The sequence below is a fragment of the Micromonospora sp. NPDC049171 genome (genome assembly GCF_040648275.1).
Taxonomy (GTDB): domain Bacteria; phylum Actinomycetota; class Actinomycetes; order Mycobacteriales; family Micromonosporaceae; genus Micromonospora.
The window spans coordinates 111031-168701 of the sequence record NZ_JBEZDJ010000007.1; the positions used below are offsets into that span (position 1 = coordinate 111031).

A 57671-nucleotide genomic window follows, 5' to 3' on the forward strand; every position below is an offset into this window, starting at 1 on the left:
CTCGCCATCCTGCGGACCGTACGCGCGGCGATGCGACCCGGAGCGCGCCTGGTGGTGCTGGAGAAGGTGGTCCCGGACGGGCCCGGACCGAGCCAGGCCAAGATCTTCGATCTGCTCATGCTGGCCATGGTGGAGGGGCGCAACCGGACCGACGGCGAGTACCGGGAGCTGATCGGCCGCGGCGGCTTCGATGTGGTGGCCGTACACCCGGCGTCCCGGCACGATCCGCGGGCCGAGAGCGCGATCGAGGCCGTCGCGGTGTGAGACCCGCAGCAGTCGCCGTCCTGAACGCGCTGTGCCGGCGCGCCGCCGCCGGCACGGTCGAGAGGAGACCGCATGTCCCTACGGAAGGCCGACTTGCACCGGAGTCTCGCCGATCCGGTGCTCGACACGATGACGTTCCTGAACGAGATCACCTTGCGCTATCCCGAAGCGATCTCCTTCGCCCCCGGCAGGCCGTACGAGGACTTCTTCGACACCGAGGACATCTTCACCTACCTGCGTCGCTACCTGGCTCACCTGGAGCAGGACGGCTGTTCGCCCGAGCAGATCCGCACCACGATGTGCCAGTACGGCAACACCGCCGGGCAGATCCGTGACATCGTCGCCGCCGCACTGCGCACCGACGAGGGGATCGACGTGCCGGCCCGGTCGATCGTGATCACGGTGGGCGCACAGGAGGGGATGCTCCTGGTGCTGCGGGCGTTGTTCGCCGGGCCGCGGGACGTGCTGCTGGTCTCCAGCCCCTGCTACATGGGTATCACCGGGGCGGCGAGCCTGCTGGACATCCCGGTCGTCGAGGTCGAGGAGCCGGCGAGCGGCTTCTCCGCCGCGGTGGTCGCGGAGGCGATCCGCCGGGAACAGGCCGCCGGACGCCGGCCGGCGGCGTTCTACCTGGTGCCCGACCACTCCAACCCCTCCGGGCGTACGGTCGGCGAGCGGGAGCGGGCCGAGCTGCTGGCCGTGGCCGAGCGACACGGGGTGCTGATTCTCGAAGACAGCCCGTACCGGATGGTCAGCCCCGGCGACCGGGTTCCCACGCTGAAGGCCATGGACCGCGCCGGGGTGGTGGTGCACCTGGGTTCCTACTCCAAGACGGTGTTCCCCGGCGCCCGGGTCGGTTACGTGATCGCCGACCAGCCGGTCGACAGCGGTGCGGGCGGGCTGCTCGCCGACCAGCTCGTCAAGCTCAAGAGCATGACGACGGTCAACACGTCGCCGTTGAGTCAGGCCGTGGTGGCCGGTGCGCTGCTGGCGGCGGACGGCCGGTTGTCCGAACGCAACGCCAAGGCCGCCGACCACTACGCCGCCGCGATGGACGCCACCCTGCGCGAGCTGGACCGGCGGCTGCCGGCTGAGCGGCGGGCCGCGCTGGGTGTCAGCTGGAACAGCCCGGCTGGCGGCTTCTTCCTGACCATGCGGGTGCCGTTCGCGGCCGACGAGGCCGCGCTGGCCCGCTCGGCCGACGAGTTCGGCGTCGTCTGGACGCCGTTGCGGTACTTCTACCTCGACGGCGGGGGTGCGGACACGCTGCGGCTCTCGATCAGCTATCTGTCCGAGGAAGAGGTCGTCGAGGGCGTACGCCGGCTGGCCGACTTCGTCGTCGCCGAGGCCGGGCGCGCACGCCGGGAGGCCGACCGATGACCCACCCGGCCGCGCCGGAGCCGCTGCGCCTGGACACCGTCGACGACTACCGGGCGCTTGCCGAGGCGATGCTCCCGGACGCGGTACGTGATTTCGTGGCGGGCGGCAGCGAGTCGGAGACCACCCTGGCGGCCAATCGGCAGGCCCTGGACCGCGTCACCGTGCTGCCCCGGGTGCTGCGCGGCGCGCAGCGGGCCGATCCGTCCACCACGCTCGCCGGGACGCCTGCCACCGTGCCGCTGGCTGTGGCACCGATGGCCTACCAGCAGCTCTACCACCCCGACGGTGAGGTGGCGACCGCCCGGGCCGCCGCGTCAGCCGGGGTGCCCTTCATCAGCAGCACGCTGAGCAGCGTGAGCGTCGAGGAGGTGGCCGGGGCCGGCGGTGAGCACTGGTTCCAGCTCTACTGGCTCAAGGACGACCGTGAGACGTTCGGGCTGGTGGAGCGGGCCGAGGCGGCCGGTTGCCGGGTGCTGGTGGTCACCGTCGACGTACCGATCATGGGGCGCCGGCTGCGTGACGTGCGCAACCTGTTCACGCTGCCCGCTGGTGTGCGGTCGGCGAACGTCCGGTCCGGCGCGCAGAGCGTGGCCCACCGGGGCAACGGCGCCGGCTCCGCGCTGGCCACCCACACGGCCGCCGAGTTCCACCCGGGTCTGGGCTGGGAACACCTCGATCTGCTGCGGTCGCGGACCTCGCTGCCGATCGTGGTCAAGGGAATCCTCGACCCGGACGACGCCCGCCGGGCGGCCGAGGCGGGCGCCACCGGGGTGGTGATCTCCAACCACGGTGGCCGGCAACTGGACGGGGCGCCGGCCAGCGTCACCATGCTTCCGGCGGCCGTCGAGGCGGTTCCGGCGGGCTGTCAGGTCTACCTGGACAGCGGTATCCGTGGCGGAACCGACATCCTGCGGGCGCTGGCGCTCGGCGCGGACGGTGTGCTGATCGGCCGGCCGGTGATCTGGGCACTGGCGGCCGGTGGCCAGGCGGGCGTGACCGGGCTGCTGGGGCTGCTGGCGGCCGAGCTGCACGCGGCGATGCGGCTCGCGGGTTGCGCGGACGTCGCCGCGGTCCGGGAACTCAGCGCGGCCCTCAGATGATCAGACGATCGGTGTCCGCTCGACGAAACGATGGGATGACTCATGCCGGAGATCAACGCTCTGCCCGAGGTCGGACGAACGGCACTGTCCGACGCGATCCGCAGTGCCGCCGTTCGCGCGGCAGCGGTGATCCGGGCCGCCAAGTCTCCGGACGCCATGGTTCCCGGGCTGAGCTGGACCGCCGGCGAGACCGCGGCGCACCTGGTGAACGAGTTCGTCGACTACACCGCGTACGCGCAGGGACGGAACAACCCCGCCGCGGGCGACCACCCGTCGCGGCGCAACGCCGAGGCGAACGCCGCGCAGTTGCGTACCGATCCCGATCGTGACCTCGCCTCGCTGGCCGATCGGCTGCTGCCGGCGGTGACGGGATTCCTGGCCGTGCAGCCGCCGGCGCAACCGCTGATCGTCAGCAACGGCCTCGCGTTGGGCTGGTCGACGATGAGCTCGGCGCTGCTCGGCGAACTGGTCGTGCACGGGCTGGACATCGCGCGGGCGAGCGGACAGCCGTGGCGCATCGACCGGTCCGACGCGTTGCTGGTGCTCGACGGCGTACTGACGATGATGCCGCGATACCTGAACCGGAAACGCGCCGCGGACGTCCGCGCGAGCATCGAGATCAGGTTGCGGGGCGGCCCGCGCTACCTGGTGGAGATCGACCACGGGACCGCGGTGACCGGCAGGTCGGCCGCGCAGACCAGGGCGGACTGCTGGATCTCCGCCGATCCCGTCGCGTTCCTCAAGGTCGGCTTCGGTCGCACCGGCCAGTGGGGCCAGATCGCCCGCGGCAAGCTGCTGACCGGCGGTCGCAAGCCCTGGCTCGCCACCACCTTCGGCACTGTGGTCACCAGGCCGTGAGCGCTCGCACCGGTAACCATCACCACGATTGATCTGTCAACTGGAGGCATACCGTGTGTGGAATTGTCGGATGGGTCGACTTCGCCCGTGACCTCCGCCGCGAGGGCGCGGTGCTGCGGGCGATGACGGCGACGATGAGCCTGCGCGGGCCGGACGCCGAGGGCGTGTGGCTCGCCGAGCATGTCGGCCTCGGGCACCGCCGGCTCGCCGTCATCGACCTGTCGACCGGGGCGCAGCCGATGACCGTCGAGCACGACGGCGCCGCCATCGCCGTGATCACCTACAGCGGCGAGGTCTACAACTATCGCGAGTTGCGCACCCAGTTGCGCGGGCTGGGCCACGAGTTCCGCACCGAGAGCGACACCGAGGTGGTCCTGCACGCCTACCTGGAATGGGGCGAAAATTTCGCCGAGCACCTCAACGGCATGTACGCCTTCGGCCTCTGGGACCCGCGCGAGCAGGCGCTGCTGCTGGTCCGTGACCGCATGGGCATCAAGCCGCTCTATTACCGGCCGATGCCGGACGGCGTGGTCTTCGCCTCCGAGCCCAAGGGCGTGCTCGCCCACCCGCAGGTGCCGGCCGTCGTCGACACCGACGGGCTGCGCGAGCTGCTCGCCTTCACCAAGACGCCCGGACACGGCATCTACCGGGACCTGCGCGAAGTGCGCCCCGGCGAGATCGTCCGGGTGGACCGGTCCGGGCTGCGCGCCCGCCGCTACTGGTCCCTCACCCCCCGGGAGCACACCGACGATCGGGACACCACCGTACGGACCGTGCGCGAACTGCTCGACGACATCGTTCAGCGGCAGCTCATCGCCGACGTGCCGCTCGGCGTGCTGCTCTCCGGTGGCCTCGACTCGTCGGCGATCACCGCACTGGCCGCCCGCGCCCTCGCGGCGCAGGGTGCCGGCCCGGTGCGCTCGTTCGCGGTCGACTTCGCCGGGCAGACCGAGCACTTCCAGCAAACCGGGATGCACCTGACGCCCGACGCGCCGTTCGTGCACGAGGTCGCGCAGCACGTCGGCTCCGACCACACCGACATCGTGCTGGACTCGCCCGCCCTCATGGACCCTCTCTACCGCACCGGCGTGCTCAACGCGGCCGACGTGCCCCCCGCGCTCGGCGACATGTACACCTCGCTCTACCTGCTCTTCCGCGCCGTCCGGGAGCGGTCGACAGTGGCGTTGTCCGGCGAGTCCGCGGACGAGGTCTTCGGCGGTTACGCCTGGTTCCACGATCCGGCCGTGATCCGTGCGGACACGTTCCCCTGGATGGCCGCGGTCCGTGGCGCCCCGGGTGACCCTCAACCGCCGAGCCTGTTCGCGCCCGATCTGAAGCTCGACCTGCCGGGCTACCAGGACGCGGCGTACCGGCAGGCGCTGACCGAGGTCGACCACCTGCCCGGCGAGGCGCCGGAGGAGTACCGGATGCGCGAGATGTTCTACCTCAACCTCACCCGGTTCCTGCAGGTGCTCCTCGACCGCAAGGACCGGATGAGCATGGCCCACGGCCTCGAGGTGCGGGTGCCGTTCTGCGACCACCGGCTCGTCGAGTACGTCTACAACGTCCCGTGGAGCCTCAAGGCCTTCGACGGGCGGGAGAAGAGCCTGCTCCGCGCCGCCACCGCCGACGTGCTGCCCGCCTCGGTGGTGGCCCGGCGCAAGAGCCCCTACCCGACCACTCAGGACCCGGCCTACGAGCGCATGCTGGCCGACCGGACCAGGGCTGTGCTGACCGACCCCGGCGCGCCGGTGCGGGCACTGCTCGACGACAACCGCGCCCGCGCACTCGCCGGTGCCAAGCTCGAGGGCGGCGCCCTGGCGGCGGCCCGGCGCAGTGTGGAGATGCTGCTGGGGCTCAACGAGTGGTTGAGTCGCTATCCGGTACGTCTGGAGCTGAACTGACCGGCGCTCCCCCACTCTGCTAGCCCGAATGGAGATGATCATGCGGGTGGTGGTGATCCGCAGCTGGACGCGCCTGCGACCCGGTTGCCGGAGACCGGCCCTCAAACTGACCGACGGGGAAGAACTGGCTTGACCCAGACGGATATATCGGTGCTGGGGGAAAGCTCGTGGGCGAGGCCCTGCGGCGTGATCGCGACACACCATGAGCTCAACCAGGGTCCAACAGTTCAGCGGCAGTCGCGCGGATCGCGCCGTGAGTACGGCCGGAGTCGCGGTGCCGAGGCTCCAGCGAGGTGCTGGAGCCTCGGCGTCCTTCGCCTTGCTCGACGTAGCGGGGGACGCTACAGCGGCCGTGTTCGGCCGCTGGGGCGATCTCGGTCGATCAGGCCTGCAGGCGTACTCGGCGGCGTCGTGCGACAAGCACCAGCGCGATGCCGACCGCGACGGCGACCGCAGCAGCGCCGACGAACAGCATGGTGTTGTCGCCGGTGACCGGCAGGCCCGGGCCGGTGCTCGACGACGCCGACGGTGACGGCGTCATCGAAGTCGGCGTCGTCGTCGAAGTCGGCGTCGAGGTCGGCGTCATCGTCGAGGTCGGCGTCGCCGTCGAAGTGGGCGTCGGCGTCGGCGTCGTCGTCGTCGAAGTCGGCGTCGGCGTCGCGCTCGGCGAGCTCACGGCGACCTTCTTCGCCGCCACGAAGACGCGCGGCTCGTCGCTGTCGTCGGCCCTGACCTGCGCCAGAGTGTGGTCGTCCGCGCCGTTCTCGCCGGCCAGGATCTTCCAGCCCGCCGGGGCGGTGAAGGTCAGCAGGACGTCGCCGGCGGGGAGGCGGGCGAAACGGAACAGGCCCTTGGCGTCTGTGCTGGCCTCGGCGTACGTCGTCTTGCCGTCGGCACTGGTGGCGACGACCTTGACACCCGGGACGCCAGGCGTCCGGGGCGTCCACTCGGCGTCATAGGACTCACCCTGGAAGACGTAGCCGCCGAGATCGTCGAAGACGCCCGCCACCAGCAGCCGCACGCTGGTGATGTTGTCGGCGTCGTTGGCCTCGCCGTTGTCGGCGGCAAGCGAGAAGGCAACGAACCCGTAGCCGGACTGCCACGCCACATGGTTGGTCTTGCCGGTGATCTGAACGGTCTTGGTGGCGCCGGCGGCGAGGTCGAAGCCGGTCGACAGCTCACCGTAGGCGACACCGTCGACGCCCTCGCTGTCGCCGCCGGTGTAGTGCACGTGCCTGGCGTCGACAGAGCTCTTGTTCTTCACCGTGACCGTGATGGTGAAGGTCTCGCCCTCGGCGTAGTTGGCCTTGTCGGCGGCGGAGGTCACCGCGATATCCGGCTTGGGCTCGGCGGCCAGGGCGGCCGCTGCCGGAAGAACGGCCACGAGCACGCCCACGAGGGCGGCGGCGGCAAGTTTGCGCATGGAGGTCTCCGTAATGGGGGCGGGAATCAGCGCGATGCTAACGGCTGGGCGAGTCGCTCCGCTGTCCCAGGACCGCCGGAACACCTTTGGCGAGACAGGCCCCGGGCTCGTCGGGGGCCGCTATGGTGCACGGTGGCACAAACGTTGCGAGGTGCCCCGCGCCAGTGGGGAGAATCGGGAAGCCGGTGTGAGTCCGGCACGGGCCCGCCGCGGTGACCGGGGAGCTGCCACCCACGCGTACCAGACGCAGCCACTGACCCTGCGGGGTTGGGAAGGCGGGTGACCAGCGTAGATCCGGGAGTCCGAAGACCGGCCTCGCGTCATCGACCCCGTCAGGGGCACGAGCGCAGCGGGAGCCTGCCATGAACACCGGACTCTACGAGACCATCCACCGCCGCCGGGACGTACGTGCCCAGTTCACCGGGGCGCCGATCCCGGACGAGACGTTGAACCGGATCCTCACGGCGGCGCACGCCGCACCGAGCGTCGGCCTCTCCCAGCCCTGGGACTTCATCCTGGTCCGCGATCCCGAGCTGCGGCAGGAGTTCCACCAGCACGTACAGCGGGAACGGGACACCTTCGCGGCCACTCTCGACGGTGCGGCGAAGGAACGCTTCACCCGGATCAAGATCGATGGTGTACGCGAGTCGACGTTGTCGGTCGTGGTCACATACGACCCGCAGCGGGGTGGACCGGCGGTGCTCGGCCGTCACGCGATCGCCGACGCCGGCCTCTACTCGGTCTGTCTGGCAATCCAGAACCTGTGGCTGGCCGCGACCGCCGAGCAACTCGGGGTTGGTTGGGTCTCGTTCTACCGGGAGCCGTTCCTGCGCGACCTGCTCGGCATCCCGGCCACCGTCCGCCCGGTGGCGTGGCTCTGCCTCGGCCCGGTCACCCATCTGGAGCAGACGCCGGACCTGGAGCGGCACGGCTGGCGCCAGCGACGCCCGGTGTCGTCGGTGATTCACCACAATCGCTGGACGATGGAGTGACCGAGTTCTGCCGACGCCGATCCAGGGGCCCCCGCTGGCCGAACAGCCGTTCGTGCCCAGGAAGCCTCCGGAGCGAGCAACGGTCGACGGCCTGGTCGGTGAGCCCGTCCGCGGGGCGGCGGGTCAGGAAATGCCAGCACTGCTACGGCCAGGGCCAGCACGGCGACGGCGGCGCGCTTCAACTGTGGGTCTGACGGAAGAACCGGCCGCCGCAGTGCCGGCGGATCCGAATGCCTCACTTTGCACTGACGGAGATGAAATCAGGGTCGACTGCCGTCTTATCCGGACCTTCGCCGCCATCGATCCCTACGGCACCCCTTACCCACTGCGATCAGCACGATCGCCGCGAAAATGCCGCAATGACGACGAAGTACATAGCAGCGGGTAATCAGATCAATACAACGAGGCTAGACATCTATAGATCATCATGAGAGGCTGTTGCAATGCGGGGGGAGTTCGGGGATCGCCGAATTGGTAACCATTTGTGACGAAGCCGCTCCCACCCGTCTCCACCTCACTTAATCAAGAGACGGTCGCAGGAGGAACCGGTCCAGCAACAACTCTTCGTGTCTTTATCGCGCCGCCATGCCGGCTTGCGGTCTAATTGCCGGCACGGACGGTACACCCTGCGCTGACTCACTCTCGTGAGCCCTGGGGCGAGAGTTTCGCATGTCCACAATCCTCGGCATTCTCCGTCGGACTGACGGTACCGAGGTGCACCTGAATGGCGCGACAACGGAAAGCGACTCACGGAAGGTGACCACCCTTGCTGGATCTGGAAGAGATAACTGCGCGGTTCCAGTCGATCGCCGACTACGCGCGCTCGGGAAAGGTGAACCATCGCTGGTTGAGTTCGCTGCCGGAGCAGTTGGCGACCCTGGCCCGCGAGTGGGACCTCGAAATCGGCGCCGAGCTCGGTTCCGAAATCGGCGCCGACTTCTCCTCGGGCGTCTCCTCGGTGGTGCTGGCCTGCACCGGCCCCTTGGGCGACGCGGTGTTGAAGCTCGCGCCGGACTCGTACGCCCTCGCCGAGGAGGTGGCGATGCTGCGGCAGTTCGCCCCGAGCGGACGGGTTCCGGCAGTCCTCGCCGCTGCCAAGGGAGCGGTGCTGTTGGAGGCCATCAAACCGGGCATTCCGGTGGAACAGCTTCCGGAGGCACCGTCCCCCACCGACTACGCGTTGTTCCTCAACGAGCTGCACTCGGCCGGCGATCCGGAGAGCGCGCCCCGGAAGGCCGCCGACTGGCTTGAGCTGATGTACGGCTGGACCGAGCGGGGCGGCCTGGACGTGACGGAATCGCGCCGGATCACGGCGGAGCTCTTTTCCGCACCAGCGGAACGGGTGCTGTTGCACGGCGATCTGCACCTCGGCAATGTTCTCGCGTCCGACACCAGGGGTCTGGTGGCTCGTAGTCCGATTGCCTGTGTCGGCGAACGCTGCTTTGACGCCGCCGATTATGTGCTTGAGGGTTGGGATCGGTCCGCAATGGTGTTTCGGCGTGACGAGTTGGCGCGGGCTGCCGATCTCGATCCCGACCGGCTGGACGCCTGGTGTCGGGCGCTCGCTCCACTCGGGGCGTCGCGCTCCAATACCCCGGAACGCATCGCGGAACTGCTTGCATTCGGGCGAGGTGAGTATTGATGGCCAGGTCCGGATCCAGCGTGTCGGGCTTTCTCACGCGGTTGATCCCTGCTGACTCCCTGCGCCGGAGGCTACTGGCGATCCGACTCGCCGGGGCAATGGGAAAAGGGGTGTTCCTCAGCGGCAGCGTCGTCTACTTCACCCTGCACGTCGGGCTGTCGGCCGCTGAGGTGGGGATTGGCCTGTCCGCGGCGGGTTTCGCCGGACTGGTCTCCTCGGTGTTGTTCGGAATCATCGCGGACCGGATGCGGAAGCGGACGTTGTTGTTCGCGCTGTTCGCGGCGGTCGCCGTCGGTTTCGGCTTGTATTCCGTCGTGGAGAGCGCGGTCGAGTTCTACGTACTGGTGATGCTCATCGCGTTCCTCGACTACGGGATAGGCCCGACCGAGAATGCGATGGTGGCGACGCTCATCCCCGACGGGGAGCGGGTCCGCCTGAACGCCATGATGCGGACGGTCTTCAACATCGGTTTCAGTGTGGGCATCGGGATCGCCGCGGTCGCCGCACTCAGCGAGCGCCTGCTGGTGCTGATCCCGGTGGGAGCGGCCGTGCTGCTGGGTCTCGCCGCGGCACTGGTGACCCGGTTGCCGGTCGGCGCTCCCCGGAAGGCGGCCACCCGGCCACGCCCCTTCGGCGCGGTGCGGGACCTGCGGTTCCTCGCCGTGGTGGGGTTGTCGGCGGTCCTCGCCTCGCACATCACGGTCCTCATGGTGGTGCTGCCCCTGTGGACGCTCAATCGGACCTCGGTCCCACCCTTCCTCGTCCCGCTGATGTTGGTGATCAACACGGCGTTCGTGATCCTGTTCCAGGTCCGCGCGAGCAGGGGCGCGGAGACGGTGTCCGGCGCTGCGCTGACGGGCCGGCGTGCGGGGCTGTGGATCGCGGCCGGCTGCGCGGCGGTGTCCGTCACCGCCTTCGTGGACAACGCGGCCCTGGCCGTGGTGGCGATCGTCGTGACGGTGTTGGTCGTGTCGATAGCCGAGGTGCTGCAGGCGGCCTCGGCGTGGGGAATGGCCTTCGGGCTGGCTCCCAAGCATGCGGAGGGCGAGTACCTCGGTGCCTTCGACCTGCATGTGGCATCGCAGAACGTCGTCGGGCCGGTGTTCCTGTCCGGCCTGGTCATCTCGCTGGGGTTCTGGGGCTGGGCGGTGATCGCCGCGGTGATGCTCGCCGCGGCCTGGCTGATCGTCCCGGCCGCTCGGCGCAGCGCCGAGGCCCTCACGGCACCCACCCAACCCGAAGACGTCGCGGAAGTACGGGGGGCGGCATGACTCGAACCGGCAGGGCCTCCTTCACCCAGGAGCGCTTCTACTTCCTCAACGAACTCCAGCCGGGCAACCCCGCGTACGTCGTGGCGTTCGCCCTGCGGATGGAGGGCTCTCTCGATCGGGAGGCGCTGGCTCAGGCGTTGCGTCGGGTGGTCGGCAAGCACGACGCCCTGCGCACCTCCTTCGCGGTGATCGACGGCGAGTTGACGCAACAGGTTTCGGACGCGGCCGAGCCGGAGATCACGATCCGCGACAGCGCGCCGGTCGAGCAGAGCGTCCAGGACCGCCAATTGCGGGAGCTGGTGGCCGACGAGGCGCGCCGGCCGTTCAACCTGGGCTCCGGCCCGGTGCTGCGGGCCTGGATCACGTCCTGGGACGCCGATCAGCACGCGCTGGTGGTGCTGGTGCATCACATCGCCTGTGACGGCTGGGCGGTCGGCCTGCTGCTGAACGATCTCGCCGACACGTACAACACGGGGGCCAGCGGCGCGCCCGGTCCGTCCTATGTGGACTACGCCGAGGCGCAGCGGGTCATGTGGTCGAAGAACACGAGGCGACTCGACCACTGGCGTCAGTTGCTGACCGGCGCGCCGCAGTTGTCCCTACACACCGATCACCCTCGGCCGACCGTGTTGAGCTTCCAGGGCTCGGTGCTGCGCCGGCCGGTGGACCCCGAACTGATTCACCGGCTCACCGAGTGGGCGAAGGCCCGGGGGGTGACCCTGTTCGCGGTCGCGCTCGCCGGGTACGCCTGGGTGTTGTCGCGGCACGCGCGGCAACCCGAGGTGGTGATCGGGGTCCCGGCGGCCAACCGGCTGGACGAGGCCGAGGAGAGCCTGGTCGGCTGCCTGGTCAACACGCTGCCGGTTCGCGTCGACCTCTCCGGGCAGCCGACGTTCACCGATCTGGTCAGCAGGACATGGCGGACCGCGCTGACCGCGCTCGGTCATCAGGACGTGCCGTTCGAGCAGATCGTGCAGGCCCTGGGCGAGCAGCGGCAGCTCAGTCACGCCCCGCTGTTCCAAACCATGCTCACGGTCCAGAACTTCACCTTCACCGTTCCGGACTTCGGCGGGTTGAAGGTGCACGAGGTGGACGTCGAGATCGACGCCGCGAAGTTCGACGTCGCGATGACCCTCGACGTCTCGACGCGATCGCCGTTCCTGCGGGCGGAGTTCAGCACCGAACTCTTCGAGAAGACGACGGTCGAGGGCATGCTGGAGCACTACCACGCGCTGCTCGAATCCGTCGTGGCCGAGGCGGACGGCGAGCCGAGCATGGTCGACCACGAGGAGCGCACCCTGCTCACCACGGGGTGGAATCCTCCGATCCCGGAGGAGCCGGTCGACCATCCGTCCGTCCTACGGTCGTTCGTCGCGCACGCCACCCGGTCGCCGGACGCGGTGGCGGTCCGCCATCGAGGACGCCAGCTCACCTACCGACAGCTCGACCAGTGGTCGAGTCGGATCGCCGCCGGGCTGGCCGATCTCGGTGTGGCTGGCGGCAGCCGGGTCGGGCTGTTGTTGGGGCGCTCCCCGGCCGTGCTGGCCTCGATCCTCGGGGTGTGGAAGCTCGGCGGGGTCTACGTGCCGCTCGACCCCGAATATCCGCGGCACCGCCTGGACCTGATCGTGGACAGCGCACGGCCGAGCACGATGCTCGTGGAGCCCGACACCATCGACCTGGCACGGCAGTTGGCCGCACCGCACGGCATCGCCCTGCTCGACGCGCACACGGCCAATGGCGACGCCACGGTCCCGACGACGTTCCCCGACCCGGACGACCTCGCCTACCTCATCTACACCTCCGGCTCGACCGGGGTGCCGAAAGGCGTGATGGTCCGGCACCGGGGCCTCAACGCCCTGTGCGATCCGAGCCCCGCCGGCCTGGACGTCGACGAGACCGACCGGTGGCTGGGCGCCCATTCCTTCTCCTTCGACGTCTCGGTGTGGGAGATGTGGGGGGCCCTCAGCTCGGGCGGCCGGCTCATCATCGCCGACCAGGCCGACCTGGTCGACCCGCAGCGCCTCGCACGGCTGGTCCACGCCGAGGAGGTGACGGTCCTGAGCCTGACTCCCGGTGCCCTGTACCGGGTGCTGCCGCCACTCTTCGACTCGCTCGACCGTGAGCGGTCCTCCGTGCGGTACGTGGTGCTGGCCGGGGAGGCGCTGAGCTGGTCCCGGGTGGCCACGCTGGTCGACCCGAAGCGGCTGCCCGCGGTGTTCGTCAACATGTACGGGATCACCGAGGGGACCATCCACGTCACGATCGTTGCGGTGCCGGCCGCCGAGCTGCACGGCGTACGGGAGGGCGACATCGGGGTGCCGCTGCCCTCCGCCCGCTGTTACGTGCTCGACGAGCAGCGGCAACCCACCGGCGTGAACGTGCCGGGCGAGCTCTACGTCGGCGGCGAGCTGGTCGCGGCGGGGTACGTCGGCGCACCCGAGCTGACCTCGGCACGTTTCGGTCCGGACCCGTACGCCCCCGGCGTTCTCTACCGGACGGGCGACATCGTCAGATGGGGCCCGGACGGAAAGTTGATCTACCTGGGCCGGGAGGACGCGCAGGTGAAGGTTCGCGGCTACCGGGTCGAGCTCGCGGAGATCGAGGCGGCGTTCCTTCGACAGACCGCTGTCCTGGCGTGTGTTGCCGTGGCGGAGGCCGACGAGCTGGTCGTGTTCCTGCGCTGCGGCCCCGGAGTGGGGACCGAGCGGGAACTGCGGGCCGCGGTCCGGGACGAGCTGCCCGGCTACATGGTGCCGTCCCGCATCCATGTTGTTCCGGAGATCCCGCTGAACGCCAACGGGAAGGTCGACACCCGCCGGCTGGTCGCCGAGAGCAGGTTGACCGCGCCCGCTCCACGGCCGGTCGACACCGCTGTCCGGGACTCACTCTCGGCGCGGATCCGCCGCATCTGGGCCGACGTGTTGGGCCGGCCCGACATCGAACCGACCGACAACTTCTTCGACGTGGGCGGGCACAGCTTCGCCCTGATCACCGTCCAGCAACGCATGGCCGAGATCGGGCTGGAGATCTCCGTGACCGATCTCTTCCGCTTCGGCACGGTGGCGGACTGTGCCGCGTACTTCCGACGAGCGGAGGCCCCGCTCACCGACGACCGGGTCGCGCAACGCAGGCGGGCGCGGGACGAGTTCACCCGACGTCGGCGAATCAGCAGAGGGGGAGAACATGCCTGACGAACAGGGGCAGGACCGGATCGCCATCATCGGAATGGGGATCAGGCTTCCGGGCGCGGGGCGGGACCTGGACCGCTTCTGGCACAACATCGAGAACGGCATCGAGGCGATGACCTTCTTCGAGCGTGACCAGTTGCTCAGCTGGGGCGTTCCGGAGGAGGTGATCGACCACCCGGACTTCGTCCCGGCCCGCTCGGTCCTGGACGACTACGACCGCTTCGACGGGCGCCTGTTCAGCTACTCGCCGCAGGACTCGGTCCTCATGGACCCGCAACAGCGGGTGCTACTCGAATGCGCGTGGGGCGCGCTGGAGCACGCCGGGTACGCCCCGATCGCGCCGGACGGCAACCGGATAGCCGTGCACGTCGGTACGGGGTTGAACGTGTACCTGCTCGACGTCCTGTGGCCGAACGCCCGCGCGGTCAAGTCCGCCGGAGGTCTGCAGATCCTCATCTCCAGTGACAAGGACTTCGCCGCGACCCGCATCGCGTACAAGTTGAACCTCCAGGGCACGGCATTCACGGTGCAGACGGCGTGCTCCACCTCGCTCGTCGCGGTGCACCTCGCGGTGCAGAGCCTGTTGACCTACGAGGCCGACATCGCACTGGCCGGGGCGGCCACGGTCGCGCCGCCGACCAGGCGCGGGCACCTGTACGAGCCGGGCGGCATCTTCTCGCCGGACGGCCGGTGCCGGACCTTCGACAACGCGGCCCAGGGGACGGTGGACGCCGACGGGGCGGGCATCCTCGTGCTGAAACGTCTCGAGGACGCGGTGCGGGACAACGACACCATCCACGCGGTGATCGCCGGGACCGCGGCCGTCAACGACGGAGCCCGCAAAGCCGGTTTCACCGCGCCGGGCCCGGAGGGGCAGGCGACGGCCATCAGGTCCGCGCTCGCGGTCGCCGGGGTCGACCCGGACACCATCGGGCTGATCGAGGCACACGGTACCGGCACCATCCTGGGGGATCCGATCGAGGTCTCCGCCCTGCGGGCGGTGTTCGGCACCGACCGGGGCGACAACCCGCGGTGCGCGTTGGGCGCCCTGAAGTCGATCATGGGTCACCTCGACACAGCGGCCGGCGTGGTCGGCGTGATCAAGACCGTGCTGGCCCTGAAGCACCGGACCATTCCGCCCGTCGCGCGGTTCACCGAGGCGAACCCCGCCCTGGAGCTGGAGAAGTCGGTGCTCTACGTGCCGACAACCGCGACCGAGTGGCCAACCATCGACGGGGTGCGTCGCGCCGGGGTGAGCTCGTTCGGGATCGGCGGCACGAACACACACGTCGTCCTGGAGGAAGCTCCACCGAAGGTGCGCACCGACCGACGACGCCGACCGGTGAGCGAGCTGATCCTCGTCTCGGCCAAGACCGAACAGGCGGCCACCGAGAGCCTGACCCGTGTGAACGACTTCGTCGCCGGGACGAAGCCGGAGGACCTCGCCGACGTCGCCTTCACCCTACGCACCGGCCGGGTCGAGTTCCCGTGGCGAGGGTTCATCATCCGGACGCCGGACGAGGACCTGAAGCCACTGCGGCCCGTACGCCGGGCGAGCGCGCAGGCCGCCGAGCGCGGGGTCGCGTTCTTCTTCAGCGGTGGAGGGCGGCTGCCGGGGAGCCCGCACACCTACAACGTCGATCCGCACTTCCGCACGATCGTCGACCGCGGCTACGCCGAGCTGCGTTCCCGCGACAGCGAGCCCGATCTCGAAACCCGGGAGCGAGCCGGCCGGTTCGCCCTGGCGCTGGCCTGGGTCGACACCCTGCAGCGCCGAGGGGTCCGCGCGGCGGCGATGGTTGGCCAGGGTGTCGGCGCCGTCGCGTCGGCCTGCGCGGCGGGCGTGCTGTCCTTCGGCGACGGGATCGACCTCGCGGTACGGCGGCCCCGGACCGGTGCCACGCTGGCCGCTCCCGGGACTCCCCTCTACACCCGAGACGGGACGCCGATCACCGCCGAGCAGGCCACCGACATCGACTACTGGGTGGCGAGGTTCGACGAGCCGCACGACCGAGAGTTCGCGCCACCGACGACCGGCCCGGATCCCGCCGCCTGGCTCGAGATCGGCACCCAGGTGCTTGCGCATCCGGATGTCGAGCCACCACCGATGTCCAACGGACTCGACAAGATGCTCGGCACCGTCGGTCTGCTCTGGGAGATGGGCATCGGCGGCCCCTGGGCCGAGGAGCTGGATCTCGGCCGCAGCCGGGTCCCCGTGCCGGGCTACCCGTTCGCCCCCACCCGCCACTACCTCGACATTCCCGCCACAGCGAAAGAGAGGCATCTGTGATGACCAATCACCAGGGCGAGTCACGGGTCGCCGAGTTCGAGCAGCTCTGGATGGAGGTGCTCGGCGTGGAGACCGTCCACGAGGACGACGACTTCTTCGATCTCGGCGGCCACTCGCTCAGCGCCCTGCGGCTGAGCACGCTGATCCGCCAGGATCTCAACCTCGCCGTCGAGCTCAAGCACGTGCTGGACAACCCCCGCTACGGTGACCTGCTGGCCCTCGCGGACCGGGTCCCGCCGGAGCGGGCGGACGAGGCTGCCGCGGGTGTGCAGCGGTGACCGGACCCGTCAACCGGCTCGTCGACTGGATGCCGCTGATCGCCGAGGTGCTCGGTATCGCGGCCGAGGAGGTCGGGGCGCGCTCGGCACAGGACTCGTTCACCGCGCTGGGAGGCACGTCCCTCCAGGCGATCGCGCTGTCCGCGTACGGTCAGCGGGAGCTGGCCCTGGACGTCGACGTCGCGCGGCTGCTCGCGGCGGCACCCCTGGCGGACGCCCTGTCCGACGCGCCGGAATTCGTACCCACCGCACTGGAGCCCGTCGACGTCACCGCGGGCCCGCTGCTCCGCGAGCTGTTGCCCGGCCAGAAGGCGATGCTCGCGGCGCATCTCGCCGGCCGCGACCAGTCGTACCACCTGATGTTCACGGTGCGGCCGCCGGCCGCACTGGGTCTTGGCCAGACGAGGGCCGCGTTGCAGGCGCTCACCGCCCGGCACGAATCGCTGCGCACCATGTTCAGCGAGGACCAGCAGACGGTACGCCGAATGGTGCTTCCCCCGTCGCACCCACCGCGGTTGCTGCACCAGTCCCTGCCCGCCGGCGTGGACGCGGTACCGGCCATCCACGAGGTGTACGGCCACCGCGCCGCGGAGTTGCTGCGCCCCTTCGAGCAGCCACCCGTGGTGTTCGTCCGCACCTGCGTCGGCGAGGAGAGCCTGGTCACGGTGCTGGTGCACCACGCGCTGGTGGACGGCTGGAGTATCGGCGTGCTGTGGCGGGAGTTCGCGCGGCTCTGCGAGGACGGGCCTGGCGGTCTCGCCGCCGAGGGCCCGTCACCGGAGTGGATCGGGCACCGGCTCGCCGCGCGGGACTCCTCGGGTGTGCTCGACGCGGCGCTGGCCCGCGTGGCGGACCGACTCGACGGTGCCCCACTGGTGGCGACGTTGCCGACCGACCTGCGCCGGGCCGACGAGGCCGACGGGCGCGGCGCACGCGTGGTGTTCGGGCTGCCGACCCACCTGGCCGAGGGGGTGGACCTGCTCGCGCGGCACAGCCGGACCACTGTGACCTCGGTGCTGCTGTCGGCCTGGGCGCTCACCGTCGCCCGCCGGCTCGGGTCGGCCGACGTCGTGCTCGGCGTGGCGGCCTCGGGCCGGTTCGAGACCGGGATGGAGGACGTCATCGGGTTGTGCACCCGGATCATCCCGGTGCGCTGCCGGATCGAGGACGACCTCCGAGCCGGCGAGTACGTCCGCACCACCGCCGGTGCGCTCGCCGACGCGGTCGCGGACGCGGATCTCCCGTTCGCGCGGGTGGTGACGGCTCTCGCCGAGACGGTGGACGGGAGCCGCAACCCAGTGGCGCAGGTCGGTTTCGCCGCACACCACGAACTGGTGCCCGACCAGTTCGCCTCGGCGAGCGGGTCGTGGCAGGTCCAGGAGGGGCACTGCCACGGGTCGGTCTTCGATGCGCTGCTGTTCGTACAGTCGTGGTCGGCACGGCCGAGGCTGGCCATCGAGTACGCGACCTCGGCGCAGACCGCCGCGGACATCGGCGAGCTGGCCGACTCGTTCCAGGCCGTGCTGGAGGAGTTGGCGGGTCATCCGGAAACCGATCTCGGCCAGGTCGCCGGACTTTCCGGCGGCCAGCGGCGGCGGCTGCGTGACCTCGGGCACGGCGCGGAGTTCGACACCGCCGACGACCTCTGGAGCCGGTTCGAGCGCCAGGTCGACCACCAACCGGACGCGGTCGCGGTGGTCGACGCCGCGGCCGGGACGACGTTGACCTACCGCGAGTTGCAGGCTCACGCCCTGGCCCAGGCCGAGTTGTTGCGAGGTTGCGGTGTCGGGGTGGGCGACCGGGTCATCCTCGAAATCCCCCGCTCGGCGGCGGAGGCGGTCGCGGTCCTGGCGATCCTGAGCGTGCCGGCGACCTACGTCGCCGTGGACCCCGCCTCCCCCGCGAGTTGGCGGACCCGGATCGCCGAGGCGGTGGCGCCGGCCGCGCGCATCGGAGGGGACGTGGGCGACCTCACCTTCGCGGGTGTCCGGCGGTGCCCGCTCGTCGAGTTGGACCGCGAGCGTCACGACCTCGGCGTCGAGCCGGCGCGGCGCAGCCCCGATCCCGCCGCGGCCGCGTACATCTCCTTCACATCGGGCACCACCGGTGTCCCCAAGGGCGTCGTCGTGCCGCACCGGGCGGTGCTGCGGTTGGCCGACGACGAGGACCTGTTCGCCGATCGGGTCGGGCTGCGAATGCTGCGCCTCGCCCCCTTGGCCTTCGACGCGTCGACACTGGAACTGCTGGTGCCGCTGGCGAACGGGACGACAGTCGTCGTGCATCCGCCGGGTGAGCCGACCCCGAACGGTCTGGCCGAGTTCCTGCGTTCCTCGGGTACGACCCACGCCTGGTTGACCGCGGGCCTGTTCCACCTCGTCGCCGACCACCGACCGGAGGCGTTCAGCGGGCTCCGTCAGGTCTTCACCGGTGGCAGCGTCGTGTCGCCGGCGCACGTACGGCGTGTCCTCCAGCGCTGCCACGGGTTGCGCGTCACCAACGGGTACGGCCCCACCGAGAACACGACCTTCACCGCCACCTTCCACATGGACGGCGCGTACGACGTTCCGGACCCGATCCCGATCGGCACCCCGGTACGGGGTACCGACGTGTGGATCGTGGACGACGATGATCGACCCGTTCCACCGGGGGCCATCGGTGAGCTGCGTAGCGCCGGTTGGGGACTGGCCGACGGGTACGTGGGCGATCCGGAGCGGACCGCCCTGTCGTTCACGGAGCGCGCCGGCGAGCGGGAGTACCGCACCGGTGACCTGGTCCGCTGGGGTGCGGACGGTCGACTGCGGTTCCTCGGTCGCGCCGACCGGCAGGTGAAGATCGCCGGGCATCGCGTCGAGCTGGTCGACCTCGAACGCCGGATCAAGGAGCGGGCCGGGGTGCTGGACGCGGTGGTGTTCCTGACCGGGGGTCGGCTGTGTGCCGCGGTCAAGGCCGAGGACGGTGTGCTGGCGGAGGTTCGGGCGGCGGTGGAGCCAGGGCTCGCGGCGTACGAACGCCCACAGCGGTGGTTCACCGTGAACGAGTTTCCCCTGGACCGCAACGGCAAGGTCGACCTGCGCACGTTGGGCTCACTCGCCGCGCCGCCAGCCGGCCGGAGTGAGCCGCCCGCCGCCGAGCCGGCCCCGGTCGACCTGGAGAGGTTGATCTCCGAGACCTGGGTCGAGGTGCTCGGGACTGACGATTTCGCTCCCGACGAGGGGTTCTTCGACGTCGGGGGTGACTCGCTGGCCGTCGCCCTGGTCCGGAGACGGTTGCAGGAGCACCTGGGCGGACAGCCGATCTCACTGACCGACCTGTACCGGTTTCCCACGGTGCAGGCCCTGGCCACGCACCTACGGACGACGACCGTGGCGGTGATGTCGAGATGAGCACGGAGATCGCGGTTGTCGGGATGGCCGGCCGGTTCCCCGGGGCGGCGGACCTCGACGAGTACTGGTCGAATCTCGTCGCCGGGCGGGTCACCGTCAGCCAGTTGTCCCGCGGTGAGCTGATCGCGGCCGGCGTGCCGGCCGGTCAGTTGGACGACCCGGCCTATGTTCCCGTCCGCGGTGTGCTCGCGGAGGCCGACCTCTTCGACTCAGCCTTCTTCGGGATTCCACCCCGGGAGGCGGACATCATGGACCCACAGCAGCGGCTGCTGCTCCAGACCGCGTGGGAGACCCTCGAGTCCGGTGGCTTGATCACGAACAGACCGCTCGGCCGGGTCGGCGTGTTCGCCGGAGCCGGTTTCAACTACTACCTCCAGCAGCAGGTGCTGGCCACCCCGGACATCCTCCGTGAGCACGGCCTGCTCGCCGTGGTGCTGGGCAACGAGAAGGACCACCTCGCGACGAGGATCGCCTACCGGCTCGGGCTGGGCGGCCCGGCGATCACGGTCCAGACGGCGTGCTCGACCTCGCTGGTCGCCGTACACCTGGCCTGTCAGAGCCTGCGGGCCGGAGACTCGGACGTGGCGCTGGCGGGAGGGGCCTACGTCGCGTTTCCCCAGGTGGCCGGCTACCTCTACGAGCCCAAGGGCATCATGTCGTCGGACGGGACCTGTCGGCCGTTCGACACCAGCGCCAACGGGACGGTGCCGGGCAGCGGGGTCGGGATGGTCGCGCTGAAGCGCGCCGACGACGCCCGCCGCGACGGGGACCTGATCCTTGCGCTGATCTCGGGTTCAGCAGTCAACAACGACGGCTCGCAGAAGGTCGGGTACACCGCACCGGGCGTCGCCGGCCAGATCGACGTGCTCGCCCGCGCGTACGCGTCGGCCGGCGTCGACCCCGCGACGGTCGGCTACCTGGAGGCGCACGGGACGGCGACCGAGGTGGGTGACGCCATCGAGCTGGCCGCGCTTCGCGAGGTGTTCGTCGGCGGCGGGGCCCCGTGCTCGCTCGGCTCCGTCAAGGCCAACATCGGGCACCTGTCGGCCGCGGCCGGCATCGCCGGTCTGATCAAGGCGGTGTCCGCGTTGCGCACCCGACAGATCCCACCGCTGGCCGGCCTGAAGCAGCCGCGGCCAGAACTGCTCGACTCCTCGACGGCGTTCACCGTGGACAGTGTCGCCCGGGACTGGAATGTGCCGTCCGGGCAGCCGCGCCGGGCCTCGGTCAGCTCGTTCGGGCTCGGTGGCACCAACGCCCACGTGGTCCTGTCCGAGGCCCCGCCGCCGGAGAGGGTGGTCCCGGCGACCGGGCGGGACGTCGTGGTGGTCTCCGCGCGTACCGAAGAGGCGTTGCGGGCCGCCGCCGACCGCCTCGCCGCGCACCTGCGCGACCGGCCGGACCTGTCGCTGCCCGACGTCGCGCTGACCGTGCAGGAGCACCGCCGGCACTTCACGCACCGCCTCGCCGTGACGACGAACGACACGGCGAGTGCGGCGAGAGCCCTCGCGTCCGCGCCCGGCCGCGTGGCGCTGCGCCAGCCCAACGTGGTGTTCCTGTTCCCCGGGCAGGGTGCGGAGGCACCGGGAATGGCCGAGTGGCCCTACCGGCGGTACCCGTCGTTCGCGGCCGACATCGACCAGGGCTGCGACCTGTTGCGGGACCTGATCGGCGTTGACCTGCGGGAGCTGCTGATCGGCGCCGATCCGCAGGGCCTCGTCCACCGGACCGACCTCACCCAGCCGGCCCTGGTGCTGCACGAGTACGCCCTCGGCCGGCTGCTGCTGTCCTGGGGGGTCCGGCCCGCGGCCCTGATCGGCCACTCGGTCGGGGAGTTCGCCGCGGCCTGCCTCGCCGACGAACTCAGCCTTCCCGACACGCTGCGACTGGTGGTGGAACGTGGGGCACTGATGCAGCAGGCCCCCGAGGGTGGCATGGTCGTGGTGCTCGCCGCGGAGTCCGTGGTGCGCGGCCACCTGGCCGACCTCGCGGGCCTGGAGATCGCCTCGGTGAACGCCCCCGAGGTGATCGTGGTGTCCGGGTCGACCGAGTCGGTGGGCCTGCTGCGGGAGCGGCTGGACGCCGTCGGTCTCCCGCATCGGGTGCTGCCGGCGCAGCGCGCCTTCCACTCGTGGATGATGGCCGAGGCCGCCGCCCGGCTCGGCGCGGTGGCCGCGACCATCGCGCACCGCCCGGCGTCGCTCGACGTGATCAGCAGTGTCAGCGGCCAGTCGCTGCGCAGGGGCGGACGCCGTCCAGCCGGTTACTGGGCGGACCAGCTGCGCAGCCCGGTCCGGTTCCAGGCCGCGGTGGAGTCCGCGATGAGCCGGTCGCGCGTGGTCCTCGTGGAGGTGGGGCCCGGCACGGGCCTGATCGGCAGCGCCAAGCAGATACCGCAGGCCCGACAGGCCCCCATGGTGGCGCTGCAACCTCGACGAGGTGACCTGCTCAGCGGGGTGGGCGGACTGTGGGCGGCCGGGGTGGAGGTGGACTGGCCGGCGGTTCGCAACGGCTCCGGCGCTGTCCGGGTGCCCCTGCCCAGCTATCCCTTCGCCGGGACACGACACTGGTTGGCGACTCCGGCAGAGGCGGAGCCGACGCCGAAGGTGGAGCCGGACCCGGAGGCCACCGTCGGAGGAGACGACACCGTGCTCCAGCAGGTCATCGACATCTGGCGGTCCCTGCTCGGGGTGGCCACCGTCGAGGCCGGCTCCGACTTCTTCCGGCTCGGCGGGGAGTCGCTGCTGTTCATCCGGATGATCGCCCAGGTGCGGCGCAGGTTCGGGGTCTCGTTGGAGATCGCCGAGCTGGCTGATGCGCCGACCCCGGCAGCGATCGCGGCTCAGGTCACCCGCGATGAGTGACCAGGCGCCGGTGCACGAGGTCATCTGCCGCCAGGCGGAGCGGACGCCCGACGCGGTCGCCGTACGTCATGGCGACGCGGTGCTGACCTATCGGGAGTTGCTGGACGCGGCGGCGCTGGTCGCCGGCGGGCTCTCGGCCGACGGCATCGGGCCCGGGGCCGTGGTCGCGCTGCGCGCCGAGCGCAGCGCACAGTTGGTGATCGCGGTGCTGGGGGTCCTGTTGTCGGGAGCGGCCTACCTGCCCGTCGACCCGCGGCACCCCCCGCACCGGCTTCGCACGATGCTGGAGTCGGCCCGGGCCGCCCTGCTCCTGGTCGACGTCGACGAGTCACCCCTGCCGGAGGGGCATCCGACGCTGGTCCGCACACTGACCGCCGAGCCGGTCGGCGCCGCCCGGGTCCGCGCGGCTGCCCCGGTCGAGTGGCGGCGGTACCGGGCCGGACCCGAGGTGGTCGACGGGCTGTCCTGCGTCATCTTCACCTCGGGGTCGACGGGTGCGCCCAAGGGCGTGGAGCTGACCCATGCCAGCCTCGTCAATCGGTTGGCCGGGATGCTCGACGAGCACCGGGTCGGCCCCGAGGACGTGCTGTTGCAGAAGACGCCCTACACCTTCGACGTGTCGATCTGGGAACTGCTCCTGGCCTTCATGGCGGGCGGCAGCCTGGTTGTCGCGCCGCCGCAGGCGCATCGCGACCCGCAGGCCCTGGTGGATCTGATCGTGGGCTACGGCGTGACCATGGTGCACTTCGTGCCGTCCATGCTCGCGTTGTTCGTGACCGAGCCGGACGTCCGGCGGTGCGAGTCACTGCGGGTGATTCTCGTCGGTGGCGAGGCACTGCCGCCGAAGCTGGTGAACATCCTGACCGCGACGCTCCCCCGCGCCGCCGTCTACAACATGTACGGCCCGGCGGAGGCGACGATCGACGTGACCGCCTGGGAGTGCCGGCGTCCCGAGCCAGGCGACACGGTCCCGATCGGCCGCCCCCTGCGCAACGTCACCGTCTATGTGGTGGACGAGCAGGGCGCGCTCGTTCCCCCCGGTGTCGACGGCGAACTACTGCTCGGCGGAGGCTGCCTGGCCCGGGGGTACGCTGGCCGGCCCGACCTCACCGCCGAGCGGTTCGTCGAGACCCGGGTGGCGGGCCACCGGGAGCGGGTCTACCGCACCGGTGACCTGGTGCGCTGGTCACCCGATGGCCACCTGGACTATCTCGGGCGGCTCGACACCCAGGTGAAGATCCGGGGGCAGCGCGTGGAGCTGGGCGAGATCGAGTCGACGCTGCGCCGACATCCCGTGGTCCGCCACACCGTCGTCGTGCTGCGGGAGGCCCGGTCTCTGGTGGCGTACGTGGTTCTCGAGGCCGGCGCCCCGCCGGACGTCGACGAGCCGGCCCTGCGCGCGTACCTCGCCGAGCGGCTCCCCGAGCACATGGTGCCGTCGCGGATCGTGGCGCTCGCGGAGATCCCGACCAGTCCGCACGGCAAGGTCGACCGGGCTGCCCTTCCAGCGCCGCCACGGAGGCACTCAGGCGCCGTCGGCCACTGACCGTGGCAGCGAGACGTGGAACGGAGGGGCAACATCGTGACGAGTGGACCAGGGACGAAGCAAATAGTCAGGGCAACCGCGTCAGCTTTCGAAGTCATCGGTTGACGCGAGCGCAAGCGCCCCGGCGACCAGCGTGTCGATCATCTTTCGGAGGGTGGGGGTGAAAGCCATGCGGTGTCCGGCGAGTTCGGGGTCGGCTTCGTAGGCGGCGAGCATGCCAGCGGAGGGGCGGGAATGGGTCCAGACCGCGCCGACAGCCATGAGGATCTGGGCGCACAGTAGCTCGGCTCCGGCGCCCCCGGCCTGGCTGCCTACCAGAGCGCCAAGTGGGCGGTCGGCGGCTTCTCCACCGTCCTCGCCCAGGAGGTCGCGCCGTTCGGCGTCAAGGTCACTGTCCTGGAACCCGGTGGCATGCGCACCGACTGGGCCGGCTCCTCGATGACCATCCCGCCGATCAGCGAGCCCTACCGGCAGACCGTCGGCGCGATGGTCAACATGATCCGCGACGCCGATCCCGAGAGCGCGGCGGCCAACTCCGCCGACCCGGCCCGAATCGCCGAGATCATCGCCGACCTCTCCGCGCACGACGACGCACCGGTACGCATCCTGCTCGGCAAGGACGCCGTCCAGTACAGCGAAGCTGCCGCGAAGGCCCTGGCCGACTCCGACGCGCAGTGGCGTGAGGTTTCCGAGTCCGCTTGGTCCTGACCACCGCCCCGGCCTGCCGGACCGCGGTCCGGCAGGCCGCTTTCCCGTCCTACTTCGGTCATGGCCGCCTCGCGTCCAGCGGTGCCGCCCACGGCAGGACAATCTGAAATTTCACCGGCGAAACTACTCCGTTTGGTGGGTGCCGGATACGCGTCAGCGCGGCGGCGAAGCCTCCTCCAGTGGACGTCCGTGGGCTCGGGTCGTGTCAGAGACGGCAACGCCGAGCAGGACCGCGACTGCTGCGGCAGCGATCTCGAGCGGCGGCAGGCCGACCATGATCGGCGCCAAGGCCGCGAGGACGAGGATCCCGATCGGCCGCGGCCAGGACACTCGGGCGAAGGCCACGTACTCGAATACCGAGCGCCCGGCAAGGTAGAGCGCGGGCCCGCCGAGGATGGCCCCGACCCAGGCGGGTTTCGCGTCTCCGGATGGATCTAGGAGGACGAGTTCGGAGCCAGCTGAGCTGGCGAGGATGCCGGACACCATGAGCAGGTGTGCGAACTCGGCCAACCGACCGAGCCGGCCGGGGTCGGCGGATGCCGCGATGGCCTCACCCAGGATCTGGCCTGCTCGGTAGAAGTAGATCCGCCACAGCAACACCGTGGTGAGGAACGACAAGGTGAGGGCCATCGTTCGTTGCGCCACGATCGGACCGCGCAGAAGACTCGACCCGGAGGTCAGGATCGTCTCACCAAGCGCGACGATGACAAGCTGCCAGTAGCGTTCGGCCAAGTGCTCGCCCGCGACGGCCCACGGGGACCCCCGCGAGCGACCCAGCCCTGGTACCGGCCAGCCGAGTCTGGCCCCCAGGTAGTCGATCGCCAGAGCCAGCGTCCACAGCGAATTGCGCGTCACCTCGGGTGCGAAGGCTCCGGCGAGCCACGGTACGGCCGACGCGCCGAACCAGATGAGCGCCAGCATATTGATGCGGCGTAGATTGTGACCCCGCACGATGCCTACGAAGAAGAGGGTACGGCCCACCTGAATCGCGACATAGGTGCTCGCGAAAAGCAGGCCAGTCTCGGCGAGAGCCCCCGAAATCGCCACTGCCAGGAGCAGGCTCCCGTACATCGTCGCAACGACAACGAACTGGATCGGCGGCTGGAACGGATCAAATCTGCTGGTCACCCATGCCGTCTGGGTCCAGATCCACCAGACCGCCAACAGCAGCAGCAGCGTCTCACCGTTCTCCGCGAGGGAGGTGGTCAGCCTTTCCGCGACGTGACCCCTGGTGTAGTCCAACACCAACTCGTGCACAATCCGGGTGAGCGCGAAGACGAACACGAGATCGAAGAACAGTTCCAGGAAGGTCGGCCGCTGCGGACTCTCACGCCTGCGCAGCAGATTGGCCACTCTATTCCTCGTCACCCGGCCCGCCCGCCTCGTCGGCTTGTCGCTGAAGCAGTCGTACCACGTCGCCGCGCCGCCCGGTTGGAGTCCGGCGTGATGCCGTGCACAGATGCCAGGTATTCGTAGGAGTGGCGCTGGTATTCCGGTGCTGAAGACCCGGCACCGCTGCTCCACGGCGTATCCGACCTGAACCTCGGGCTGCACGGCCGGGACGTTCGCGGCCGGCTGGCGGTGGTCAGGCAGGAATCTGGTCCACCAGCACCCACCTGTGGCGGGTTCTGATTTGCCCCTGGCGAGGGTAGGGGTAACTCCCAACCCGACTGGGAGATAACAGGATCGAGCAGGATCTGGAAACCGTGGAAGCTCATTTCCATGACCGCGCAGAAGATCTCCCGGTTCCATCGGGCCGCCCTGGCCCTCGTCCTTCCCGTCGCCGTGATAGCGGCAGTCGCCGGGTGTGATGACTCGGCGGCGCCGAAGGCCGCGCCCGCGGCCAGTTCGGTAGCCGCGGTTCCCTCGACCTCGACAAGCGCGGCCGGCCCGGCAAGTGCGGCCCCCGCAGCGGGCTTGCACATGATCGTCAACAACGGGCATCAGCTTGCCTTCCACGTCACGCCCGGAAGTTCTCCCACCATCGTGCTGGACGCTGGCGGTGGCGAGGACTCCTCGTACTGGGATGCCCTGGTGCCGCAACTGTCGCAGGCCACCGGATCACAGATCATCACCTACGACCGGGCCGGTCTGGGCGCCAGCGAGGAGGTGAAGGGCCCTTGGGACCCCAAGGCCGCCGCCTCCGACCTGCAGGCCGGTCTGCGTGAACTCGGCGTCACCCAGAACGTGGTCCTCGCGGGCCACTCGCAGGCAGGAGAGGTGGCCCACTACTTCGTCCTCGCGAACCCCGGCGTTGTCTCCGGGGCGGTGCTCATCGATGCCAACGTGCCGCAATTCTTCACCGACACCCAGACCCAACGCCTCGTCGCGCTAACCACGCCGCAGATCGAGGAGCTCAAGAAGGCGCCGTCGACGAAGGCGAACCGCCAGCTCATCGCCACGGCCGACAACTTCGGTCCCACGCACCAGGCGTACCACAAGGTCTCCTGGCCCGACGGCGTTCCCGTCATCTATATCGTGTCGGACAAGACGCCCTTCGATGGATCTCCGCAGGACGCTCAGGCCTGGCGCGACGCGGCAGCGGCGTTCACCAAGGCGGGGCCCGACCGCACACTCGTCATCGCCGAGGGAAGCTCGCACGACGTCCCCCAGGACAAGCCCGCCCTGGTGCTCAAGGAAATCGAACAGATGACCGCCACCGTCAGGTAAAGGCCATCGGACCGACGGCTGACAGGACCGGCGAGCCTGGATGACCGGCGCCGCCCCGGCGTTCTCGGTCAACCAGGTTGCGGAGACGACCTCACCGCCTGCGGTCACCGATAGAGCGAGCACGAAGTGTCCGGCCGACTCCGAATTCGTTGTGGCGCAGCTGCCGATGACCGGGGCAACGCCGCAGGCGAGCGCGACAAGCCACACGGTCCGGATCCCGATGATGGCGAGGTGGTGGCCGAGATTCGGGGAGCGGGCCGGAACTGCTTACGCGATGGGTAGCGTGTGTGCGGGTGTCGATCGATCGAGCCGCCGATCGGCGATGCGAGCCTCCGTGGACCACGGACGGACACCATGGTCGCTGGATCCCACGCGACGCGGGGGACACCAAGCGTGGGGAAGTGCGGATCGCCGGCCAACATGAATCACCAGCCCGGCGGTTCGGCACGACGCGCAATGATGGAGCGAGATGACCGATAACAGCGGAACCGCCCTGTCCGGCGGCTCCTCGCCCTCGCGGGAGGGCTCCGGGCCGGGCCGCGTCGCTCACAGCGGTCCGATTCCGCGCTCCGCGCCGGCCCAGCGGATGAGCCTGCTGGGCTGGTCGCTGGTGCTGCTGCCGGGCGCGGTCCTGGGTGCCGTGCTGGCCACACTCTGGATCACCTCGATATCGGTCGCCGCGCTTGGCGCCGGAATCCCACTGACCCTGCTCGCGACCGTACTGGTGCGCTGGTTTGCCGACCTGCATCGCCAGTGGGCCGCCGACCGGCTCGGCGAACCGGTGCCCGCCCGGCCCTATCAGCCGACGCCGGACGCCGGGTGGCCGGTGCGGCTCTGGACGATCCTGCGCGACCCGGCGACGTGGCGGGACTGGATCTGGTTGGTGGTCAACTCGATCACCATCTGGTTGAGCTGCGGACTGTCGCTGCTGTTCTTCGTCTTCGGAGTCGTATACCTGATCTATCCGCTCATCTATCAGCTGACGCCCTCTCAGGTATTCCGCACTCCGCTGGGAGAGGGCTTCCGGCTGCACAGCGTCGCGCAGTCGTTCGGGCTGGTACCGCTCGGTCTGGTTCTCCTTCTGCTCTGGTACGTCACCGCGGTGCGCCTCGCGAACCTCAACGCTCGGGTGATCCGCGCTCTGCTTGGCCCCACCGAACAGGCGCGCCTGCGGGCCCGCGTCCAACAGTTGGCGACCTCGCGAGCTGAGACCGTCGACGCCCAGGCCGGTGAACTGCGCCGAATCGAACGCGACCTGCACGACGGCGCGCAGGCCCGGCTGGTGTCGCTGGGGATGAGCCTGGGCTTGGCCGAACAGTTGCTGCCCAACGATCCGCAGGCCGTCCAGCAGTTGCTGGCCGAGGCCCGCGAGTCGACCTCCAGCGCCCTCACCGAGCTGCGCGAGCTGGTACGAGGTATCCATCCGCCGGTACTGGCCGACCGTGGCCTGGACGGCGCACTCAGGGCCTTGGCCCTGGTCAATCCGATCCCGACCACGGTGGTGACCCGCCTACCCGGACGGCTGCCGGCCCCGATCGAGTCCGCGGCCTACTTCGCCGTCGCCGAGGCCTTGTCGAACGCCATCAAGCACGCCCGGGCCCAACAGATCCGGATCACCGTGGAGTTCGCACCCCACCGGGACGGGGCTGCCGGGGAACTGACGATGCTGGTGTCCGACGACGGCCGTGGGGGTGCTTCGATCGATTCCGGCACGGGCCTGCGTGGCATCGTCCGTCGCCTGGCGGCCTTAGACGGCACGCTGACCGTTGACAGCCCGCCGGGTGGACCTACCGAGGTGAGGATGTCCCTGCCGTGCGTATCGTGATAGCCGAGGACCTCGCCCTGCTCCGCGAGGGCCTGATCAGGATCCTGCGGGCCAATTCATTCGATGTCGTGGAAGCCGTGGACAACGGCCCCGCGCTGATCCGGTCGCTGACGACGCACCGCCCCGACGTCGCCATCGTCGACGTGCGGTTGCCGCCCACCTTCACCGACGAGGGGCTGCGTTCCGCGATCGAGGCCCGCCGCCAGATCCCAGGGCTGCCCATCATGGTGCTGTCGCAGTATGTCGAGCAGATCTACGCCAGGGAGCTGATGTCGGATCGCGCGGGCGCGGTGGGCTACCTGTTGAAGGACCGGGTTACGGCCGTCGACCAATTCGTCGCCAGTGTCCGGCAGGTCGCTACCGGCAGCACCGTTATGGACCCCGACGTGGTGAGTGCGCTACTCACCCACCGCTCCACCGACCCCAAGCTCCTGGAGCTGAGCCCACGCGAGCATGAGGTCCTCACCCTGATGGCCGAGGGCCGCTCGAACGCTGCGATCGCGGCCCGGATGTTCGTCACCGAGAAAACCGTCAGCAACCACAGCAACAACATCTTCACCAAGCTCGGTCTCAAGCCCTCCGAGGACGACAACCGCCGCATCCTGGCGGTCCTCGCCTACCTGGAAGGCTGAGTCCTTGGCCTCTGCCCCACCATGAGTGCGACCGAGGAACTGCCGAGCATGGCTGATCGGCAGCAGGCACAGCGTTAAACAGGCGGAGCAGTGGCTTACCCAGCTTCCCGCATGGGCGACAATGCGAACTAAACGCCAAACGGCGGCCCGCTGAACCAGTCGGGCCGCCGCTCACAGAATGTGGATCAGAGCGGGCGGATGTTCTCCGCCTGCGGGCCCTTCTGGCCCTGGGTGACGTCGAACTCCACCTTCTGGTTCTCGTCGAGGCTGCGGAAGCCGCTCGCCGAGATCGCGGAGAAGTGGGCGAAGACGTCGGCGCCGCCGTCGTCCGGGCTGATGAAGCCGAAGCCCTTGTCGGCGTTGAACCACTTCACGGTACCTGTAGTCATGTCTGCTCCTCGCAGGCTGTCAGAGACCGCATTGTGCGGACCCTTACGCCGCCGCGTTGATCACCCGCGTCGAAACGACACGAAAAACGAAAAGCGCCTAGATGGGTTTCAGATACCCCATCAGGCGCCGGATAACGTCTACGGAAATCAAAACTGCAACTCGGTTACCGTAGCACATGATCCGTCGCCGATCCCATGGCAGTGCGGGGGCCTGGCCACTCATCTGCTTGCCCACCCCGGTCAGACGGCACGTTGACCGGGTTCACGATTGGCTGGCTGCAGGTCGCCTCACCTTCCCCTGGCCAACTCGTGCACCACCATACGAAGTCCTTGAGCCCGTGGCCCACCAGATCCGCCGAAGAGGTCACCACAGAGGATGCGCTGCTCACGGCGCCACGAGTGGGATCGGTGTCTCAGCTATCGGGACCGACAACTGATCCGCCACGGCGGGAGCGCGTGACCGGACATCGACGTACAGGAGGCCGTCACTGTGACGATCAGCGACCCGCGACCGGGGGACACGAGCAATGCTGGGAGCAGCGAGCTCTGACCACTTCGGCATCCACTGGGAGGTCACGCCGTACCGCCCGATCTCCATCACCGCAGGTCAAGGCCCCTGGTCTCTGTCCGGCGTCGGTGAGCACCTCGGGCGCGGTGACCTCTTCGCCAACCTGCACCCAATCTGCACCCAGTCGCAAGGTCAGGCCAACCATCGGCTCCACACTGCTTAGACCTGCGCACATTTCCCCCAGCAGGCGACATAGAGGGTCGTCGACCGGAAACGTAGAGCCGCAGGTAGGAGTGGGTGCAGTTGAGCACCGTTCGATGCCGTTGGACGCAGTTCAAGGCCGTTCCGGGCACCCCGCTGTTCCCAACCTGCTCCCCCAAACCGAGCTTGCACCGGGCCGCCGACGCCAACCGATCGTTCGCTGCTGGCCCAGTGCTTTGTCGACACCAGTGCTGGCTCCGCAGCCGCATCGGTCGATCGGGCAGCACGCTCACGAACGCCGCGCCTATGTCAGCGACAGATGAGCACCGCGTGGTGTCTCAGATGGGTCCCCGACGTGCCGCAGCGATCTCGGCGTGGTGGTCGACTGCCCAGTCGGCCAGCGCGGAGAGCGGCTCTAGAAGGCTGACGCCGAGCGGCGTCAGCCGGTACTCGACGCTCGGCGGCAACGTCGGAAACACTTCCCGTTCGACCAGACCGTCGCTCTCCAGCGTGCGCAAGGTCCGGGTGAGCATGCGCGGGCTGATGCCCTCCACGGCCCGATGCAACTCGTTGAACCGGTACGGATGCCGGCCGAGCAGGGTGACCAGCAACAGCGTCCACTTGTCACTCACCCGCCGCAGCACGTCGGTGACTGGACAGCGCTCGTACTCGCCGACCGGAACGGGTGTCGGCAGCCGATGGTCGTGTAGTGAGGCACTCACACCGGTGTTACTTGTGGACATGAAAGTGCCTTCTTTCGCCTCCGTCGACCGGCTGCCCAAAATGAGCACGTCAATGAGCAACGATAATGGGGAACGACATGGGCGTCGTGGTAGTCAGTGGCGGCACGAACGGGATGGGACGTGCGTTGGCCCTAGGGCGGGCCGAACGCGGCGACCGCGTCCTGGTACTCGGCCGCAGCCGCGAACGCGGCGAGGCCCTAGCCGGTGGCTCGATCGCCTTCCTTCCCGTCGACCTGTCCAGCATGGCCGAGACGCGGCAGGTCATCGAGCACATCCTTACCGAGAACCACGTCGTGGACGCGCTGGCGCTGTTCGCCAATGCTGTGACGCCGCGACGCATCATGACCGTCGAGGGCTTGGAGCACACATTCGCGCTCTACTACCTCAGTCGATATCTGCTCAGCTTCGGCCTGCGTCCGGCCCTGGACCGGGCTACCGCGCCGGTGATCGTGAACGTCGCTGGTGTCGGGGTCACCAAAGGCAAGGTGCACTGGGCCGACCCGCAACTGACGTCGGGCTACTCGGCCATCGCCGCACAACTGCAGGCCGGTCGAGCCAACGACCTGCTCGGCGTGGGCTTCGGCCAACAGTCCGGCAGCCGCGCCCGATACGTGCTCTACCATCCCGGATTCACCAAGAGCGGCGATCGAAGCGCACTCCCGCTGGTGGTCCGAGGACTGCTGGCGGTGGCGGCAGTGGCGGCCCGACCTGTCGCAGACGCGGTGGCGCCGATTCACCAGTTCCTGGATGCGCCGCCGGCCGCGCCGGTGACCGCCGTCGACCGGGGCAAGCGACTCCCGCCCAGTTTCCCGACCCTCGACCCCCGCGACGCCGAGCGGTTGATGGACCTCACGGAAACGCTTCTGAGCTGAGGCCCCCTCTCCGCCCCCACGCACACCGCCCGGCAGCAGGCAGACCTTCTGGCGTCACGCAGCAGCTCTCCACAGTTGTGCGGGCGCACTCAATTCGGCTACTTATTTCGTCTGGTGGTACGACCGCAGCCCCGCCAGGCTTGGCCGAGCCGACTTGGCGCTCTTTCTACGGCTGTCCACCGCCGTCAGGTGTGACTGGCTCATGGCAAGTGTCCCGTCGGTCAACGTGGCAGGTGGTGTGTTCGCTCAGCTGAGACGAGCTGCGGCGGTGGCGCCGCAGCTGCCGGCACGTCGCCTCGTGATCGACGCGGCCCTCCTCTTCGCCTGGCTGCCATACTCGCCGACGTGAGTTCGCCGCTGGAAACCTTCGCCGGGCTGCTCGATCGCTCCATCCGAGAGATCGCCACTCTGGCCATGGACGCCCGGAGCTTCGACGCGACTCGCATCGGCCGCGTCGCCGACATCTGGGACAACAACACTCTGCCTCTGGTGAGCGCCGCCTGTGCTCCCTGGCCACTTCGATCCAGACGAGCCAGCGCCGCCCTCCGGTGGATGGCTGACCTCGGGGCCGACCGGCGGAGGCTGATGGTCGACCTGGACCCGAGCCTGGACGGGATTCTTCCCACCGCACTACCAGAGCGTTCCGTACATCGGGACTACCAAGGGCGCGTCTTCCCGGGTACGTTCCGACTGACCGCGGAGATCATCGATGCGCTAGCCCACGACTACGACCTCGCCAGCGGCAGCGTGCGCTCGCTGACGGCACGACCGTCGGAGGTGGGATTGCAGGTACATCTGACCCTGGCCGCGCCACGGCGGTTCAGACCCAGTACCGGACGTGCCTCGCGGGACGGATCCCCGATGCCCTGGCCGGCCGCTCCGCTGAGGTTCACCTTCAACGGGGTCACCGACTTGCTGTTCGACGCCGAGGACCGGATCGGCATGGCCGTAAGCCGCACCAGCTCCGGGTCAGCCGTGACGATCGGGCGGAGCGGTCGCCTGCAGGCGACCGAGGCTTCAGTGTGGCCCGACGACCCGCGATGGTACGAGTCGACGGCCGGCCAGGCGGCCGACCTAGCCACGCCACACGCACGGCCGCAACGGCGGAAGCCGGTACGGACGTCGACCCTGACCGCACCGCAGCGGGCCGCCACTCGAGCGCTCGTCATGTTGATGCTCCACGCTCGGCTTGTGCATCACTATCCGAACCTCGCGGCCGGCGTACCGATCGTCAGCATCTGCCGTGTCGCGGCCGACGCGGGTAGCGCCATCCTTGCGGCGGGCGCGCGCCGTGGATCGGCGCGCCAGACGGCCTTCGCGGAGCTTGAACAACGGTGGCGGCACGTACCGCCCGAGGTGCCGCCTGAGGCGATCCGCTTCGGCCCGGTCATGCTGCGTCACGCGCGGTACGACGAGCCCCACGACGACGACGTCCCTCGCCACGGCTGTGCCGTCCTCCTCGCCGCGGTGCCAGGCGCAGACCCCGCGGGACCGTGGACTCTCACCAGCGAGGAGATCACCCGACCGTCGCGGTTTCGGATAACCAGCAGCGCGTTCGACCACGGTCAGCACATCCACCACGACGGCGGATTTCTCCGCGTCGCCGACGCGCTCGTCGTCCGTTGAACCGCGAACAACCACGGGAACCTGCGCGCCACTATCGGCTGCGCGTGGCCCAGGCCGGACCCACGTATCGCATCGGCGCCAGCTTCCGACGGGCTCGACGCCGTTGGCGATAGGACGTTCGGCCTGAGCGGGCGCCGCCCGATCGACGGCCGGGAACACCACACTGACACCTTCGGGGGCGGCCGAAGAGGTCTCCAGCCTGAAGGGCCTGCTCAGGACGTTGCCCGTGGGATCGGTGTCTCGAATGACGGAACCGCGGCGGACGCCAGCAAGCTCACCCGCATCGCTCACATCGACCTGTAGCACGGCGACTGACGTGGCCTTGGGCGAACCGGGGGGTGGGTGCAGTTGAGCGCCGTTCGATGCCGTTGGACGCAGTTCAAGGCCGTTCCGGGCGCCCCACTGTTCCCAACCTGCTTCCCCGAACCGGGCTCGCGTCGGGCCGTCGACCGATTGTGAAACTGCCGGCCCAACGTCCCCGGCCGCGAGCCCGACGCCGAGCAATGCCACTGCCGCCCAGGGGGTCAGTCCTCGTCGCCCTTCTTGTCGGCCTTCTTCTTGTCGCGATTCGTGGCCAGGTCGAGCGCGAGGACGCTGCCGATGATGAGCAGCGGGTCGACGCCAGCAGTGACCTGCACGGCGTAGGTGTCCCGGATCGTCAGCCACCGCTTGGAGACCACGGCCACCTCAGTCCCGTCGCGTTCGATCACGTACTCGTGGTCGAGCAGATCACCCTTCATCTCCAGGTCGTCGGGCCCCGGCACGTCGATGGTGAACTTGTCGCGGAACGGCGTGAGCAGATTCTTGCGGACTTCCGCGGCCTTCTCGCCGCCGATCCGGATCTCGTACGTGGGACGCAGCGCCACCAGGTGCCGGTGCAGCGTAGCGACCTCTTGGCCGGCGGCGTCCTCGATGACGACCTTGTTGCGAACACTGAGCACCTTGCCGTCGACGTGGAAGACCTTGGTGCCGTGCTCGTCGAGCACGTCGAAGTCGTCGCCGATCGAGAAGAACCGCTCCTTAATGACAAACATCTCTCGATTCTCACCCACCGCTCGGGGCGGTGCCAGGTGGGCGAGTCGGTGGGGTCCAAGCGGATCCGTGGTTCCATCGACATAAACGGTGCGCTGCGAGGGCAGGGCCGACCCCCTGAAGCACACGCATCACGCGCATCGCAGCACGGGCATCCCGACCGCCGCGGATCCCGGACGATTTGATCATTTCTCGGGCCAAACCCCTTTCAGGTGGTGGCAGAAGCAGTTCAGCCAACATATCCGTCGATGCAGTGGGAGTAAGTAGGCGGACACTCACGGTCGGCGGGAGATCGCTACCCTCGTAGTCGACCGAGCGGGGGGGGTCAGCTTGGTAGCGCTGGTCGAGCACGCCGAGCTGTACGTCGATGTCGACTATCGACTGTTCGCGATGATCGACGACAGCAACGACCGGCGCAACGCGCCACCTCCGCCGCACGAGCTCGATCATTGGGTCAGCTCGACGCCGGGCTACGTGGTGGTCGAGAACATCGACGACGCCGTGGTGCTGGGTAGCGACACCCGGCTGGAGACCTGGGACGGGCCTGCCGACTTCGATCCGGCCGGCTGGGACCGCAGCGACGTCTTCGAGGTGGTCTTCGAGTCGGGCATCCTCGGGTTCTCCAGCGGCACAGCCGGCGGCATCGCCGACGCCTACCGCCTTCCGCCGGGCCGCCAATGGAGCGTACGGCTGGCCTGGCGCACCGAGGCGCCACCCGCTCCGGACGAGCTGCCGACCGCGTCGGTCCTCATCCAGTTCAGCCCGGCCTGAGCCGCCGGGCCGGCACTTCGCGGTCGAGCGTGTCCGGTCCCCGTGAGTGCGGCAACACCCACGGGAACGTTGACCATCGGCGCTACGCAGCGCGCACAGCGGGCAGGCACCCACCGGCTGCGTGCCCGGGCGACCGTGGTCACGGCAATCCGGGTGCGCACGATCAGCGCTGCGACGACGCCCCGGGCCAAAGCCAGAATGCCGGCCGTCGGCACGGGATGCTGGCGGGCGGCGCCCCCAAGACGCGATCGGTAGCCGGAGCACAGTCGGGACCGGGCGGGTCTGTCCGCCGCTCGCCGTGCGTGATCACGCCCGTTCACAGGGTACGAATATCGTCGAGTCGGACTGTCCACAGCCCGTCTGCAATCTCAGTGAGAAGAAGTTGCAGCGACAGATCTGAGCATCCCTCCTCGACTGTCCAGAGCGACATCGTCGCGGCTACCCGGCGACGACCCTCGCCGTCAACCTCAATCACATCGAGATCTGGAGGCAGCGCGCCCCCGGGTGGTCGAACAACGGTCCGGCCATATGACTCGATCGCAGTCCGGATTTCTTCGGCCGACAGGCGTTCTCCCCCGGTCATGGAAGCGAGTGTTTCGTACTCGCGGTCGGCTAGCAGACCGAGCACCACCTGAAGGGCCGTGCCCATTGCGGGCTCAACGATCACGGGTTCTTCCTGCGGTTAGCGGGAATTCGGGTGGGGTGTCGTCACAGCGGCCGAGCTTACCCTTGAAATACCGGTCGGCCCGTTCTACCTCGGCGAGTGCTGCCTCGGCTGTATGGCCAGCCGCCTGCAGGGCCAACAGCGCGATTTGCCGTTCGGCGCCGAGAGTGCCCCAACTCACCCTCGACGCCCTGCGCAAGAACATCGCCGCCATCGGTCACCCGACCGCCGCCGCGCTGAACCGGATAGGTCTCGTAAGGCTGGTCGCAGCGACATCCGACCGCACAAGAACAATCGCGCATTGACTCTCGGCCGACTGGCGCGCAAGGACGGCGGCTATGAGCAGAAACCTGGTCGGGTGATTGGCCGTGCGTAAAGCACGTCGCAGTGCTGCTCTGTGCGGCCGAGCCCGAGTCGGCCAGCAAGGCTGGTGGCCCGTCGGCTATTGACGGCCGAGTGCCGTCAGGGCGAGAACCGCAGCCTCACGCCCGGAACGTGCGGCGGTAGGCGTCCGGAGGCACCCCGACCGTGCGGTGGAAGTGGCGGCGCAGTGTCGTCGCCGTGCCCATGCCCGCGGTCGAGGCGATGGTGTCGACGGTGTCGTCCGTGGTCTCCAGCAGTTCCTGCGCACGGCGGATCCGCTGCGTCAGCAGCCACTGCAGCGGGGTGGTGCCGGTTGCCGAGTGGAAGTGCCGGGCCAGGTGGCGCGAGCTCATGTTCGCCTGACGGGCCAGGTCCTCCACGGTGAGCGGCTGGTCCAGCCGCCGCATCACCCAGGGGAGCAGCTCGGCCAGGGGGTGGCCGTCCTGGGCGGGCACCGGTGTGGTGACGAACTGGGCCTGACCACCGGCCCGGTGGGGCGGCACGACCAGACGGCGGGCGACCACGTTGGCGATCGCCGAGCCGTGGTCGCGGCGGACCAGATGCAGGCACAGGTCCATCGCTGCGGCCTTGCCCGCAGACGAAAGCACGCTGCCGTTGTCGACGTAGAGCACGTCCGGGTCGACCGTCACCCGGGGGTAGCGCTCGGCCAGTTGCTCGGTGTGGGCCCAGTGCGTGGTCGCCCGCAGCCCGTCCAGCAGACCTGCGGCGGCGAGCACGAACACGCCCGTGCACAGCGAGACGACCCGCGCGCCCGCCTCGTGGGCCGCGCGCACCGCCTCGACGAGGTCGGTCGGCGGGTCCTCGTTGACGTCCGCCAGGGCGGGGACGATCACAGTGCCGGCGCGGGCCAGCCGGTCGAGCCCGCAGTCCGGCTCCAGCAGGAACCTGCCGACCCGCACGGGCCGCGTGCCGCACACGCGCACGTCGTACCAGGGGCCTCGCACGGCGTCCGGGGCTGAGTCGAAGACCTCGTAGGCCAGGGCCAGCTCGAATTGCAGCATCCCATCGGTGACGGCGAGAGCGACGGAGCGCGAGACAGCAGCCATGTCGGTAATTGTATGGGTCATGTCGTTCCGGACACTGGCAGGGCCACACCGACGCGGCCAAGATCTCTAGCAGCGGATCACTTCAAGCACGGGGGAGCAGGACATGGCAACAGTTGGGAACGTCGCGGTCTACGGCGCGTACGGGCACACCGGGCGGTTCGTGGTCGCCGAACTGCAGGAGCGCGGATACGTCCCGCTGCTGCTCGGTCGCGACCAGGACAAGCTGCAGGCGCTGGTGCGGGACCACCCGAACCTCAAGGCGCGGCAGGCGTCGGTCGACGATCCGGCCTCGCTCGACCGGGCACTGGACGGCGTGGACGCGGTGATTAACACCGCCGGGCCGTTCGCCTTCACCGCCGGGCCGGTGGTCGAGGCGGCACTGCGCGCCGGCATCCCGTACGTCGACGTGGCGGCCGAGATCGAGGCGAACGTCGATACGTTCGCGCACTTCGCGGAACGCGCCCGCGCCGCCGGCACCGTGGTGGTCCCGGCGATGGCCTTTTTCGGCGGCCTCGGCGACCTGCTGGTCACTACCGCGATGGGCGACTGGACGGCTGCGGACGAGGTGCACGTCGCCTACGGTCTGAGCAGCTGGCACCCGACCGACGGCACGCTCGCATCGGGCATGGTCTCGTCGCAGCGGCGCGGTGGCCGCCGGGTCCGCTACACCGGCGGACAGCTGCAGTACCACGACGACGCGCTGCCGACCCTGGAGTGGTCCTTCCCGGCCCCACTCGGCCCGCAGAGCGTCATCGGTGGGTTCACCATGGCCGACGTCGTCACCGTCCCCAGCCACCTGGACGTGCCGGAGGTCCGCACCTACATGACCGCCAGGGCGGTCTCGGACCTGTTCTCCCCCGACCCCACGACACCGACCGCCGTCGACGAGCGCAACCGCTCCGCACAGACGTTCGTCATCGACGTCTTCGTCCGCTCCGGCGACACGGAACGCCGCGTGGCCGCCACCGGTCAGGACATCTACGCCGTCAGCGCGCCGCTCGCGGTGGAGGCAGTCGACCGCCTCCTCACCGGCCGGACCCGGGCAACCGGCGTCGTCTCCGCCGGCGCGGCCTTCGACGCCCCCAACTTCCTCAATGCCCTGTCCGCGCACCTCACGCTGCACGCGCCGGCCGACGCCCGCAGCTGACCAGCGACTCGTGCCGGCCCAGTCCTGGTGGGAGCTCACGCCGGACCACTCGCCCGCATCACCGCAGGCCAACGCCCTCCGTTCTGTCCGCCATCGGTGAGCACTTCGGGAGAGTTGACGCCCTTGACCTGCGCATACTCCCCCATTCAGGGAACATAGAGGACCGTCGACTGCCTGCCGAAACCGCGGAGCACTCCGCGGGAAACAGGGACGCCGCACGGATTCTGACCTGCGGCAACGTGGAGCCGCAGGATGGGGTGGGTGCAGTTGAGCGCCGTTCGACGCCGCTGGACGCTGTTCAAGGCTGTTCAGGACACCCGACTGCTCCCACCCTGCTGGCAGATCCGGACGGCGAGGTTAGGGGCCCCGATGAGCACCGGCTTTGCCCTGTGGGGCCGCCGCATCCGTTGGGCCACCTTTGTGGCAGGCCGGTGCGATGATGCGCGGCTTGTGTCAGTCGTGGCGTCGAGGTGCGGGCGGGTGACCGCGGTTCTTGTCGTGTCTCCGGAGGGAGTCCTCGCTCTCGCTGGCGAGTCGTTGTAGCAGCCATTGGGTTGCGGCGTGTACCTCGGTGGCGGCATCGAGCGGGGTCTCGACCGGCGTACTGGTTTGGGCGTCGACCTGGTGGCCGCTGCAGCCGGTGGGGTCGGAGTCACAGCTGAGGGAGATTGTGGTGTGCACCTGCCAGGGCGGTCCGGGCCGGTGGTAGGGCATGCTGCCCGCCGGGGCGCAGAGGACGTCCACCCAGATCTGATCCGATCCCCCTTCGCCCGCCAGTATCGTGACCGGGAACTCCGGTTCGGGCCCGAGCCGCTGATAGCGGAAGCGGTTCAGGGTGACGCCCCAGAGCTGGGCGTCGGATCGTGCACCCAGTCGCTGTCCAACCCGGAAGAGGGTCTCGTCGGCGGACCGCAGAAGCTGACGAACGCGGTCGTGCTCCCTCCGATCTGCCAGGGCGGGGAACAGCCAACCGACCTCGCCTAGCGGCAGCGGAATGTCCCGAGGGGTCACAGCTCAGTCTGTGTCGCCGAACCATGCTGCGTCCACCCGTTACCTGTGCGCCGCCGCGCTGGTCGCGGCCGATCCGGTGTTCGGTTGAGGCCTCCCGTCGCAGAGTGCTGGCTCCCGGGCAGACTGACGACCATGGAAGACACGGCGTGCGCGAGGCCGCTGAGCTCGTGGAACTACGTCGATCGTGGTGGGGTCAATTGATGGGCAGCTGGTGGGACGGCTCCACTGATCGGCTCCCGGTCTGCTCCCGCAGCGCCCTGGTCGAACTGGCGGCGGTGTTACCGGCAACGGGCAGGTTCGTCGTCGCCCGGCTTGACGGGACGAGGATGACGGATGCGGACCACGCCTTCTACGAGTTCTCCGACGCGCTGCTCTTTCCCGGCTACTTCGGCTGGAACTGGAACGCGTTGTCCGACTGTCTCCGTGATCTGAACTGGTTGCCCGCGGACGGGTATCTGATCGTTGTCGAGAACGCGCCCCGGTTGCTGTCCAGCAATGCCGAGGATCGGCACACGCTGTTCCGGATCCTGTCGCAGGCCGTTCATCACTGGGCGTTCCCGCTCGGCCAGCCAGAGTTCAAGGTGCTGCTGCTATGCGACCGCGACGACGAGGCGGCTCTTTTGCGGCGGGAGATCGCCCGCGCAGTCCCTAACACGCGGTGAGATCACCGATACTCGCGACGCCGCATGCCAACCGCTCATCGGCATGAGCGAACGTCGCCGGACTGATGCCCGGAAGCACCATGGCTGACCACTTCGGGCCCGCCATAGGGTTTACCACAGTGGATGCGTCGTCCGGCAGCGACCCGCGCGGAAGACGCCCGGAGCCCACCAGGTAGCTCTCGGGACCGGCCGCCGCGGCTCGCGGGCGCGCCCTGCTCGACTCCGAGGGCCCGTCGGCGGTCGCCGGCTTGCGGCGTCCGCCGGTCACCGCGATCCTGAGCGGAGAGGACGGCCTGGTGGTGACGGACCAGATCGCGAGCCAGGAGGTCACACGTCGGCTTCAAGAGCGAAGGTGTTGCCGTCCGGGTCCTGGAACCACGCGATACGTCCACCTCCAGCCCGCGCGGTGATCCCCCTGGCGTCGTGCTCGAGCTGTTCGTAGCGAACGAACTCGACGCCGGACGAGGAGAGTTCCTCGACAATCTGGTCGATGTCGTCGACGTACCACGTCGCCAGCGTCGCCGGGGTCTTCCCGGCGGTGACCGACTGGTACACGTTCAACGCCGGCCCGCCACCGGAGCCATAGACGCGGCTGCCGTCGGCGATGGTGGCGCTGGGGCCGGACCGCAACGCCCGCAGGCCCAGCGCGCCTTCGTAAAAGGCCACGGCCTGCTGGATGTCGGACACGGCGACCGAGGTTCTGAGGTGGTACGCGCTCAAGGGCATGAACCACTCTGGCAGGTACCCCACGAATCATGGCGCCGAACCGGCGACCTGTTCCGGTGCCCTTCGATCCGGGAAGTGACCGTGACGAGAGGCCCGAGCCTGCCCAGCGGATCACGGCTGTCTGTATCACCGAGCCGGCGACATCACCGATGCGTGTCGCGGGCGAAGTCGAGCAAGCCTGGCTACGCGACCTGCGCTACCGCCACCGGAAAGCCCACCGGTTACGTACCACGGCGAGAACAGTCGAACTCGACGTTGCCACCCGCGCCCGTCCAGAACAGACCAAGATTCAATGCCAGATTCTCAGCGTTGCTTTTTCGCTGGGAGCTACAACCGCCCCTACTCCGTCGAGCCACGACGCACCTCACCCTGCGAAGTCCGGAAGCACACCTTCGCTGGGCCAGTCCAGCAGACTGCGCAGCTGGTCGCGGTCCCCGTTACGCCAGTCGGGCCACGGTTCCGGGTGTATGTGGATCACGCCAGACTCGCGTGGCTCGCCCCGCGTTCAACCGACCGCGCCTCGTCAGGGAGCGTGGCGGCCCGTCAGCGGCATGAGCGTGCACCCGATCATGAAGTCCCGCTCGGGGTGGGGCGGGCCGCGGTCCAGGCCGGCTGGGAGGGGTGCTTGTTGGTGAGCGCTGAGCGGGTCGCGTGCAACGATGCCAGCAGCTGCAGCCGGTCCGCGTCGGCGCTGCCCGGCTCGGCGGTGAAGACGAGCATGACGGAGCCGGGGTTTCCCGGTAGGGGGTAGGTGTCCCAGTCCAGGACGATGTCGCCTACTCCGGGAATCCGGAAGGTCTTGGTACCGCTGACCGACTCACGGACGTCGTGCTGGGCCCACAGCCGCCGAAACTGGGCGCTGCGGATGCTCAGCTCACCAACGATCGCGGCGGCGCGTGGGTGGGTGGGGTCGGTGGCGACGGCGGCGCGCAGCATGCCGATGTAGTCCAGAGCCTGCCGCTCCCAGTCCGGGCAGCTACGCTCGCCGGTCAGCGTGTCGTCGAACAGCAGTAGGAGCATGTTGAGCCGGTCGGCAGGGTAGGCGTCCGGGTCGCCGAGCAGCGCCTGCGCCATCGGGTTCCAGTCGAGCAGGTCGAGATGCCGGCCGAGGATGAGCGCAGGAGTGTCCATCACCCGCAGCAGGCGCCGGGTGCCCTCCGGCACCCGCTCCGGATCGCGGTTCACCCGGGCGGGCATCGACCGGCGGGCGGCGTGGGCCAGGGTGAACAGGTGCCGGCGTTCTTCGTGGTCGAGGCCGAGCGCGCCGGCAAGCGCGTCCAGGACGTCGTCGGACGGGCGTACCTCCCGGCCCTGTTCGATCCGCTGGTAGTAGTCAGTGCTCAGCCCGGCCAGCAGGGCCAGCTCCTCGCGCCGTAGCCCGGTGACCTTGCGCCGGCCGCCCGGCTCCAGGCCGACGTCGTGCGGACGCAGCCGACTACGCCGAGCGCGGAGGAAGTCGCCGAGCTCACGGGCGTACGGATGAAGGCTGTTCATGCCGCAAGTGTGCCGCGGCCCGGACCGCCGAAGGTAGGTCCCCCAGACCTAGGCAACTGAGAACGACTGAACTCACCAGCATCGCTCCTAACGTCAATCGGGCCAGCCCACCGACACCTCCAGGAGCAGCAGATGACCGGATGGACCACCGACCACATCCCCGACCAGCGCGGTCGGGTTGCCGTCGTGACCGGCGCGAACTCGGGCCTCGGCCTGGTCACCGCCACCGAACTGGCCAGCCACGGCGCCCACGTCGTGCTCGCCGTTCGCCACACTCCCGCCGGCGAGGAGGCCGCCCGCCGGATCGGTGGCGACGTCGAGGTACGCGAGTTGGACCTGGCCTCCCTCGCCTCCGTGCGGACCTTCGCGACGAAGCTGGCTGGCGACCACCCGGCGATCGACCTGCTGGTCAACAACGCCGGCGCGGTGCTGCTTGGCCCACGCCGCACCTCCGCCGACGGATTCGAACTGCACCTCGCCACCAACATGCTGGGCCACTTCGTACTGACCGGCCTGCTGCTCGGCAACCTGGCCGCGGCGCGGGAAGCCCGCGTGGTCAGTCTCAGCTCGATCACCCACAAGAACGCGTACCTGGACTTCAATGACCTGATGTTCGAACACGACTATCGGGCAGCCACCGCCTACGGCCGGTCCAAGCTCGCCACCACGATCTTCGGCGTCGAACTGGACCGCCGCCTGCGGGCCGCCGGAACGCCGATCGTCAGCGCCCTGGCCCACCCCGGTCTCACCCGCACCAACCTGACTCCGCGGGCCTGGGAACACCGTGGCCGATTTGGGCGGCTGATCGCGTCGGCCGGCCTGCTGGCAACCCAGCCGGTGGCGCAGGGCGCGCTGCCGCAATTGCGCGCTGCGACCGAGCCCGGTGTGCGGGGTGGCCAGTTCTTCGGCCCGTCCGGGCTCTGGGAGACGCGGGGCAGAGTCACCGAGGCCCGGCTCAGCCCGGAGGCCGCCGACCCGGCCGTCGGCACGCGGCTGTGGGCGGCAGCCTCGGACCTGACCGGCGTCAACTACCTCTGACCTGCGACGGTCACCGGCTGGCCGGCGGCAATCCGCAGCGTCGCGATCAGCCGCCGCACGGGGATGCCGAGGGTCGTCGTACCGTTCCGCCATGCCGACCGCTTATATCGCCGTTGCTAAGACGGAAACCTGGGGAAACGGCTGAGGTATCGAGCTCAGTTCGGTGGGCGTCGTTCACCGGCCGTCGAGTTGCTCGCGTACCAGAGCGGCGATGCGGGAGAGCGCGGCGCCGAGGTGGCGTTGCTGTGCAGCGCTGAGTGGGTCGAACACCAGTTGCCTGACCCGCTCGACGTGAGCCGGGGCGCTGTCCTCGACTTTATGCAGTCCGGCGTCAGTCAGGGTCGCGAGGGTGTACCGGCCGTTGTCTGGGTCGGGGCACCGGGTGACCCACCCCTGCTGCTCGAAACGGACCATCAGCTTGGACAGCCGTGGTTGCGTGCTGTCGCACTGCGCGGCCAGGTCGCTGAGCCGCATCGTGTGCGTCTCGGTCATGGACAGCCGAGCCATCACGCTGTACTCGAAGTTCGAGATGCCCTCGTCCCGCTGCAACTGGCGGTCCAGCAGCGTGGGCAGCGCGATGACCACGGTGCGCAAGTCCTGCCACAGCTTTTGCTGCTCGTCGTCGAGCCATTGGGGGGTGCCGGTCATACGCGCAGCTTACTTGACTGGGCAACCTGGCACCCAGATGACTTTCGCTGCTCAGAGGCGGACGCTGACCCGGCCGGCCTCTGTGATGCCGCGCACCTTGACTTGCCCAGGCAAGTGAAGCACACTCGTTCACAGTTGCCCAGGCAAGTGCGGCGGCGGCGCGGCGCGGCGTCCGGAGATTCCCCGATCGCCACGGATCTGACACCCCGAAACCATGAGGAGAGTGCAGTGAAGGCTATTCGCTACCACCAGTTCGGCAGCACCGAGGTCCTGCGCCAGGAGGAGGTGGAGCGTCCGGTCCCCGGCGCCGGCCAAGTGCTGGTGAAGGTGGTGGCCACCTCGTTCAACCCCGTCGACGACCACATCCGGCTGGGTGTCCTCGCTGAGATGATCCCCACCCCGCTGCCGATCACCCCCGGCCTCGACGTCGCGGGCACCGTTGCCGAGCTCGGCGACGGAGTCAGCGGACTGCAGGTCGGCGACCCGATCATCGCCATGTTCCCGCTGCACGAGCACGGCGGAGCCGCCGAGTACGCGGTCGTGGCCGCCGACCTGGTGACCGCCGCGCCCCGCAGCATCCCCCTGACCGACGCCGCCTCACTACCCCTGACCGGGCTGGCCGCACGCCAAGCAGCCGTCGAACTCGCCGGGATCAAGACCGGCCAGACCGTTCTCGTCAACGGGGCAGGCGGTGCGGTGGGAAGCATCGTGGTCCAGCTCGCCGTCGAAGCCGGCGCGAAGGTAACCGCCGTCGACGGCCCCCAGCACGCCGACCGCCTGAACGGCTACGGTGCGGAGAAGGTCGTCAACCCGCTGGACCTCGACGCAGGCCCGGCCCCCGTCGGTGGTCCCTTCGACGTGGTGGTGAACCACGTACGCCTGGCTCCCGAGGACCTCGCGAAGCTGACCCCCTACGTGGCCGACGGCGGCATCGTCGTCAGCTCCGCCGGCCCGGTGCCGGCCGACGACGCACGCTCGGTACGCACCGCCGGCGTGTGGGTCGGCCCCGACGCCTCCCACCTAGCCGACCTCGTCTCCCGCGTCGACAACGGCGTACTCAAGCTGCACATCGCCGACCGCCGACCGCTGGAGGAGCTGCCGACCATCCACCAGGATGCAAGCAACGGCAAGCTGCTCGGCAAAACAGTCATCGTCGTCGCCTGACGCCACGTCCACGTCCACCATCGAAGCCCCTCTTCGGTGGTGGAAGCCGAGGTATACGGAGTAGCCCGGCCGGCCGGTCGGAGCCGCGGCCAACTCGGCGTCGTTCGTAGTCGTCATGGGCGCGGTGCTCGCAGCCGCCCGGCGCTCCGTAGGGTCCGGACGCGGCAGATCCGGATGTAGGCGGAGGTGCAGGCAGGCCACGGAGTTTCGAGCTCGGGGCTCGTGATCGCGTCCGAACGGAGCACGTGCGTAGGTCGTTTCCCGCGCAACACCGGCAGCGACATATGAATGACCGTCGCGACAGCCGTAGCCATCAGCTCCCACCGAGGCCCCCGATCAGATGCCGCCAAGATGCGTTGACGCGCAGCTCCCGCACCGCGAAACCAAGACCCAGGCATCCGACGCCACCCTGCCCCTGCCCGACATCCGCCTGACCGCTCTCAAGCTCAGACAACAGCAACGCGATGAGGCTGAAGCAGCCGCCGGAAAGGCGTGGCACGAGACCGGACTCGTATTCACCACCCGCTACGGCACACCCATCGTGCCGCGCAACTTCCAACGGTCGTGGCAGGCGAGGTGCGAGAAGACCAACGTCAGGCCGATCACCGTCCACGACGCCCGCCGCACCTGCGCCACGCTCCTGGCCGACCTGGACGTCCATCCGAGAGTCGCCATGCAGGTTCTCCGGCACGCCCGGTTCTCCATCACGATGGAGATCTACACGCAGGTCTCGTCGAAGGCGACGCGGGAAGCACTCAAACGTCTTGGCGACTCCCTCGGCCGCTGACTCTCGTCCCTGAATGGCAGCCCCGGAAGGGGTAGTTCAGCCTTTGCGGTTCGGGTCGGTGAGAGCATCCCAGTCCTCAGCGCTCATCGGGAACGGCCCCCAGTGCGGCAGGTAGAACGGTCGCCGCGGCGGGTCGGCCACCGTAAACGGCTTGAACTCCGGATCCGCGATCACCCGGTAGACGAACTCGGCCGTCGACATGTCGAGTTGGTGCCACGGCTCGATGCCGTCCCACCGCGCGACCACAGGCCACCGGTCGGGCTCCATAGAGCGGTCCGCCAGCCAGTAGTACTCCCCTTCGGTCTGATCACTGCCCCATTGGATCAGCCCCGTCCCCTTGTCGGGCTCGTACATCTCGTAGGGGGCCCACAACCGCGCGAAGTCAGGCTCACTTGGCCACTGCCGAGAATAGGCCCACGCCCGAAACAGCGGTTGGGCATGATCGTCGGTCGGCCGGAAGAGGTCCAGGTAGGCGTAGAACCGCCCCGGAACGAACCGGCGGCACAGCTCCTTGAAGTCCGTCGGCAGCGGAACGCCCAGCTGGGCTTCCACCTGCTCCCAGCCGACAGAGTCCTCAGGCACCTTGCGCCATCCGGTCACGTCGATGATCCGGTCGATCCACGTCAGCTGATCAGTCACGGCCGGCAAGGTAGCAGCACAGCCGGATATCCCATCGCCTTGTCGTCATCCTTCCGCTGACCGCTGCTGCACACAAAGCTGCTGTACGACAGCAGAAAGGCCACCTCCCGAACTCGGGAAGCGGCCTCTGACCTGCACAAACTGAGAGTGGGCGATGCTGGTATCGAACCAGCGACCTCTTCGGTGTGAACAAGCAGCCCCCTACGGCCAGCGACGTTGGCTCCCGGATGGCAACGAGTACGCCCGTACCGTGGCCGCCAGCCGCGACCTCACCCTCGCCGGCTACGAGGTCTATCGGTTCGGCACCAACGAACTCCACGACGAGGACCAGGCACGCCCCCCTAGTCACGGCCTTCTTCAACAGCCTCTTCCGCAGGCACCACATCGCGCTACCGAGGCAGACGAAACAGAGGCCGATCAACTCTTAACGTCGTGCCTCGCCGCGTTCCGAAGCCGCATCGAGTACGGCTCGGGCGCATCGACCGGTTTGCGCGTTGCCACCTGATGGCAGGTCTTTGACCCTCAGGCCCAGGCCAGGGCATCAGGAGTCGAGCCGCAAGCGCTGCAGGATCTCCAGCAGGGTGGCACCGTAGGGCGACATGTACCTCTCCGGCGCCAACGCGTTCAAGCCGCAGGCGCGGACCACCCGAACAAGGAGACCACTCCCCTGGCGCTGAGAGCGAACGTGGCGCACAACCACATCCGCCACGAGAGAATCGTCATCGTCACTGGCAGCACGGCCAACGTCCCCCACATCCCGTGGGATCAGCGCCTGACCATCGACGACCTCGGCGACCCCAACGACGGCATCATCCACATCAGCGCCGTCTTCGGCTTCCAAGATCCCACCGACTTCCCCGAGGTCCTGCGTCGCGCCGCCACTCATCCTCTTGCCGAAGGCATCGACTGCGACCAGATCTCCTACTTCGTCTCGTTGCCGAAGGCATCGACTGCGACCAGATCTCCTACTTCGTCTCGCGGATCACCCTGCGCTGCACCCGCAGCCCAGGCATGGCCACCTGGCGTAAACGGCTGTTCATCGCTCTGGCCCACAACGCCGCCAGCCACGCCGAATTCCTGCACCTGCCGGAGGAGCGCACCATCGTCTTCAGCGCCGAAGTGCCCGTCTAGACGCCGCTTCGAACGCGCCCCCGCGGATGCCACCCAACCGGCTGGTCAATGCGTCACCCGCCGACATGAATACCGGGACGGTGGGCAGGATCGGGTTCGACCTTGCGGATGATCTCCCGCACGACCGGTGGGGTGTCGCCGCGGCCGAGCAGGAGGTAGCGCAGCAGGTGCGCCACCGGGTTGCCTTCGGACCATTCGAAGTGGGCGTGCGGTCGTACACCGGTGGCGTCGCGCAGGCCGAGCAGGACCGCGGCGATGGCATTCGGGGCGGCCGGCGCGGTGGTGCGCAGGACCCGGTAGCCGCCGACGTCGACGCCGGTGACATGCAGGACGCCGCTGAACTCCGACGGGTCGACCACGTCGACTTCGAGGAAGAGCACGTCGGCAGCGCCGGGGACGGGATTGAGGCCGCGTTGGGCGCGACGGTGGCCTCTCGATGCTGTTTCGCAGCGACCGGTGCAGACGGCACCGGACGACATCGGGGGTGTGTCGATGCTCCGCTGATGTCTCGACTGCCCAAGTTGCATCTCGTCACCTTCCTTGCGGACGAAGAGGAGATGCCCGCCGATGAGGCTCACCGTCACGCGCCGGCCCCCACGCCCATCGGCGGCAGCCGGGCCTCGTCCTCGGTGAGGATGGCCTGGCGCAGGTCCCGCAGCCGCCGGCTCGGCTCCAGCCCGAGTTCACGGCGCAGCGACGAGCGCAGCCGGTCGAAGGAGGCCAGCGCGTCGGCACCCCGCCCGCTGCCGTAGAGCGCGACCATGAGGGCCGCCTGCAGGCGGTCACGGCCGGGATGAGTCCGGGCCAGTGCGGTGAGTTCCGGTACGGCCCCTGCGTGCCGGCCCAGACTCAGCTCGACCTCCAGCCGTTCCTCGATCACCTGCAGACGCGACTCCTCCAGGCTCATGGCCTCCGGCTCCAGCGTGCCATCGGCGAGACCGGCGATGGCGGGTCCGCGCCACAGGCTCTCGGCCCGCAGGAAGGACCCGACGGCCTCCGCCGCGCGACCCGCGGCCAGCGCCCGCCGAGCCCGGTGGGCCTCGTCGTCGAACCGGGTCCGATCCAGCGCGCCGGGCTCCACCGTCAGCAGGTAACCGCCCGGCCGGCGTACCAGCGAGCGCTCGGGCAGGCCGCCGGCGATGAGCTGGCGGCGCAGGGCCGCGGCGCAGTTGCGGATCTGACTCGCCGCGGTGGCCGGCGGCCGCAGCGGCCACAGGCAGTCGACCAGGCCGTCGGCCGGGACCACCCGGCCGGCCCGCAGCAGCAGTACGGCCAGGATCCGCTGCTGCCGGCGTCCGCCGAGCGGCAGGGGCGTTCCTTCGACGGACGCTTCCAGCGGGCCGAGGATCCGGAACTCCATGCGATGACCTCCATGCCGACCGCACCCCGTGCACGGCCTGGTCATCAGGTTGCCCAGCACGGGTTGGCGTTTCCTTGGCAGCGCCGTACGCCGTGGCAACCAACCGAGGCGTCCCCGACTTCGCGGGGTGAGAACACCTCTCAGGATGCACTGTGGAAATGACCAGACCGGGCCCGCAGAGGCCTGGCCGCCGCGACGGTCGCGGAAGCGGCGGCGTCGCTGCTGGTCGCGTCCCTGGCGCTGGCGACTCGGCGCCAGTTGCCGCGTTGGTCCTGGGCCTGGAATCGGCCGACCGCCGCGGTGAGGAGACGTCTCATCTGGACCTCCCGGAGTGCGGAGAATGTGTGGGCAGCCTCCGTCGGCCCGCCATCACCGCCGCATCACCCGGGCACCGGTCCCGCCCCCGGAGGGAAGGTCGGCTATCCGGCCGGGACGCCGACCGGACGGCCGTCGTGCCGCTCCAGCAGGGCCCGGACGATGTCCGCCTCGGGAGTGCCGAGCGGATCCAGGATGCTCAGCGCCTCCTGCCAGGCCCGTGGGGAATCCTCCAGGTGACCCAGGGTGATCAGCGCGCGGGCGCGAACCAGGGGTGCGCCGATCGCCTCCGCGCGATGTGCCGCCTCGCCGGCGAGCCGGGCCGCCTGCACGGGGTCGCCGTGCCTCCGGGCGTCCTCGCCCAACGCCGCCAGCGCGTCGATCTCGATCACCGCGGCTCCGGACTGTCGAGCCAACGTGACCGCCCGCTCCAGGGAGGACCTGGCCAACAGCGGCGTCCGCTCCGCGACGGATGCGGCGAGGCCGACCAGGGCCTCGGCCTCCGTCGCCAGCGTGCGCGCCGACCTGGCCCACTCGGCGGCCCGGGTGTAGCGGGCCGCCGCGCTTGCGGAGTCGCCGGTCAGCCGGAGCAGGCACCCCTCGGCGATGTCGATCGACGCCTTGCAGTGCCAGTCGTCGGTGCGGTCTGCGAGACGCTGCGCGGCGGCGAGCGCCGACCTCGCCTCCGGCACATCGCCGCGTAGCGTGTGGATCTGGCCGATCCCAGCCAACGCATTCGCCTCGATCGACGCCATGTCGACCTCGTGGGCCGTCCGCACCGCCGCGTGGAGATCACTCAAGGCGGCCGGGTACTCACCCCGGATGATTCGCGCGAGGCCGAGGTTGTTGAGGATGACCGCCTCGTTGGGTCGTGCGCCGTCCTCCCGGTGGATGGCGATGGCGGCGGTGAGTCGCTCGACCGCCAGCCGCAGTCGACCCGCCATGGCGTAGATCGTCCCGAGGTTGCTCGACATCACCGCGATGCCGTAACGGTGGCGGATCCGCTCGTAGAGCCGCAACGCGTGCTCGAAGCAGGCCGCCGCCCTCGCCAGTTGCCCGAGGTCGCCGAAGACCGCGCCGAGCGAGCCGGCCGCGGCGGCCTGGCCCTGCGTGTGCCCGGCGTTGCGGAACAGGTGACCCGCCCGTCGGTGGTGCGCGATCGCGACCAGTTGGTTGCCCGTGAGGTGGTACACGTTGCCCAGACTCATGTGCGCCGACGCCCGCAGGGCCGGGTGAGTGTCCCCACCCGACGCATGCAGCGCCGCCTGCGCCACGAGCAGCCAGTTCAGTGAATTGCGGGTGACCCAGAAGTACGTTCGTAGCTGGTCGGCGAGCAGGGCGGCAGCGGCCCTCGACGTGCCGTCGGCGCCCGCCCTGATCAGTGCCACCATGTTCGACTCCTCGGCCTCGAGCCAGGCCAGTGCCGCGTCACGGTCCGGGAGGCCGGCGTCACCGGCCGCCAGGCCCGCCGGCAGCTCCAGGCGGACCCGCCCCGGCGCCAACAGGTCGCCGGCAGCCTGCGCGCGGACCAGGTACCACGCGAACAGGCGGGCCAGGACGGTCTGCGCCTCCGGTCGGCCGGCCTGCCGGGAACTGTGCTGGCCCGCGTAGCGCCCCAGCAGGTCGTGCAGCGCGACGCGATCGTCGTCGAACTCCAGCAGGTGCGCCGAGAAGAGTCGGGCCAGCGTCCGACGGGCCGCGTCCAGGGTTGTCTGCGCCAGGTGCGCGACCGCGTCGACCGACAGCCTGAGCCCCGGCACGGTGCCGAGGAGGCGGAACATCCGCTGGGCCTCGCCGGGAAGCCGGGTGTAGGAGAGGTCGAACGCCGTCTGCACGGCGACGCTCGGGTCGTCGTCGATCGCCAGGGCGGCGATGCTCCGCTGCCGCAACTGCCGCACGTAGGCCGACACCGCGAGGTCGGGCTCGTCGTGCAGCAGCGCCGCCGCGATCCGCAGGGCCAGCGGGAGCCGACCGCAGACCTGGGCGAGGTCCCGGATCGCGTCGCGTTCGGCGGCTCGCGGGTCGGCACCGAGCAGGACGGTGAGCAGCTCGATCGCGTCCGGTTCCGGGAGCAGTCCGATGGTCAGGCGGTGGGCGTCCTGCTGGGCCACGAGCCCGGTCAGGCGGTCACGGCTGGTGACCACCACCAGGCTGTCCGCGGACCCGGGCAGCAACGGCCGCACCTGCTCAGCGTCGAGGGCGTTGTCCAGCACGATCAGCAGCCGGCGATCGGCGACGACGGTGCGGTAGAGGGCCGCTGCCTCCTCCGGATCCGCCGGAATGCGGGCCGCCGGCACGCCCAGACCCCGCAGCAGCGCGCCGAGCGCCTCCGCCGAGCGCATTGGCCGGCCGGCGGAGTAACCACGCAGGTTGAGGAAGAGCTGCCCGTCCGGGAAGCGGTCCCGGACGCTGTGCGTCCACCGGATGGCGGTTGCCGTCTTTCCGACACCTGCCGTGCCGACGACTGCGGAGAGGATCAGGACCTGCGGCCCTGCCGCGTTGGCGAGCAGGCGGTCGAGCTGACGCGACTCGGCGCCGCGGCCGACGAAGTGCCCCGGCGGCCGCGGTAGCTGCGCCGGCCCGCCGGGAGTCGTGGGCGCGGCGTCCGAGGGTGCGGTGGCGCGTGACAGCGTCCGGTAGGTCGCCTGGATCTGCTTACCGGGAGCGACACCGAGGTCGGTGGCGAGCCGATCGGTGAGGGCGGCGTAGGCCGCGATGGCCTCGGTGCGACGACCGATCCCGTTCAGGGCCAGCATCAGCAGCTCGACCGGGCGCTCGCGGGTCGGCGCCTCACTGATCAGCTCGTGCAGCGGTGCCAACATCTCTCGGTGCTGGCCGGCGGCGAGGCGCGCGTCGAGCAGCTCTTCCCGCGCGGTCGTTCGTGCCTCGTCGAGATCCGGGAAGAGCCGGCCCCGCTGGGCGTCGTCGAAGACGTCGGCCAGGGCGGCACCGCGCCACAGACCGAGCGCGGTGGTGAGCATCGCGATGCGCTGGTCGGCGTCGGTGACGCTCCTACTCTCGGCCACCAGGGCGGTGAACCGGTGCACGTCGACCCGCTCTGCCCGGATCTCCAGTGCGTAGCTGTTGGGTCGGGCGAGCAACGCGGGCTCCACCGACCGGCCAAGCTCCAGCGTGGACCGCAGGTGCGAGATCATGGCCTGCAGGCCCGCTCGTGCCTGGGCCGGAGGCCGGTCTTCCCAGAGCAGGTCGATGAGTCGCTCCGCGGAGTGGAACTGGCCCGGTCGCATCGAGAGGATGGCGAGCAGCCGTCGCTCCTGACGGCGTCGGATGGGCACGACGCGTCCGTCGATGACAGCCTCGACGGGGCCAAGCAGGCGCAGCTCCACAGCCGCAGGCTAACAAGGCAGACCGACGTCGATAGAGGGCCGTACGTCTATGCGGGGCGTACCCGGCGGGCAGTTTCCCCGGTGCTCGGCATGTCCGCCACGGCGGGGGGTGATGACCGGATGCCGCAGTTCCCCCGGGTCGACACCCAGCTGGCCGGATGACGGATCTCAGGGCCCCCGCGCCGCCGAGGGCCCTGAGGTCCGCCTGTTGTTCAGGGGACCCAGGGGGTGCAGGTCCAGGCGCCGCCATTCAAGCTGAAGCAGGCCTGGTGCTCGTCCCAGGAGTCGAGGTCCTCGAGCATGTTGGTCCACACCCCGCCGTTGCTGGAGGGGAACTGCTTGCTGAGGCTGCCGGTGTACCAGGGGCCGTAGGGCGACAACACCCGGCGCTCGATGCGCACGGTGAAGGTCGCACCCGCGTAGCGGACGTACTGGTCGTTCTGCAGGCGTGCCCAGGCCGCTTTGCAGCCGGACGACTTCACGACGACGATGCCGAGTCCGCTGTCGTAGCCGCCGCCGGTCCAGCCGTACCGGGTGCCGCTGCACTGGCCGTTGGGATTGACGTTGTAACAGCCGGTGCCCGAACACGCGGCCAGCGCCGGCGATGCCGGTACCGCCGCGGTGACCACGCCGAGTCCCATGAACGCCACCAGTGCGATCAGCGCCCGCACCAGACGATGCTCCCGGACCTTCCCTACCTTCATGCTGTCCTCCTCAGTCGTGCTGCATGTCGTGGGGGTGATCCTGCGGCGTCGCCACACTGCGGCCGCATCGTCAGGTCACCGCGCGGTGTCATGCCGCCGTCGGCGTCGGCGTGGGCACCGCGGACCGCCAGGCGAGGAACGAGCGGACCGACCGGAGCTGCCGCGACTCGGTGCGGATCTGCCGGGTGCGCAGGCCCGTGCCGGGACGCCGGCGCGGTACGCCCACGATGACAACGTGATGCGCCGACGGTGAGCGCGGTTCCGACACTGCATCGACCCCAAGCCATCCTGGAGGAACCGCAGTGTCAGCTTCACCGCCCCGCCCCGCGCCGCCGCGCGGGCTCAGTCCCGGCGCCGCCCGTCGCCGCGCCACCGTCGCGCTCGCCACCGCCTCGATCGTCGCCGGTGGTCTCGTGGTGCTCCCCGCGCCGGCCGCCGGGGCGCCGGACCCGCCCCCGAAGGAGGTGGCGTCCACCTCTATACCGCCCGGTCAGCGGGACTCCGCCCTCAAGCAGGGCTGGCGGACGTCGCAGGATCGGGCCTGGACCCTCTCCGGCGACATGACCGGCCTCCACGTGCTCGTGGCATCGGCGGCCTCCGGCTACAGCTGGACGACCGCCGCTACGCTGAGCGAGCCGGGGCTGGAGACCGACCAGTGGATCGGCAACGGCTGCCTCACCGAGTCGGGCCGGCGGCTGGTCGTCACGTACGCGCCGCGCGCCTTCACGAACAAGCCCGACCTGTTCGACCGCGGCGCCTTCGTGGCGGTCGTGGACCTCAAGGACCAGTCCGTCCGGAAGGTGGCCGCGCACGCGTCCCTCGCGTACTTCAGCCCCGGCTGCGGTACCGGTGAGAACGTCGTGCTGAGCACGTTCACCGGCGGCGACACCGGCTCGGGCAAGACCCGCCTGACGCAGCTCGACGCCGCGACCGGCACCGTGGCCGCGCCGATCCAGGTGGCGGGCCAGCTCACCTCGGCGCTGCCGGTCCAGGACGAGATCATCGCCGCCGACAACGGCGCGCTGGTCAAGGTCGACGGCAAGGGGCGCCGGTCGGCCGTCGCGAGGACCACCGGGGTGCCGTTCCGGCTGGCGGCCAACGGCGACGCGGTCGTGTACATGGATGCCGACAGCAAGGCCGGCCGGGTCAGGCGGACCGTCGTGAAGTCCGGCGCGACGGCCACCCTGGCCGAGGGCGACACGACCGACATGAACGTGGTCAAGGGCGCGGGCGGTCGGGTCGGCATCACCGGCACCCCCGGCAAGGTGCACAAGCTGCCCACGCGTGTCGCGAAGCTCGACGCGACCGTGCAGGCGGAGATGTCCAGCGAGGGTGACCTGCTGCTGGACGACATCAGGTGGACGACCGACCCGCGGGCGGCGCAGGCCGCGGACGGCCGCGAACGGTCGCTCATCATGAAGGCCAAGGTGCCGGCGACCGGTCGCAGCGTGGACTTCGCGGTCGCGCCAACCACGCCGACGTCGGGCGACGCCGGCGCTCGGGCGAACCCGAAGACGCCGGGGCGGGCCCGGTCGGCACCGAGCGCCACGACGCTGGCGACACCGCTGCACGACCCGGTCGACACGGCCGCCTGGTGCGCGATCCCCCGCAACGATGTGCGGGTACAGGTGTACCAGCCCCGCGCCCGGGAGATCGAGTGGGTTGTCGACATGGCGGTGCAGGACACGCTGATCCTCAACCGGGGCAACAACTTCAACCAGTCCGGCCTGCCCGGCTACAACGTCGCAGACTGGTTCCCGATGCGGCCGCTCAACGGCGGTGGCCACGTGCCCGCGCAGATCATGCTCGGCATCCTCGCCCAGGAGTCGAACCTGTGGCAGGCCTCGCCGCACGTCCTGCCCGGCGAGTTCGGCAACCCGCTCGTCGGTAACTACTACGGGCTGGACATCTACGACGCCGACACGAGCGACGACTGGACGATCCGCTGGGACAAGTCCGACTGCGGCTACGGCGTCGGGCAGGTCACCGACGGCATGCGCAAGCCCGGGTTCCAGAAGCCGAACGAGGTCCCACTGCCGTACAACCAGCAGCTGGCCATCACCGTGGACTTCGCCGCGAACATCTCCCAGTCGCTGCGGATCCTGCAGGACAAGTGGAACCAGGTCGACGCGTACAACATGAAGGTCAACGGCGGCGACCCGCAGTACATCGAGAGCTGGTTCTTCGCGGTGTGGGCCTACAACACCGGGTTCTACGCGCCGGAGGGCAGCACGGACGGGCCGTGGGGCGTCGGCTGGGCGAACAACCCGGCCAACCCGCGGTACCCGGCCAACCGCAAGGCGTTCCTGGAGTACACCTACGACGACGCTCGGCACCCGAGCCACTGGCCGTACCCGGAGAAGATCATGGGTTGGGCCGGACACCCGCTCAACGCGATCGAGAAGCCGGACACCTACACCGACGGCTACCGGTACGCCTGGTGGAGCACGAACGACGGGCGCGCGCGGGTAAAGCCGCACCTCCAGACGTTCTGCGACCAGTCCAACGACTGCTTCTACGGCAACAACCTCCCGCCGACAGCGCCCGATGTGATCGACGAACCGGCCGGCCCGTGCCACCACGTGAACGGCATCGGCGATCGGGACCTCAAGTGCTGGTACAACCGATCCGCGGACTGGAAACCGGGCTGTCTGGACTGTGGTAACGCCGCCATCAGGTACGACCCCGGCTGGGCGTATCCGGCCGCCGGGGTGAGCTACTACCCGAAGTGCGGCACCGACCTGCCGGTGGACGCGCTCGTGGTCGACGATGTGATCAACGACGTCGTCAGCCCACGCCGTGACGAGGCCGGTTGGCTCTGCACCCGACGAACGAACAGCGGCACGTTCACGCACGGGTTCGCCGGCGAGACGCAGAACGGCACGCTCCAGTACCCGGGCAAGATCGACCTGCACCAGGTCGGCGGCGGGTACGGCGCGCACTACTGGTTCACGCACACCCGCGAGCCGGGCAGCAACCTCTACGTCAGCGGGACGTGGACGCTGAACCAGACGGTGAACGGATGGATGCGAGTCATGGTC

General features: G+C 69.6%; 43 protein-coding genes, 3 pseudogenes and 1 riboswitch (2 of these 47 only partly in view). Of the genes and pseudogenes, 29 read left to right on the forward strand and 17 right to left on the reverse strand.

What is annotated here, in order from left to right; translation table 11 throughout:
* From AB0B14_RS11330 to asnB, 5 genes are all read left to right on the forward strand, one after another.
* Positions 1 to 264: the end of a methyltransferase gene (locus AB0B14_RS11330; RefSeq protein WP_357522346.1), read on the forward strand. Its footprint begins 801 nt before the window's first position; 264 of the gene's 1065 nt are visible here — the last part of the coding sequence; its start codon lies off the left edge, out of view; its stop codon occupies positions 262 to 264.
* Between the two features lie 72 nt (positions 265 to 336).
* Entirely contained in the window at positions 337 to 1644 is a 1308-nt protein-coding gene (locus AB0B14_RS11335) for a PLP-dependent aminotransferase family protein (RefSeq protein WP_357522347.1), read from the forward strand.
* Positions 1641 to 2744, forward strand: a complete 1104-nt coding sequence (locus AB0B14_RS11340) for an alpha-hydroxy acid oxidase (RefSeq protein ID WP_357522348.1) — start codon at positions 1641 to 1643, stop codon at positions 2742 to 2744. The genes AB0B14_RS11335 and AB0B14_RS11340 overlap by 4 nt, the downstream gene beginning before the upstream one ends.
* Positions 2745 to 2786: 42 nt before the next feature.
* A complete protein-coding gene (locus tag AB0B14_RS11345) occupies positions 2787 to 3602 on the forward strand; it encodes a maleylpyruvate isomerase N-terminal domain-containing protein (RefSeq protein ID WP_357522349.1) in 816 nt (271 codons plus the stop codon).
* 53 nt (positions 3603 to 3655) lie between these two features.
* Complete coding sequence (gene asnB, locus AB0B14_RS11350) at positions 3656 to 5506, forward strand: asparagine synthase (glutamine-hydrolyzing) (protein ID WP_357522350.1); 1851 nt, start codon at positions 3656 to 3658, stop codon at positions 5504 to 5506.
* 382 nt (positions 5507 to 5888) lie between these two features.
* Here the strand turns inward: asnB and AB0B14_RS11355 are convergent, their stop codons facing one another.
* Positions 5889 to 6929 carry an SdrD B-like domain-containing protein gene (locus tag AB0B14_RS11355; RefSeq protein WP_357522351.1) on the reverse strand — a complete coding sequence of 347 codons (1041 nt, stop codon included), beginning with the start codon at positions 6927 to 6929 and terminating at the stop codon, positions 5889 to 5891.
* A gap of 132 nt (positions 6930 to 7061) precedes the next feature.
* Positions 7062 to 7262: riboswitch (cobalamin riboswitch) on the forward strand.
* Between the two features lie 29 nt (positions 7263 to 7291).
* Here AB0B14_RS11355 and bluB point away from each other — a divergent pair.
* The 9 genes from bluB (at position 7292) to AB0B14_RS11400 (ending at position 24386) form a co-directional block, all read left to right on the forward strand.
* A complete protein-coding gene (gene bluB / locus AB0B14_RS11360; protein ID WP_357522352.1) occupies positions 7292 to 7921 on the forward strand; it encodes a 5,6-dimethylbenzimidazole synthase in 630 nt (209 codons plus the stop codon).
* Between the two features lie 766 nt (positions 7922 to 8687).
* Positions 8688 to 9563, forward strand: coding sequence for an aminoglycoside phosphotransferase family protein (locus AB0B14_RS11365; RefSeq protein WP_357065005.1), 876 nt, complete (start codon positions 8688 to 8690; stop codon positions 9561 to 9563).
* 98 nt (positions 9564 to 9661) lie between these two features.
* Positions 9662 to 10834, forward strand: coding sequence for an MFS transporter (locus AB0B14_RS11370; protein ID WP_357522353.1), 1173 nt, complete (start codon positions 9662 to 9664; stop codon positions 10832 to 10834).
* A complete protein-coding gene (locus AB0B14_RS11375) occupies positions 10831 to 14028 on the forward strand; it encodes an amino acid adenylation domain-containing protein (RefSeq protein WP_357522354.1) in 3198 nt (1065 codons plus the stop codon). Before AB0B14_RS11370 ends, AB0B14_RS11375 begins: the two co-directional genes overlap by 4 nt.
* Positions 14021 to 16315: a type I polyketide synthase gene (locus tag AB0B14_RS11380; protein WP_357522355.1), complete on the forward strand. Its 2295-nt coding sequence runs from the start codon at positions 14021 to 14023 to the stop codon at positions 16313 to 16315. Before AB0B14_RS11375 ends, AB0B14_RS11380 begins: the two co-directional genes overlap by 8 nt.
* Positions 16315 to 16593: a phosphopantetheine-binding protein gene (locus AB0B14_RS11385; RefSeq protein ID WP_357064999.1), complete on the forward strand. Its 279-nt coding sequence runs from the start codon at positions 16315 to 16317 to the stop codon at positions 16591 to 16593. The genes AB0B14_RS11380 and AB0B14_RS11385 overlap by 1 nt, the downstream gene beginning before the upstream one ends.
* Positions 16590 to 19976 (forward strand): amino acid adenylation domain-containing protein, encoded by a 3387-nt coding sequence (locus tag AB0B14_RS11390; protein WP_357522356.1) that lies wholly within the window; start codon positions 16590 to 16592, stop codon positions 19974 to 19976. The genes AB0B14_RS11385 and AB0B14_RS11390 overlap by 4 nt, the downstream gene beginning before the upstream one ends.
* Complete coding sequence (locus tag AB0B14_RS11395) at positions 19973 to 22840, forward strand: beta-ketoacyl synthase N-terminal-like domain-containing protein (RefSeq protein ID WP_357522357.1); 2868 nt, start codon at positions 19973 to 19975, stop codon at positions 22838 to 22840. Before AB0B14_RS11390 ends, AB0B14_RS11395 begins: the two co-directional genes overlap by 4 nt.
* The gene (locus tag AB0B14_RS11400) at positions 22833 to 24386 is read left to right on the forward strand and encodes an amino acid adenylation domain-containing protein (protein WP_357522358.1); all 1554 of its coding nucleotides are present in this window, start codon (positions 22833 to 22835) and stop codon (positions 24384 to 24386) included. Before AB0B14_RS11395 ends, AB0B14_RS11400 begins: the two co-directional genes overlap by 8 nt.
* Before the next feature lie 81 nt (positions 24387 to 24467).
* Here the strand turns inward: AB0B14_RS11400 and AB0B14_RS11405 are convergent, their stop codons facing one another.
* Positions 24468 to 24749, reverse strand: coding sequence for a hypothetical protein (locus AB0B14_RS11405; protein WP_357522419.1), 282 nt, complete (start codon positions 24747 to 24749; stop codon positions 24468 to 24470).
* On the opposite strand from AB0B14_RS11405, the gene AB0B14_RS11410 reads away from it, so the two are divergent.
* Positions 24690 to 25094 (forward strand): SDR family NAD(P)-dependent oxidoreductase, encoded by a 405-nt coding sequence (locus AB0B14_RS11410; RefSeq protein WP_357522420.1) that lies wholly within the window; start codon positions 24690 to 24692, stop codon positions 25092 to 25094. The genes AB0B14_RS11405 and AB0B14_RS11410 overlap by 60 nt on opposite strands.
* Positions 25095 to 25247: 153 nt before the next feature.
* Here AB0B14_RS11410 and AB0B14_RS11415 read toward each other — a convergent pair whose 3' ends face one another.
* The gene (locus AB0B14_RS11415) at positions 25248 to 26447 is read right to left on the reverse strand and encodes a low temperature requirement protein A (RefSeq protein ID WP_357064993.1); all 1200 of its coding nucleotides are present in this window, start codon (positions 26445 to 26447) and stop codon (positions 25248 to 25250) included.
* Between the two features lie 369 nt (positions 26448 to 26816).
* Between AB0B14_RS11415 and AB0B14_RS11420 the strand changes: the two genes are divergently transcribed.
* The 3 genes from AB0B14_RS11420 to AB0B14_RS11430 all read left to right on the forward strand — a co-directional run bounded on the left by AB0B14_RS11420 (position 26817) and on the right by AB0B14_RS11430 (position 30221).
* Positions 26817 to 27764: an alpha/beta hydrolase gene (locus tag AB0B14_RS11420; protein ID WP_357522359.1), complete on the forward strand. Its 948-nt coding sequence runs from the start codon at positions 26817 to 26819 to the stop codon at positions 27762 to 27764.
* A 469-nt stretch (positions 27765 to 28233) separates the two neighbouring features.
* On the forward strand, positions 28234 to 29589 hold the full coding sequence (locus tag AB0B14_RS11425) for a sensor histidine kinase (protein ID WP_357522360.1): 1356 nt from the start codon (positions 28234 to 28236) through the stop codon (positions 29587 to 29589).
* Positions 29577 to 30221 (forward strand): response regulator transcription factor, encoded by a 645-nt coding sequence (locus tag AB0B14_RS11430; RefSeq protein ID WP_357522361.1) that lies wholly within the window; start codon positions 29577 to 29579, stop codon positions 30219 to 30221. The genes AB0B14_RS11425 and AB0B14_RS11430 overlap by 13 nt, the downstream gene beginning before the upstream one ends.
* Positions 30222 to 30406: 185 nt before the next feature.
* Here AB0B14_RS11430 and AB0B14_RS11435 read toward each other — a convergent pair whose 3' ends face one another.
* Together AB0B14_RS11435 and AB0B14_RS11440 are read right to left on the reverse strand one after the other, a co-directional pair.
* Entirely contained in the window at positions 30407 to 30610 is a 204-nt protein-coding gene (locus AB0B14_RS11435; RefSeq protein ID WP_043326981.1) for a cold-shock protein, read from the reverse strand.
* A 1047-nt stretch (positions 30611 to 31657) separates the two neighbouring features.
* Positions 31658 to 32062: a helix-turn-helix domain-containing protein gene (locus AB0B14_RS11440; RefSeq protein ID WP_357064987.1), complete on the reverse strand. Its 405-nt coding sequence runs from the start codon at positions 32060 to 32062 to the stop codon at positions 31658 to 31660.
* A gap of 77 nt (positions 32063 to 32139) precedes the next feature.
* Here AB0B14_RS11440 and AB0B14_RS11445 point away from each other — a divergent pair, with 77 nt between their 5' ends.
* Both AB0B14_RS11445 and AB0B14_RS11450 read left to right on the forward strand, forming a co-directional pair.
* Complete coding sequence (locus tag AB0B14_RS11445) at positions 32140 to 32934, forward strand: SDR family NAD(P)-dependent oxidoreductase (protein WP_357522362.1); 795 nt, start codon at positions 32140 to 32142, stop codon at positions 32932 to 32934.
* A 345-nt stretch (positions 32935 to 33279) separates the two neighbouring features.
* A complete protein-coding gene (locus tag AB0B14_RS11450) occupies positions 33280 to 34560 on the forward strand; it encodes a hypothetical protein (RefSeq protein ID WP_357522363.1) in 1281 nt (426 codons plus the stop codon).
* A gap of 524 nt (positions 34561 to 35084) precedes the next feature.
* On the opposite strand, the gene AB0B14_RS11455 is transcribed toward AB0B14_RS11450, so the two are convergent.
* Positions 35085 to 35720 (reverse strand): LURP-one-related family protein, encoded by a 636-nt coding sequence (locus tag AB0B14_RS11455; RefSeq protein WP_357069961.1) that lies wholly within the window; start codon positions 35718 to 35720, stop codon positions 35085 to 35087.
* Positions 35721 to 35922: 202 nt separating this feature from the next.
* Here AB0B14_RS11455 and AB0B14_RS11460 point away from each other — a divergent pair, with 202 nt between their 5' ends.
* On the forward strand, positions 35923 to 36363 hold the full coding sequence (locus AB0B14_RS11460) for a hypothetical protein (protein WP_357069963.1): 441 nt from the start codon (positions 35923 to 35925) through the stop codon (positions 36361 to 36363).
* 316 nt (positions 36364 to 36679) lie between these two features.
* On the opposite strand, the gene AB0B14_RS11465 is transcribed toward AB0B14_RS11460, so the two are convergent.
* Both AB0B14_RS11465 and AB0B14_RS11470 read right to left on the reverse strand, forming a co-directional pair.
* A complete protein-coding gene (locus AB0B14_RS11465) occupies positions 36680 to 37030 on the reverse strand; it encodes a hypothetical protein (RefSeq protein ID WP_357069965.1) in 351 nt (116 codons plus the stop codon).
* Positions 37031 to 37509: 479 nt separating this feature from the next.
* Entirely contained in the window at positions 37510 to 38457 is a 948-nt protein-coding gene (locus tag AB0B14_RS11470; RefSeq protein ID WP_357522364.1) for a helix-turn-helix domain-containing protein, read from the reverse strand.
* A 103-nt stretch (positions 38458 to 38560) separates the two neighbouring features.
* Between AB0B14_RS11470 and AB0B14_RS11475 the strand changes: the two genes are divergently transcribed.
* Both AB0B14_RS11475 and AB0B14_RS11480 read left to right on the forward strand, forming a co-directional pair.
* Positions 38561 to 39604 (forward strand): saccharopine dehydrogenase NADP-binding domain-containing protein, encoded by a 1044-nt coding sequence (locus tag AB0B14_RS11475; protein ID WP_357522365.1) that lies wholly within the window; start codon positions 38561 to 38563, stop codon positions 39602 to 39604.
* A 1211-nt stretch (positions 39605 to 40815) separates the two neighbouring features.
* Positions 40816 to 41277: a barstar family protein gene (locus AB0B14_RS11480; RefSeq protein ID WP_357522366.1), complete on the forward strand. Its 462-nt coding sequence runs from the start codon at positions 40816 to 40818 to the stop codon at positions 41275 to 41277.
* 327 nt (positions 41278 to 41604) lie between these two features.
* Here the strand turns inward: AB0B14_RS11480 and AB0B14_RS11485 are convergent, their stop codons facing one another.
* Both AB0B14_RS11485 and AB0B14_RS11490 read right to left on the reverse strand, forming a co-directional pair.
* Entirely contained in the window at positions 41605 to 41964 is a 360-nt protein-coding gene (locus AB0B14_RS11485) for a VOC family protein (protein WP_357069976.1), read from the reverse strand.
* A 606-nt stretch (positions 41965 to 42570) separates the two neighbouring features.
* A complete protein-coding gene (locus tag AB0B14_RS11490) occupies positions 42571 to 43497 on the reverse strand; it encodes a helix-turn-helix transcriptional regulator (protein ID WP_357069978.1) in 927 nt (308 codons plus the stop codon).
* A 132-nt stretch (positions 43498 to 43629) separates the two neighbouring features.
* Here AB0B14_RS11490 and AB0B14_RS11495 point away from each other — a divergent pair, with 132 nt between their 5' ends.
* The gene (locus tag AB0B14_RS11495; protein ID WP_357069980.1) at positions 43630 to 44535 is read left to right on the forward strand and encodes an oxidoreductase; all 906 of its coding nucleotides are present in this window, start codon (positions 43630 to 43632) and stop codon (positions 44533 to 44535) included.
* A 174-nt stretch (positions 44536 to 44709) separates the two neighbouring features.
* Here the strand turns inward: AB0B14_RS11495 and AB0B14_RS11500 are convergent, their stop codons facing one another.
* Entirely contained in the window at positions 44710 to 45183 is a 474-nt protein-coding gene (locus AB0B14_RS11500; RefSeq protein WP_357069982.1) for a MarR family transcriptional regulator, read from the reverse strand.
* A 228-nt stretch (positions 45184 to 45411) separates the two neighbouring features.
* On the opposite strand from AB0B14_RS11500, the gene AB0B14_RS11505 reads away from it, so the two are divergent.
* Positions 45412 to 46347, forward strand: a complete 936-nt coding sequence (locus tag AB0B14_RS11505; RefSeq protein WP_357069984.1) for an NADP-dependent oxidoreductase — start codon at positions 45412 to 45414, stop codon at positions 46345 to 46347.
* Between the two features lie 364 nt (positions 46348 to 46711).
* Positions 46712 to 47134 (forward strand): annotated as a pseudogene (locus tag AB0B14_RS11510) (tyrosine-type recombinase/integrase); the annotation flags it as partial.
* Positions 47135 to 47170: 36 nt separating this feature from the next.
* On the opposite strand, the gene AB0B14_RS11515 reads toward AB0B14_RS11510, so the two are convergent.
* Positions 47171 to 47782, reverse strand: a complete 612-nt coding sequence (locus AB0B14_RS11515; protein ID WP_357522367.1) for a hypothetical protein — start codon at positions 47780 to 47782, stop codon at positions 47171 to 47173.
* 241 nt (positions 47783 to 48023) lie between these two features.
* Between AB0B14_RS11515 and AB0B14_RS11520 the strand changes: the two genes are divergently transcribed.
* On the forward strand, positions 48024 to 48278 hold the full coding sequence (locus tag AB0B14_RS11520) for a hypothetical protein (RefSeq protein ID WP_357522368.1): 255 nt from the start codon (positions 48024 to 48026) through the stop codon (positions 48276 to 48278).
* Positions 48279 to 48458: 180 nt separating this feature from the next.
* A pseudogene (locus AB0B14_RS11525) lies at positions 48459 to 48557 on the forward strand (hypothetical protein); the annotation flags it as partial.
* Positions 48558 to 48957: 400 nt separating this feature from the next.
* On the opposite strand, the pseudogene AB0B14_RS11530 reads toward AB0B14_RS11525, so the two are convergent.
* From AB0B14_RS11530 to AB0B14_RS11550, 5 genes and pseudogenes are all read right to left on the reverse strand, one after another.
* Positions 48958 to 49326: pseudogene (locus AB0B14_RS11530) on the reverse strand (amino acid transporter); the annotation flags it as partial.
* 158 nt (positions 49327 to 49484) lie between these two features.
* Entirely contained in the window at positions 49485 to 50264 is a 780-nt protein-coding gene (locus AB0B14_RS11535; protein ID WP_357522369.1) for an AfsR/SARP family transcriptional regulator, read from the reverse strand.
* 419 nt (positions 50265 to 50683) lie between these two features.
* Entirely contained in the window at positions 50684 to 53926 is a 3243-nt protein-coding gene (locus tag AB0B14_RS11540) for a BTAD domain-containing putative transcriptional regulator (RefSeq protein ID WP_357522370.1), read from the reverse strand.
* A gap of 212 nt (positions 53927 to 54138) precedes the next feature.
* Positions 54139 to 54630, reverse strand: a complete 492-nt coding sequence (locus AB0B14_RS11545; protein WP_357522371.1) for a hypothetical protein — start codon at positions 54628 to 54630, stop codon at positions 54139 to 54141.
* Between the two features lie 88 nt (positions 54631 to 54718).
* Complete coding sequence (locus tag AB0B14_RS11550; RefSeq protein ID WP_357522372.1) at positions 54719 to 54856, reverse strand: hypothetical protein; 138 nt, start codon at positions 54854 to 54856, stop codon at positions 54719 to 54721.
* Positions 54857 to 54932: 76 nt separating this feature from the next.
* Here AB0B14_RS11550 and AB0B14_RS11555 point away from each other — a divergent pair, with 76 nt between their 5' ends.
* Positions 54933 to 57671, forward strand: the 5' portion of a protein-coding gene (locus AB0B14_RS11555; protein ID WP_357522373.1) for a hypothetical protein. 1293 nt of this gene lie beyond the right edge of the window; 2739 of the gene's 4032 nt are visible here — the first part of the coding sequence; the start codon lies at positions 54933 to 54935; its stop codon lies beyond the right edge, outside the window.

Excerpts from the sequence above, each read along its gene's own strand:
- AB0B14_RS11335 (WP_357522347.1), top strand. The coding sequence starts at position 337 with ATGTCCCTACGGAAGGCCGACTTGCACCGGAGTCTCGCCGATCCGGTG.
- AB0B14_RS11340 (WP_357522348.1), top strand. The coding sequence starts at position 1,641 with ATGACCCACCCGGCCGCGCCGGAGCCGCTGCGCCTGGACACCGTCGAC.
- AB0B14_RS11345 (WP_357522349.1), top strand. The coding sequence starts at position 2,787 with ATGCCGGAGATCAACGCTCTGCCCGAGGTCGGACGAACGGCACTGTCC.
- AB0B14_RS11355 (WP_357522351.1), bottom strand. The coding sequence starts at position 6,929 with ATGCGCAAACTTGCCGCCGCCGCCCTCGTGGGCGTGCTCGTGGCCGTT.
- bluB (WP_357522352.1), top strand. The coding sequence starts at position 7,292 with ATGAACACCGGACTCTACGAGACCATCCACCGCCGCCGGGACGTACGT.
- AB0B14_RS11370 (WP_357522353.1), top strand. The coding sequence starts at position 9,662 with ATGGGAAAAGGGGTGTTCCTCAGCGGCAGCGTCGTCTACTTCACCCTG.
- AB0B14_RS11375 (WP_357522354.1), top strand. The coding sequence starts at position 10,831 with ATGACTCGAACCGGCAGGGCCTCCTTCACCCAGGAGCGCTTCTACTTC.
- AB0B14_RS11380 (WP_357522355.1), top strand. The coding sequence starts at position 14,021 with ATGCCTGACGAACAGGGGCAGGACCGGATCGCCATCATCGGAATGGGG.
- AB0B14_RS11385 (WP_357064999.1), top strand. The coding sequence starts at position 16,315 with ATGACCAATCACCAGGGCGAGTCACGGGTCGCCGAGTTCGAGCAGCTC.
- AB0B14_RS11395 (WP_357522357.1), top strand. The coding sequence starts at position 19,973 with ATGAGCACGGAGATCGCGGTTGTCGGGATGGCCGGCCGGTTCCCCGGG.
- AB0B14_RS11400 (WP_357522358.1), top strand. The coding sequence starts at position 22,833 with ATGAGTGACCAGGCGCCGGTGCACGAGGTCATCTGCCGCCAGGCGGAG.
- AB0B14_RS11420 (WP_357522359.1), top strand. The coding sequence starts at position 26,817 with ATGACCGCGCAGAAGATCTCCCGGTTCCATCGGGCCGCCCTGGCCCTC.
- AB0B14_RS11425 (WP_357522360.1), top strand. The coding sequence starts at position 28,234 with ATGACCGATAACAGCGGAACCGCCCTGTCCGGCGGCTCCTCGCCCTCG.
- AB0B14_RS11435 (WP_043326981.1), bottom strand. The coding sequence starts at position 30,610 with ATGACTACAGGTACCGTGAAGTGGTTCAACGCCGACAAGGGCTTCGGC.
- AB0B14_RS11440 (WP_357064987.1), bottom strand. The coding sequence starts at position 32,062 with ATGTCCACAAGTAACACCGGTGTGAGTGCCTCACTACACGACCATCGG.
- AB0B14_RS11445 (WP_357522362.1), top strand. The coding sequence starts at position 32,140 with ATGGGCGTCGTGGTAGTCAGTGGCGGCACGAACGGGATGGGACGTGCG.
- AB0B14_RS11470 (WP_357522364.1), bottom strand. The coding sequence starts at position 38,457 with ATGGCTGCTGTCTCGCGCTCCGTCGCTCTCGCCGTCACCGATGGGATG.
- AB0B14_RS11475 (WP_357522365.1), top strand. The coding sequence starts at position 38,561 with ATGGCAACAGTTGGGAACGTCGCGGTCTACGGCGCGTACGGGCACACC.
- AB0B14_RS11480 (WP_357522366.1), top strand. The coding sequence starts at position 40,816 with ATGGGCAGCTGGTGGGACGGCTCCACTGATCGGCTCCCGGTCTGCTCC.
- AB0B14_RS11490 (WP_357069978.1), bottom strand. The coding sequence starts at position 43,497 with ATGAACAGCCTTCATCCGTACGCCCGTGAGCTCGGCGACTTCCTCCGC.
- AB0B14_RS11495 (WP_357069980.1), top strand. The coding sequence starts at position 43,630 with ATGACCGGATGGACCACCGACCACATCCCCGACCAGCGCGGTCGGGTT.
- AB0B14_RS11500 (WP_357069982.1), bottom strand. The coding sequence starts at position 45,183 with ATGACCGGCACCCCCCAATGGCTCGACGACGAGCAGCAAAAGCTGTGG.
- AB0B14_RS11535 (WP_357522369.1), bottom strand. The coding sequence starts at position 50,264 with ATGGAGTTCCGGATCCTCGGCCCGCTGGAAGCGTCCGTCGAAGGAACG.
- AB0B14_RS11545 (WP_357522371.1), bottom strand. The coding sequence starts at position 54,630 with ATGAAGGTAGGGAAGGTCCGGGAGCATCGTCTGGTGCGGGCGCTGATC.